We start from the raw sequence: 56,607 nt of genomic DNA, 5'->3' as shown, positions 1-56,607 counted from the left end.
CTCCGGCCGCTTCCGGCGGCGCCGCGTGAGACGAAGCGGAGGTGTGGTGGGCGAGGAGGACCGTTCGCGAACCGGCCCCGGCTCGCATCGGGAGGGCCACCCGCGTACCCGGTCCGCGCTGCGCCGACTGCGGCGCCGGCGGCGGATGGCGTTGGAGGGCCTGGCCGCGTTCCTCTGCCTGGCGGCGCTGGTGGCCTACCTCGGCACCGAGCGGCACGACGCGCCGCGCGAGGAGAGCGCGGCCCTGCCGGTGGCGCCGACCGGCCGGGTCGGGCTGCCGGGCGAAGCCGACGGCGCGGTCGCCACCCCCGGCCTGCGCCCCCGGCAGCGCCCGCCGTCCCCGAGCCCCTCGCCGTCCCCGAGCCCCTCACCGTCCACGATGGCGCCACCGACGGTCGCGGTCAGCCGGGCCGAGGTGCCCGCCTCGGTCGACCTCACCGCCGTGGGCACCGTCGACTGGGTCCACTGGGGGCTGCTGGGCGGCGACCGGACGGTTCGCAAGCGGGGCGGTTCCGGCGCGATCCGGGACGAGGGCGGCCGGGGCCGGCGGGAGAGCTTCAGCAACAACCCGGAGGCGTACGCCTGGCGGGACGGCGTGCCGGTGGCCTCGGCCAGCGGCACCATGTCCGGGGTCTACACCTGCGAACAGGGCAGCGGTTTCCGTCTCGCGGTGACCGCCGACGGGCAGTCGCGCACCGTGCACCTCTACGCCGGGCTCTGGATGGCCCGTGGCCGGCTCGACGTGCGGATCGCCGGTGGGCCGGTCAGCACGCTCCGGATGGAGGACCCGCACACCGCGCTGACCACCGACTTCACCGTCCGGTTCCGCGCGCCGCGCGGTGCGAAGCTGTTGCTGAGCTGGACCGTGGAGGAGTCCCTCGGGCAGTGCGGCAACGTCAGCCTCCAGGCCGTCGCGCTGCGCTGATCCGCGTACCGTCGGGACAGTTTGTCCGTCGCGCGCCGGGTCGACCGACGTACCTTTCCGAGGTCCCCGTCCGTCCATCCTTTGTGGAGGTTCGACCGATGAGCCGTCCCACGCCTCTCGCCCCTGCCCGCCAGTCCTCCGATCGTGGTGTGTTGCGGGACATCCCGTTGCCGCCGTACGTGACGGTGGAGGACGTCCAGTTCGCGGTGCGGGCGGTGGTGGTGCACGCGCCACGGTCCTGGTCGGGCGGGACCATCTGCCGCAACGACGCCAGCCCGCATCCGTGCCGGTTGCACCGCTGGGGCCGGCGGGTGCTCACGCTGCGCGGACTGCCGCCGGCCGAGATCGACGCGCTGGTCGAGCGGGGCGACCCCGCCGCCGCCCCGCGCCCGTACCGGCCCGGCGCCTGAACGCCGGGCCGGCGCGGGTCGGTCAGCAGAACGCCGGCTTGACCCAGGAGCACTCCCGCCCCTCCGGCACCCGTGGTGAGTCCGGTGCGGTCGGCACGGTCCGCCGGGCGGTCGCCGTCTCCTTCTCGGTGTACGTGGCCAGCGCGATCGCGATCTGGTCCTCCAGCCCCTTGACCGACGAGGTCAGGTAGTTGTTGAGGACGATCGAGAAGGCCAGCAGCCGGCCGTCGGCGTCGGTGACGTAGCCGGAGAGGCCGGACGCGCCGGTCAGGCTGCCGGTCTTGGCGTGCACGTTGTTCGCGGCGGCGGTGCCCGTCATCCGGCTGCGCAGCGTCCCGCCGACGAGCCGGTCGGTGTTGCCGGCCACCGGCAGCGCGGCGTACCAGGTGTCGAACCAGGGCTCGGCGCGCACCGCGGAGAGCAGCGTCACGAACTGGGCGGGCGGGATCAGGTTTCGTCGGGACAGGCCGGAGCCGTCACGCTGGCGCAGTGTGCCGGTGTCCATTCCGGCGTCGCCGACGTACTCACCGATCGCGGCCAGGCCGGCGGCCCAGGTGCCGGAGCCGGAGAGCATCCGGCCCAGCTCCTTGGTGAGCACCTCGGCGTGCCCGTTGTTGGAGAGCTTGAGGAACGGCACCATGAGGTCGGCCAGCGGCATCGAGTCGTGCCGCGCCAGCGGCCGGGCGGTGTCCGGGGTGGCCGTGCCGAGCACGGTCCGGCCGAGGACCCGTACGCCGTGCCGGCGCAACGCGGACCGGAAGACGTCGGCGGCGTACCCGGTCGGTTCCCAGACCGTCACCCAGTCGCTCTCGGCGGCCTGGCCGACCGCGATCTGGCCGGTCACCACGACGGTGTTGCTCCCGTGCTCCCGCTCGATGGAGACGGTGGTCTCGCCGCCGGTGACCGTCTCGGCCCGGTTGTCGATGTGCAGCCAGCCGTTGTCCGGGGTCATCGAGACCTTCGGCCGGACTCCGGCCCGCGCGCCCGGCGCGACGTCGACGATCACGGTGCCGGCGTCGTAGTCGGTGTCCGGCGCGACGGTCAGCGCGGACACCTGCGCGGCGTAGTAGTAGGGCTCGTCGTCCCAGGTCCAGTCCGGACCGAGCCGGGTGCGGTCGTAGCGGGTGTCGTCGGCGACCAGGTCGCCGGTCACCACCCGTACGCCGGCGGCGGCGACCTGCGCGGCGAGCCGGTCGTAGTCCGCCGCGAGCATGGTCGGGTCGCCGCCGCCGCGCAGGTAGAGGTCGCCGGAGAGCAGCCCGGCGCGGCGCGGCCCGGCGGCGCTGACGTCGGTGGTGAAGCGGTGCCCCGGGCCGAGCAGTTCCATCGCCGCCGTCGAGGTGAGCAGCTTGGTGTTGGAGGCGGGGACGAGCCGGCGGGTCCCGTTGCGGTCGTAGAGCGTGCGGCCGGTGGTGGTGTCGACCACGACCACGCCCGCCTGCGCACCGTCCAGCCGGCTGTCCGCGAGGATCGCGTCGATGGTCGCGTGCAGCCGGGTCTGCGCCGGGGTGGGCGCGTCGGCCGTGGCGGTGGTGGTGCCGGCGGTGGCCGCGGTGGCGACCAGCACCAGCGCCGCGAGCGCCCGGGGAAAGAGACGACGATGCATGTGCAGATGCTGCCATGGTGCTTTCCTGCGGGAAAGAGCCCGGAGCGAAAGGTTATTGCCGAACTCAGGTCCGCGGCGTGCCCATCCGCTGCGAAGCCTCCGGCCCGCTCGCGTCCCGGGGCAGGAGGAGCGGTGCGACCAGGGCGGCGAGTGCGCCGCCCAGCAGCGGGAAGACGATGAAGACCCAGAGTTGGCGCAGCGCGGTGCCGCCCTGGAACAGGGCCGGACCGAACGACCGCGCCGGGTTGACCGAGGTGCCGTCCAGCGTGAGGCCGACCAGGTGCGCGGCGGCCAGGGCGAGACCGATCGGCACCCCGGCGAACGCGGCGTGCTCACCCCGCCCGGTCACCACCAGCACCACCAGGACGAAGAGGAACGTCAGCACCGTCTCCAGCACGGCGGCGCCGCCCAGGTTGATGTGCGCGCCGTACCCGTTGGTGCCGAGCGCGCCGGTCTGGTCGGCCACGTCACCCCACCTGGTGAGCGCCCAGATCACGAACGCGGCGACGGTGGCGCCGACGAACTGCGCGACCCAGTACAGCACCGCCCCCACCGGGGAGATCTTCCCGGAGAGCAGCACGCCCAGGGTCACCGCCGGGTTGATGTGGCTGCCGGAGAGCGGCCCCATCGTGTAGACCAGCGCCAGCATGGTGAAGCCGAATGCCAGGGCGACCACCACCACGCCACCGGAGACCCGGGCGAAGACGGCGCTGCCCACGCCGAAGAAGATCAGCAGCAGCGAGCCGAGGAACTCGGCGACGTACCTGCGCGGGTCGTCCATGCCCCGAGCATAGGGAGCCGCCCGGCGGATCGGAGGAGAAACCGCTGCTCAGGCCCGTTCACCCGGCTCTATTTGACGGATCCGCCGGCAGCGGGCACGGTGGGTGGTGAGGGGCTGTCCGACCGCCCCCCTGTATTGCGGCGAAGCAGCGTTTCGTCCGCTTCCGGGTCGCGAGCCGACCGCGTGGGCCGAGTCGCCCGCGAATCCGAGAAACCAGCCATGAGGAGTTCCGCCATGCTGACCATGACCGACAACGCCGTCCTGGTGATCCGTGACCTCGCCGCCCAGCAGGACGTGGCCGACGCGGGTGGGCTGCGCATCGCCGCCGACACCGAGGCCGGCGCGCTCTCCATCGAGCTGGTCCCGGCGCCCGTGCAGGGCGACCAGGTGGTGGACGACCAGGGTGCGCGGATCTTCCTGGACCCGGACGCCGCCGAGCTGCTCGACGACACCTCGGTCGACGCGGTGGTGGACGAGGAGGGCGTGGTCCAGTTCGGTTTCACCGAGAAGGAGTGACTCAGCCGGCGCGGCGGGCCTCCCCGCCGCGCTGCGGCCGGCCGGCGCGCCCCCACTCCGGCGCGTCCTGGCCGGGCCGCCACGAACCGCCGCGCTGCTCCCGGTCCGGTCGGACCAGCGCGGCCAGCACGTGGGCCAGGTGGTGTGACGTGCTCCAGGCGATCCAGTTGGCCGGCGAGCCCGCACCCGCGCCGCGCCGGGCCCGGCGCAACACCTCGTGGTCGCCCCAGGAGAAGCCCGACCCGGCCGCCGGCCAGTGCGGGGCGGCGACCAGCGTGCGGCACAGGTCGGCGAGGCGCTCGTCGCCCCGGCCACCCCGCCGGCACCAGCGGTAGATCCACCACGCGCCGTGGTCCGCCCACCGCAGCGTCGGCAGCCGGTCGCCGGGCGCGTCCGCGTCGCGTGCCGCGCAGCCCACCCCGTAGTCGGCGTAACCCAGTCGCAGGTCGGCCAGGCGTTGCCAGAGCAACCAGTCGTAGCGGTCCAGGCGTACCGGCTCGTCGACCGGGAGCCGGGACAGCGCCGGTGGCATCCCGCCCGCCGCCACGGTGACCGTGCGCCAGGCGTGCCGCCGGGCCCACTCCGCCGCGCGTCGCACCCGTGGCTCGGCCAGCCGGACGTCGGCCAGGCAGCACACGTCGCCTGCGTCCAGCAGCAGGTCGCACTGCTCCGGCACCAGCCCGGTGGACCGCCACACCCGTTCCGCCGCGGCGGTGGCGGCGTCCGGCCCGACCCGGTCCGGCCCGATCCGCAGCCGGACCACCGCCCGGCCCGCCCCGGCCCGGGCCGCGGCGCCGTGCGCGCCCAGCCGCCGGTCACTCTCCGCGAGCCCGATCACCGGCATCAGGGGTACGCCCCAGTGGACCGGGTCGTGTTCCGGGGTGTCCGGCAGCGCCGACACGTCGACGGCCGGCAGGAGCGTGGCGGGCAGCCGTCGCAGCGCCGCCACCGGGTCCGGCTCGTCCGCCGGCACGTCGACGATCGGGGCGAGCAGCGCGGCGGCGGTGTCGTCGAGGTGGGCCAGGGCCTCCAACTCGCCCCGTCGCCCGGCCAGCACGGGACGGTAGACCGGGTCCGGCGGCCAGCCGCCGGGTGCGGACACCATACTTCAATGTAGCGGTTCGATTGCTCTCCGTCACCGCCTCCTTTCGGGTGGTCAGCGTCCCCGTTGACACGGCGGAGGGCACGGTGGTGGCATGGTCTCCGCGGGCACGGCCGGGCATGGACGGGCAACCATGACCACCCCTGAGCCGCCCCGTGCCCGGGTCGGCCCGCCCGGAAGGCCACCCCATGACCCCGCAGTCCCGCCTCCGGCTCGGCGCGGCCCTGACCGCCGCCGCGGCCGCGCTGCTCGTCGCCGGTCAACTGCCCGCGCTCGCGGTCGACGACCCGCCCGCGCCGGTGACCGGCAACGCCACCCACTTCGACGGCCTCGGCTCCCCGTACGGCGGCTGTGGCCTGCCGCAGTCCGAACTGGACTCGCCGGACTTCGTCGCGCTCAACGTCTACGACCTGCCCGGCGACTACACGTCCTATCCGATCCGGCCGCTGCCACCGGACCAGGCGAGCCGGATCGGGCTGTGGAACAACGGCCTCAACTGCGGCCGGTTCGTCCGGGTGACCATCGGGGACCGGTGTACCGGCACCAACGACGGCGCGCCCGGGCAGCCGTTCTGCCGCAACGGCTCCTGGGTCGCCGACGGCTACAACGGCGCCACCCTGACCATGGTGGTCGCCGACTCCTGCGGCGACGGCAACGCCTGGTGCCGGGACGACCGGAACCATCTGGACCTGTCCACCGCCTCGCTGAACCGCTTCGCGCGCGGCGGTGTCCCGGTCGGTGACCTCTATCCGAGCCACTGGAACAACCGGCAGGTCTCCTGGTCGTTCGTGCCGGCGCCCGGCTACTCCGGCGACCTCCGGATCGCGTTCCTGCGCGGCGCCCAGCGGTACTGGCCGGCCATCGCGGTCTCCCACCTGCCCAACGGCATCCACGGGGTGGAGTACCTGGCCGACGGGGTGTGGCGGGCCGCCACCATGAACAGCGACATGGGCCAGTCGTACGTGCTCGGCGCCACCACCGCCGGCGGCGTCGACTTCCAGATCCGGGTGCGGGACGTCACCGGCGCGCTGGTGGGCGGCGGCCGGGTGTACCGGTTCGCGCTGCCGGCCTCGTGCGGCGGCACCTGCTCCGCCGCGTACACGCCGGTCAGCTACACCACGTCGGACGGCCCGTCGGCCCCGCCGAGCGGGTCGCCGAGTCCGACCGCGTCGCCGAGTCCGACCGCGTCGCCGAGCCCGACCGGGTCGCCGAGCCCGACCGGGTCGCCGACCGGATCGGGGTGCGCGGCGGCCTGGACGGTCACCGGCGCGTGGGCCGGCGGCTTCCAGGCCGAGGTGACGGTCCGCAACACCGGCACGTCCGCCGCCACCGGCTGGCGCAGTGAGGTCGCCTTCGCCGGTGGGCAGCGGCTGGTGAACGCCTGGAACGCCGGCGCGACGCAGTCCGGGGCGCGGGTGACCGCCACGAACGCGTCCTGGAACGGTGCGCTGCCGGCCGGCGGCACCACCAGTTGGGGTCTGGTCGTCTCCGGCGACAACCAGCCGCCGACCGAGGTGAGTTGCACGCTGCGGTGACCACGGCGGGGCCGGGCGCGGATCCGCTCCGCACCCGGCCCCGGCCGGCGTTCAGTCGTCGTCGCCGTGGCGACCGTGGTCGTCGTCCCGGTCGTGCGAACCGTGGTCGTCGCGTCCACCCCGGTCGTCGCGTCCACCCCGGTCGTCCGTGCCGGCCCGCTGCCGCTCGGCCTCCAGCACGACGCCGGTCGCCCGGTCGACCTTGACCTCGTGACGCCAGCCGTCGCGGGTGACCTTGACGCTCCACGCCGGACGGCCGTGCTCGGTCTCCGCCTCGATCTCGGTGACCCGGCCACCCCCGGTGCGGGCCAGCGCCACCTCGGCGGCGCGCTGCCGGCTCACCGTGCCGCCGGCCGCCCGCGCCGGACCCGCGTCGTCGTCCGTGCCCCGGCGGGCCGGGTTGTCCTCCCGACCGGTGCCCGCCGGGGCGCGGTCGTCGTCGGCCGTGCCCCGGCGGGCCCGGTCGTCCCCGCCGCTGGTCGCCGACCGGGCCGGGTTGTCCTCGCCGCCCGTGCCGGTCCGGGCCGGGTTGTCCTCGACGGTCACGGCGGCCGGGGCGGTGCGGCCGGTCGACCGGTCCGCCGCGGTCGTGCCGAGCGCCGCGCCGGTCACCGCCAGCACGGCGACTCCACCGGCCGCCGCCAGCATCAGGGAGGTACGTCGCATGGTTGCCACCTTTCCTCGGTTCGTGTCGTCGAGACTGCGCGCCGGACGGTCGGGGCCGCGCTAGCCGACAGACAACGCCGGGTTAAGGCGCGTGATCGTCGTCGGCCGGGAAAATCGCTGTCCGTCGCCGGAGCACGGTGGTAGACAGCCGGGGTGTCCGAGACGTTGGAGTTTCCCGAGCTGCTGCGGTTGATCGACGAACGGTCGACCGCGTTCCGGGCGGCGGTCGCCGCCGCGCCCGACCTGGACGTCCAGGTGCCGACCTGTCCGGAGTGGACGCTGTTCGACCTGGCCCGGCACCTGGGCGAGGGGCGCCGATCCTGGGCCGCCACGGTGGCCGCTGGGCCGGGTGCCCCGGCCAAGGTGGTGCCGGCCGGCCCGCCCGCGCCCCGGGAGCGGGCCGCGCTGCTGGACTGGCTGGCCACGTCGACGCGGCAGCTCCTGGACGCGCTGCGGGCGGCCGGCCCGGACCGCGGCTGCTGGACCTGGTGGGGGACGTCGCAGTCGCCGTCGACCTGTGGTGCGGTCGCCCGGCACCAGCTCCAGGAGGTCGCGGTGCACACCTACGACGCCCAGCTCACCGTGGGCGACGCGCAGCCGCTGCCGGTCGAGGTGGCACTCGACGGGGTGGAGGAGTTCCTGTTCACCTGCTGCACCACCACGGCCGGCTGGCCGCACGGGCCCGCCGCCGTCGACTACCACAGCACCGAGGGCCGCTCCTGGCGTCAGTCGCTCTCCGCCGACGGGGTGACGGCCGCCCGCCTGCCCGATCCGGCCGATGGCGCGGGCCCGGCCGACGCCGCCGCCCACGGCACGGCCGGCGACCTGGTCCTGTCCTTCTACGGCCGCATCCCGCTGGACGCGCTGAAGATCGACGGTGACCGGGGCCTGTTCGACAAGCTCGTCGAGTGGGAGCCGGAGTAGGGCGCGGGGCCGTCAGGCAGACGGCGCGGCACCGAGCCGGAGCACCACCCGGGCCCCGCCACCGGCGGCGGCCGACAACTCCAGCCCACCGCCGCTCGCGCGGGCGGCCCGCTCGGCGATGTCCAGACCGAGCCCGGTCGACCCGGCCCGGCTGGCGCCGCGTCGCACCGGGCCGGGCGGCAACCCCGGGCCGGCGTCGGCCACGGTGAGCGCCACCCGGTCCGGCTCCGCCGCGAGCCGCACCGTGAACGGGGTGCCGTCCGGTGTGTGGGCGAAGACGTTGCCCAGCAACGCGTCCACGGCGGCGGCCAGCTCGTCGCCGCTCAGCCGCACCGGTAGCGGGCCGGGGTCGAGGTCGAGCGTCACGGTCCGGCCGGTGTCCTCCGCGAGCACCGACCAGAACGTCACCCGCTCGCCGACCACGGTGGCCGCGTCACAGCCCCCGCCGGTGGCCGCCGTGCCGCTGCGCCACCGGGCCCGTTGGATCACCCCGGTCACCGCCCGCTCCAGCCCGTCCGCCGCCGCGGTCAGCCGGGCCGCGTCGTCCGGGTCGCGCAACGACTCGGCCTCCAGCCGCAGCGCCGTCAACGGGGTACGCAGCCGGTGGGACAGGTCGGCCACCTGTTCGCGTTCCTCGCGCAGCAGGATCTGGATCCGCTCGGCCAGGTGGTTCAACGCGCCCGCCACCTCGCGCAACTCGGCCGGCCCGGCCGGTTCGACACGCGCGTCCAGCTCCGCGTTGGCGAGCCGGTGCGAGACGGCGGACAGCGCCGTGATCGGCCGGACCAGCGTGCCGGCCAGCCGGTCGGCGACCACCAGGCCGACCAGCACGAGCAGCGCGCCGAGCAGCGCCAACACCAGCCAGGCGCGGGTCACCCCGGCGGTCAGCTCGGCGCGGGGGACCAGCGTACGGATCACCCCGGTCCCCTCCGGGCGGCCCTGCACCGCGACCACCACCTCCCGCCCGGCGGCGGACTCGACGGTCAGGCTCTGCCCCCGGGCGGCCAGCGTGACCGCCGGGGTACGCGGCGCCGGCGCGCCGAGCACCGTGCCGTCGGCGAGGAAGACGCTCACCTCGCGGCCGGTGTCGACGGCGAGCTGGTCCACGGTCAGCCGGACGGTCTCCGGCGTGGCGGTGCCGACCACGGTGACCAGGAGCTGCACGTCGGCGGTGGCCCGGGCGGTCGCGCGGTCCGCGGCGACGGTGCGCACCAGCACGGCCAGCGGCACCAGGAACGCGACCATGACGAGCACCCCGACGGCCGCGACCAGCAGGGTCAGCCGGCGCCTCACCGGTCCTGCTCCGGCACGTCGAGTCGTACCCCCACGCCGCGCACCGTGTGCAGGTAGCGGGGCGCCTGGGCGCTCTCGCCGAGCTTGCGGCGCAGCCAGGACAGGTGCACGTCGACCGTCTTGTCGGCGCCGCCGTACGGGATCCGCCAGACCTCGGTGAGCAGTTCCCGCTTCGTGACGACCTGCCCGGGGCGGCCGGCGAGGTGGTGCAGCAGGTCGAACTCGCGTGGGGTCAGCTCCACCGGCGTGCCGTCCAGCGTGACCTGCCGGGACCGCCTGTCGATGCGTAGCCCGCCGAGCACCAGCGCCGCCTCCGTCGCGCCGTCGCCGGCCGAGCGGCGCAGCACCGCGCGGACCCGCGCGTCCAGTTGCGCGGCGGTGAACGGCTTCACCAGGTAGTCGTCCGCGCCGGCGTCGAGCAGGCGCACGATCTCCACCTCGTCGTCGCGGGCGGTCGCCACCACGACCGGCACCGGGCTGACCGCGCGCAGCATCCGCAGCAGCTCGGCGCCGTCCAGATCGGGCAGCCCGAGGTCGAGCACGACCAGGTCGGGCCGGTCGTCCAGGGCGTCACGCAGCCCACCCAGGGCGGTCGACGCCGCGGCGACGGCGTGCCCGTACTCCCGGAGGGCGCGCAGCAGCGGAGTGCGGATGGTCAGGTCGTCCTCGATGAGCAGCAGGCGCGCCACGCAAGGGAGGGTAGCCGTTCGGCGGGCCGGCGACGGGGTCCGTTAACCGGACCTTAGCGTCGCCCTACGACCGGCCCGACCCGGCGCGGGGCAGACTCGGGGCATGGATCGCCGTACCCTCCTCGCCGTCACCGGCTGGCTGGCCACGACCGTGGCGGCCACGCTCGTCGGGCTGGCCGCCGTCGACCTGGCCGGCGCGGGCATCACCGGCACCGCGGGCGGGGTGCGTACCGAGCGGGACGTCGCCCGCGCGCTCGCCGTACCCGATCCGGGGGCGGGTGGCGCGACGAGCGTGAGCCCGGTCGCGACGCCGACCGGGACGCGGTCCGGCGCCGCGACGCCGACCGGCGCCCAGCGGGGCTTCGTGACGGACGGCGGCAGCGTGCTCGCCGAGTGCGGGCCGGGCGGCGTGCGCGTGGTGGCGTCGTCCCCGGCGCCCGGGTACCTGACGAAGGACGCCGACCGGGGGCCCGACGATCACGTCGAGGTCCGCTTCGTGGGCGGTGGTCGGGAGTACGAGGTGCGGCTGCGCTGCCGGGGCGGAGTGCCGACACGGGACCCGGAGGACTGAGTATTCGCAGCTCAGAGCCGTTGACTGTCCAAGATCGGACAGCGCTGTCGGTGGTTGGTGGGCGGTGGGGCGACATAGCTTCGAGGAGCAGGGGGAGTGATCGCCGCTGATCGCCCGACGCATCACGAACGCCTCCTGCCGGCGTACCGGTGGGAGAGAGGACCACCATGTCCAGCCCCAGATCGAGGAGGGGAGCGACCGGCCAGCCCACCCCGAGCGCGCGGGAGGCCGCGTACGTCGACGCGCAGATCGACTCGTGCTCGTCGGCCGGGCTGCCGCCGACCGCCCGGGTGTTGTTCGCCGTCGTCGACGCGAACGGCACGCTGGTCCGCGGCCTGGGCGCCACCTCGGCCACCCGGCTCGCCGCCGGGATGTACCAGGTGGCCTTCGACCAGGACGTCGCCGGAGCGGCCTACGTCGGGACCGTCGGCCCCGCCAGCGGGGGCGGGCTCGCCCAGCAGGGCGTCATCACGGTGGCCCCCCGGGTTGGCATCGCCAACGCGGTCTTCGTCGAGACGCACGCCGCGAGCGGGCACGCGGATCGGCCGTTCCACCTGGCTGTGCTCGCCTGAGCGGGCCGGACACGAGCGCACGGCGCCGCACGACCGTCCGGTCGTCACGTCGCCGCGCTCTGGCCGTCTCCCACCGTCGCAGCCTTACGGCGGTACGTCAGCGGGGACCTGGCTCGACCGGCCCAGCTCGCAACCGGTCTTGTCGACTGCTGATGCCCGTCCGGCGGGGGTCCAAACCTGACCGGCGTGGGGAATTCCACCATCTGCCAGTCCCGGCGTGCTGGGCACACGAACGGGGTATGAGCGGGCCATGGAGCATTTCACGATCGCGACCGTCGCCGAGAAGAGTCCCGACTTCCGCCGCGTGCTCTGGACCGGGGAGCACACCCAACTGGTCATCATGACCATCCCGCCGGGCGGCGAGATCGGCGAGGAGGTCCACGAGGGCATCGACCAGATCCTCACGTTCGTCAGCGGCACCGGTGAGGCGCGGGTGGCCGGCGAGAAGAAGGAGGTCGTCGCCGGCGACCTGGTGGTCGTGCCGTCCGGCACGAAGCACAACTTCGTCAACACCGGGCCCAACCCGTTGGTGCTCTACACCGTCTACGGCCCACCGGAGCACGCCGACGGCGCGGTGCACAAGACGAAGGAGGAGGCGGACGCCGCCGAGGAGGCCGGCGAGGACGAGCCACCCACGTCCTGACTGGTGAGAAGGGGCCCCTCCTATACCTGAAGCGTTAAGAAGGGGCCCCGCCTTGCACCAGGCCGGGGTATTTGATGCCGGCGCCGGTGTTGAGGACGACGACGCGCTCGTTGGGGCGAATCCAGCCGCCGGCGCGCAGGTGCCGGGCGGCGGTCAGGCAGGCCGCGCCCTCCGGGCAGAGCAGCAGCCCCTCCCGGGCGGCGAAGTCGCGCAGGTCGGCGACGATCTCCGCGTCGTCCACCGCGATCGCGGTGCCGGCGCTGTCCCGCAACGCGGCGAGGATCAGCTCGTCGCCGAGCGGGGCCGGCACGGTGATGCCGAACGCGAGCGTGTGCGCGTCCCGCCACGGGGTGGCGCGCGCCTCGCCGGCCGCGAACGCCCGCACGATCGGCGCGCAGCCGGTGGACTGCACGGCCACCAGCCGGGGCAGCTTGTCCTCGACCCAGCCCAGCTCGCGCAGCTCGTGCAGCGCCTTGTGGATGCCGATCAGCCCGACGCCGCCGCCGGTGGGGTAGATGATGACGTCGGGCACCTGCCAGCCGAGCTGCTCGACGATCTCGTACCCCATGGTCTTCTTGCCCTCGAGGCGGTACGGCTCGCGCAGCGTGCCGGCGTCGAAGATCCGCCCGCCGGAGGCGGCGACCAGCGCGGCGATCTCCCGGCCGGCATCGTTGATCAGCCCGTCGACCAGTCGCAGGTCCGCGCCGGCGGCGAGGCACTCCTGGCGGCAGATGGTCGGCGCGGCCAGCGGCATGGCGATCGTCGCGCCCATCCCGGCCCGGGCCGCGTACGTCGCCCAGGCCGCGCCCGCGTTGCCGTTGGTCGGCATGGCGATCCGCTCGACGCCCAGCTCCTTCGCCCGGCTCACGCCGACCGCCGCGCCGCGCGCCTTGAACGACCCGGTCGGGGTGAGCCCCTCGTCCTTGACGATCAGCTCCGCCACGCCGATCTCGTGGCCGTACGCCCGGGCGTGCCACATCGGCGTCCAGCCCTCGCCCAGCGTGGTGACGAACCGCGGATCGGCCACCGGCAGCAGTTCCCGGTAACGCCACAGGTCGGCCGGGCGGAGCCCGAACTGCTCCGGCGTCACGGTGGCGGCCACCGCGGCCAGGTCGTAGCGGGCCAGCAGCGGGGACCCGCAGTCGCACAGGTTCTGCAGCTTGTCGGCCGGGTGTTCCAGGCCGCAGCGCGGGCACTCCAGGTGCGTCAGGTGCACGGTGGTCCTCAGCTCGCGTCGATGCTCAGCCAGTGCCGGCTGCGCCGGCCCGGCTCGTACGGGGAGTCGAGGCGCTTCGCCACCACTCCGGGGAGCCGCTGCTCTCGGGCGGCCCGCAGGGCGTCCGCGCCGACACCCGGGAACCACGGCGGAGTCTGCCAGTGCGGGCCGGCGAGCGCCAGACCGTCGAGCAGGTCGCGGCGTTGCGCGTACGGCACGTCGAGGCTGGACACGCCCTCCAGCCAGAGCAGGTCGACGGCGAGGAACTGACCGTCGCGCCGGCTGGGCGGCTTGACCCGCCCGGCCGGGTCGATGCGCACCAGCACCCCGTCCAGCACCACCTCGGTGGGGGCCAGCTCCTCGGCCATGGCCCGCAGCCAGGGGTGGTCGCCGGTGATCTCCGTGTCGTCGCCGTCGAGCAGCCGGAGCCGGCCGCCGGAGACGTACGCCATCGCCCGCACGCCCGCCCAGCGCGGCTCGTACCCCCAGGCGGCGGCGTCGCGCGGCAGCCGGCCGCCCTCGGTGGCGCGCATCGGGCGGACCAGCTCGGGCATCGGCGTCCAACCCGCCGGCGCCGGGTCGGTGCGGCGGACCATCCAGTCCCGACCCCGGCCGCCGGTGGCGAACAGGACGTACCGGCCCTTGGTGCGCGCGCCGTCGAGCACCACGATCACCTCGTCGTCGCGCCACTTCTCGGCGCGGTAGGTGCCGGTGTCGTGCACGGTCATCCGCCCGCCGCCGTACTCGCCGGCCGGGATCTCGCCGTGGAACGTCAGGTATTCCATCGGGTGGTCCTCGGTGTGCACGGCGAGGTGGTTGCGGCCCGGGTCGCGGGGCAGGCCGCGCGGCACCGCCCAGGAGGCCAGCACGCCGTCGTGCTCCAGCCGCAGGTCCCAGTGCAGGCTGCGGGCGTGGTGCTGCTGGATGACGAAGCGGGGCGCGCGCCGCGCGGCCCGCTTCCGCGCCGGGGGCCGCTCGGGCACCGGCTCCGGGGTACGCGCCGCGTCCCGCTTCCGCCGGTACTCCTCCAGCCGGTCCGCCACAGCCGTATTCTCCGGCATACCCGGCGCGCGCGCCGGCATGGCGACGGCGTTGCGGGGTAGAACCGTCGACATGGACCTCGACCAGCCCACCCTTCTGCTTCCCGGCGACGTCCGGATCCCGCTCCTCGGCTTCGGCACCTGGCAGGCCACCGGCGAGGACGGCTACCAGGCCGTGCTCGCCGCGCTGGACGCCGGCTACCGGCACCTCGACACCGCCACGATGTACGGCAACGAGAAGGAGGTCGGGCGCGCAGTCGCGGAGAGCGGGCTGCGCCGCGAGGACCTGTTCATCACCACGAAGCTGCCGCCGGACCGGGTGGGCCGGGAACGGGAGACCATCGAGGCGAGCCTGGCGGCGCTGGGCACCGAGTACGTCGACCTGTGGCTGGTGCACTGGCCGCCGTCCGCGCCCGGCGACAGCATCCCGGTCTGGCGGGAGATGCTGGCCGCCCGGGACGAGAACCTGGCCCGCGCCGTCGGGGTGAGCAACTACTCGACCGCGCAGCTCGACGAGCTGATCCAGGCCACCGAGGAGACGCCCGCGGTCAACCAGATCCGGTGGAGCCCGTCGCTGTACGACCGGCAGACGCACGCCGCCCACCGGGACCGGGGCGTGGTGCTGGAGGGCTACAGCCCGTTCAAGACCAGCGACCTGTCCGACCCGGTGCTGGCGCGCATCGCCCAGGCGCACGACGTCTCGCCGGCCCAGGTGGTGCTGCGTTGGCACATCGACCACGAGATCGTGGTGATCCCGAAGTCGGTCACGCCGGAGCGGATCCGGGCCAACGCCGACGTGTTCGGGTTCTCGCTGACCGCCGAGGAGATGCGCGACATCGACGCGCTGGGCGGCTGACGCCGCGTACGCGGAAGGGGGCGCGGTCCGGTGCGGACCGCGCCCCCTCGTGTCGCGGTGGTCAGCCTCGGGCGCAGGCGGTTCCGTTGAGGGTGAAGCTGCTCGGCGCGGAGAAGCTGCCGTTCAGCGTCGCCTGGTAGCCGAAGTTGGTCGACGCGCCGGGGGCCAGCGTGCCGTTGTAGTCGACGTTGCGCGCGGTCACCGCCGAGCCGCTCTGCGACACGGTGGCGTTCCACGCGCTGGTGACGTTCTGCCCGGAGGGCAGGTTGTAGTTGAGCGTCCAGCCGTTGATCGTGCTGTTGCCGGTGTTCTTGACGGTCACCTCGGCGGTGAAGCCGTTGTTCCACACGTTCGTCGACCGGTAGGTCACGGTGCAGGCCGAGCTGCCCGAGGGCGGCGGCGTGGTGGTCGGCGGCGTCGAGGTGGGCGGCGGGTTGCTGCCCCCGGTGTTGACGCTCTGGGAGAACGAGTTCACGGCCAGGCCGACCCCGCCCTGCCAGGGCTCGAAGCCGGCCTGGATGCTGGTGAGGTACCAGTCGTTGGTGATCGCGCCCCGGTTGCGGGTGTCGTTGATGAACGCCAGCGCGTCGAAGCTGAAGCTGGGGATGGCGGACGGCGCCACGTACGAGATCACGTTGTTGGAGCCGTTGCTGCCCCGCCAGACCTCCCAGGTCCGGCCCGCGATGTTCGTGTTGCCGACCGGGGAGCCGATGGGCTGGATCGAGCCCTGCCGGTTGAGCCAGATCATGATCTCCATCTGGTTCACGCCGTCCTTCTTGGGCGACGGGTCGAGCCAGATGTCGTACGCGGCGTCGTAGATCGCGCCGCTGACGTAGTTGTAGCTGATGCTGGCCGGCGCGCTGCTGATGTTCTTCACCTGCACCGGCAGGTTGGTGCCGGGAGAGCAGTTGGTGTAGTGGCAGCCCACGAAGATCGACGGGTAGGAGACCGGTGCCCCGTTGGTCGGCGCGGAACCGTCCGCCCGGGTGATCGAGAAGCCGGTCGAGGTGACGTTGATGCACTGCTGGGCGCTGGTGCCCCAGCGGTTGTTCTGCACCACGTACTTACCACCGATGGTGGTGGAGCCGTACTGGTCGCAGATCTGGGTGTCGGCGGAGGCGGTGCCGCCGAGCGCGACGGCGACGATGCTGCCGGCGGCCAGCAGGCCGGCGGCGGCGAGGGCCCGGAGTGAACGCTTCATGATGCTCCTTGAGTCGGCGCGGGGGCGCCGGTGGTGTCGAGGGATACGTGCGGGAGCGCTCCCATGTTCACCGGAACACATTTACATGTTTGAAATCGATACGCAACTGAACCGGTTAAGAAGCGTCAGGAGGGGCCCTTCGGCACTTCCGTGGGCCCGGTCGCAGCGAGTAGTGTCTTGCCTCCAACGCGTTCCGACCCCCTCCGGAGGCGTACCCCACGATGGGTGGTTCTCCCCTGCGCATCCTCGTCGTCGGCGCGGGCGTCGCCGGCCTCGCCGTGGCCCGGGCGCTGCGCCTGGCGGGGTTCCGGCCGGACGTCACCGACCGGCTGCCGCCCGGCGAGCGCACCGACACCGGCCTCTACCTCCCCGGCAACGCGGCGCGAGCGATGCGCCGACTCGACCTGGACGGGCCGCTGCGACCACTCGGTGAGGTGATCCACCGGCAGCGCTTCCTCGACGCCGCCGGCGCGCCGCTGTGCGAGGTCGACCTGGACACGCTCTGGGCCGGGGTGGGGGAGTGCCGGGCCCTGCCCCGCGCCGAACTGCACCGGGTGCTGCTCACCGGCGCCGGCGGCGCGGTCCGGCACGGCGCCGAGGTGAGCACCGTCGACCCCCACTCCGCCGGCGTCACCGTCGGCTTCACCGACGGCACCGGCGGCGAGTACGACCTGGTCGTCGGCGCGGACGGACCCCGCTCCGCGGTCCGTACGCTGGCCGCCCTCGGTGGTCCGCCCCGCCCCGCCGGGCAGGTGGTCTACCGCGCCGTGGTGCGCGACGGCCCGCCGGTCACCGACTGGACCGCCCTGCTCGGCCAGCGGGCCGGCTTCCTGATGGTGCCGCTCGGCGCCGGCCGGCTCTACTGCTACGCCGACGAGGCCGGCACCGCGCTGCCCGCCGACCCGCTCGCCCGGCTGCACGAGCTGTTCGACGGCTACGGCGGCCCGGTGCCCGAGGTGCTCGCCGCGCTGGAGACGGTGCACGTCGAACGCACCGAGGAGGTCGAGCTGGGCCGCTGGTTCCACGGCCGGGTGCTGCTGGTCGGTGACGCCGCTCACGCCGTCGCGCCGACGCTCTCCCAGGGCACCGCCATGGCGCTGGAGGACGCGGTCGTGCTCGCCGAGTCGCTCCAGGCCGCCGGCAGCGTCGACGCCGCGTTGATCGCGTACGAGAGTCGGCGTCGGCCGCGTACCCGCTGGGTGCGGGACCGGACCCGGGACCGCAACCGCACCCGCGACGTGCCGCCGGCGCTGCGCGACCCGTTGCTGCGCGGACGCGGCGGTCGGATCTTCGGCGAGCACTACCGGCTTCTCACCGGCCCGCCGTAGAAGCGCCGAAGATCGTAGCCGCCCACCCCACGCGGCGGGGCCACCTACCGGGGACTATCCTCCTTGCGGATGACGGCTGCGCCGATGACCAGCGCGCCGAGCGGGACAACCCAGAACCGGAGGCCACTCGTGACCACCGTCGCACCCAAGCCGGTCGTGACCCGGCCCTGGCCGGTCCGCGAGCCGGTCAAGGGGTCGGCCCTCGCGCGGCTGCTGCGCACCACGGACGCGAAGCAGATCGGGATCATGTACATGGTCACCGCGTTCGCGTTCTTCATGATCGGTGGCCTGATGGCCCTGATCATGCGCGCCGAGCTGGCGCGACCGGGGCTGCAGTTCCTGTCGCCCGAGCAGTACAACCAGCTCTTCACCATGCACGGCACGATCATGCTGCTGTTCTTCGCGACGCCGATCGTGTTCGCCTTCGCGAACTACGTGGTGCCGCTGCAGATCGGCGCGCCCGACGTGTCGTTCCCCCGGCTGAACGCGTTCGCGTACTGGCTCTACCTCTTCGGCGGCACGCTGGCCGTCGCCGGCTTCGTCACCCCCGGCGGCGCGGCCGACTTCGGCTGGACGGCCTACACGCCGCTGAGCAGCGTCGAGCACTCCCCGGGCGTCGGCGCCAACATGTGGGTGGTCGGCCTGGCCATCTCCGGTCTGGGCACCATCCTCGGCGCGGTCAACCTGATCACCACGATCCTGACCCTGCGCGCGCCCGGCATGACCATGTTCCGGATGCCCATCTTCACCTGGAACATGCTGGTCACCAGCCTGCTGGCCATCCTGGTCTTCCCGCTGCTGGCCGCCGCGCTGTTCGCGCTCGCCGCGGACCGCCTGCTCGGCGCCCACGTGTACGACCCGGCGACCGGCGGCCCGATGCTCTGGCAGCACCTGTTCTGGTTCTTCGGGCACCCCGAGGTCTACATCGTGGCGCTGCCGTTCTTCGGCATCATCACCGAGATCATCCCGGTCTTCTCCCGGAAGCCGATCTTCGGCTACAAGGGCCTGGTCGCCGCCACCGTGGCCATCGCCGCGCTGTCGATGAGCGTCTGGGCGCACCACATGTTCGCCACCGGCCAGGTGCTGCTGCCGTTCTTCAGCTTCCTGAGCTACCTGATCGCGGTGCCGACCGGCATGAAGTTCTTCAACTGGATCGGCACCATGTGGCGGGGCCAGGTCACGTTCGAGACGCCGATGCTCTGGGCGATCGGCTTCCTGGTCACGTTCCTCTTCGGTGGTCTGACCGGGGTGCTGCTGGCCAGCCCGCCGATCGACTTCCACCTGCACGACTCCTACTTCGTGGTGGCGCACTTCCACTACGTGCTGTTCGGCACCATCGTGTTCGCGGTCTTCGCCGGCATCTACTTCTGGTTCCCGAAGATGTTCGGCCGGATGCTCGACGAGCGGCTCGGCAAGATTCACTTCTGGCTCACCATGATCGGTTTCCACACCACGTTCCTGGTGCAGCACTGGCTGGGCGCCGAGGGCATGCCCCGCCGGTACGCCGACTACCAGGCCGACGACGGTTTCACCACGCTGAACATGGTCTCCACCATCGGCGCGTTCATCACCGGCATCTCGACCCTGCCGTTCATCTGGAACTGCTGGAAGTCGTACAAGACCGGCCCGGTGGTCGAGGTCGACGACCCGTGGGGCCACGGCAACTCGCTGGAGTGGGCCACCACCTGCCCGCCGCCGCTGCGGAACTTCGACCGGATGCCGCGGATCCGCTCCGAGCGGCCCGCGTTCGACGCGAAGTTCCCCGAGCTGGCCGCCGGGCAGAGCGTCGCCGGCCCGCCGGAGGGTGGCGCCAAGCCGCTGACCAGCGAGGTCAACGGTGGTGCCAGCTACCAGGAGGACACCGCCGGGAACCTCGACCAGCGCTGACCCGATCAGCCCACGCCGGGCGCCGCACCCCTCCGGGGCGCGGCGCCCGTCGCCTTTCTCTCCCCCTCCCCCTCGCCCCGCCCCGCCCCGCCCCGCCCCGCCCTCGCCCGCCCCGCCCTCGCCCCGCCCTCGCCCCGCCCCCGTTGATCAAGAAGTTTGCGTCGGCGATGGCCACCGAACTGACGCAAACTCCTTGATCAACGGAGTCCGGCCCAGCCGACGAAGCGGTCGAACAGCTCGCCGGGGTCCGGCACCATCAGCAGCAGCAGACGCGCCGGTTGGCACGGCCATGGAGCCGCGCAGACGCGGCAGAGCCAGCGGGGTCGCATCGGAACGTGCGGCCGCATCGCTCGGCGACTGCGATCGGGTACGGGAGAGGAATGGGGTGCATCCATTCCGCGATCGTGCTCGCGTTGTTATCGATCGTCAACCCCGATCGCTGTTACCGACCGTCGAGCAACTGGCGATACCTACCGTCAAGGGGTGGTCGAGTTCGTGGGAATCGCCGAGATCCGAGACATGCTCGGTGGCGTCTCACGCGCCCGCGCATCGGTGGTCGCCTCCCGTCGTGACTTCCCCGCCCCGTACCAGGTGCTCAAGATGGGCCAGATCTGGCGGAAGTCGGACGTCGAGAAGTGGGTCCGGGAGCACCGACCCGACCTGTCGGCCGACTGAGACGGCTGACCGCCCGCCCTCGCCGTCACCGGCAGGCCGGCGGCCTGGGTGCGCCTGTCGTCGCTATGGCAACAACAACCGCACCCACAGTGCACAGGCCGCACGCACGCGGCACCGGTCAGGGGAGCGCGGGGGCCCGGTCCGGCTCTGGAGTGACGGTGGCGGGCGGAGGTGCGGTGCGGCGGTGGCGCAGCTCGACCGGGAGCACGACCAGCGCCACCAGGACGCCGACCGCGCCGGTGACCGCGAAGCCCCAGGCCGGGGCGGAGGCGTCGATCACCGCGCCGGCCAGCGGCGCGCCCAGGGCGATGCCGACCGTGACGGCGGAGCCGTGCAGACCCATCGCCAGGCCGCGCACGTCGGGCGGAGCCAGCCGGCTCACCGCGTCCGCGGTGGCCGCGATGGTGGGCGCGCAGAGCGCGCCGGTCGGGATCAGCGCCAGGGCGAGCAGCCACCAGTGCGAGCCGCCCAGCCCGACCGGGATGGTGGTGAGGCTGAGCGTCGCCACCAGCGCCAGCGGGGAGAACGAGCGGCGTACCGCGCCGTAGGCGAAGCCGCCCACCAGCGAGGCGACCGCCCACACGGCCAGCACCACGCCGGTCCACCCGACCTCGCCGCCGGCCCGGAGCACCGCCACCACGGCGACGTCGGTGCCACCCAGCACCAGCGTGGCGGCCAGGCTGACCGCCAGCACGGAGAGCAGGCGCGGGGTGAGCCACTCCCGCCGCGGCACCGCGCGCCGCGGGCCGGCCGGCTCGTCGACGCCCCGGGTCGGCGGGTTCAGCAGCCAGAAACAGATGCCGGAGGCGACGATGCCGGCGCCGACCGCCCAGAGCGTGAGGCGCGGCGTGACGGTGGTCGCCAACGCCACCGCGGCCGCGGGGCCCACCATGAACGACAGCTCGACCGACATCGAGTCCAGCGCGTACGCCGGGCGGCGTTGCTCCGCCGGGACCAGCGCGGCGATGGACTGGCGGACCACCGAGAAGACCGGCAGCGCGAGCAGCCCGGCCAGGAACGCGGCGGGCAGCAGCACCGGGTAGGAGAGGGTGGGCGCGGCGGCCCAGAACACGCCCTCGACGATCGTGCAGAGCAGCAGCACCGGCCGCAGGCCGTGGCGGTCGACGAGCCGGCCGAGCAGCGGCGCGCCGATCGCCGTGCCGACGGTGGCCGCGGCGCCGACCAGGCCGGCGGCGCCGTAGCCCCGCCCCAGGTCGAGCACCACGTAGAAGGTGAGCGTCACCCCGACCGCGGTCAGCGGGATGCGGGCCAGCACGGACACCAGCAGCAGCGAGCGCAGACCGGGCAGGGCCAGCGCCTCCCGGTAGGGCTTCAGGTTCACGACGGCCGCACCTCCCGCGCCATCCTGGGCCGGAGGTGCGACAGTCGCAAGCGATTACCTGGTCAAGCGGCGTTGATCACAGGGTCGCCGACCATGGCGACACCGGCGCCGTCGAGCGCGCGCAACGCCACGTCGAGCGTCTCCGGCGCGACGGCGGCGGTCAGCTCCAGCAGCACGGTGGTCCGGAAGCCCTCCCGGGCGGCGTCCAGCGCGGTCGCGCGGACGCAGTGGTCGGTGGCGATGCCGACCACGTCGACCCGGTCCACGTCGTGCCGGCGCAGCCAGTCGGCCAGGCACTCGCCGTCGGGCGCGTGCCCCTCGAAACCGGAGTACGCGGCCGCGTGCTCGCCCTTGTGGAAGATCGCCTCCACCCGCCCGGTCTCCAGCTCGGGGTGGAACTCGGAGCCGGACGTGCCGACCACGCAGTGCCGGGGCCAGGAGTCGACGAAGTCCGGCGGGTCACCGAAGTGCGCGCCCGGGTCGACGTGGTAGTCCTTGGTCGCGACCACGTGGTCCCAGCGGTCCGGCTCGGCGGCGAGCAGCCGGGAGATGCCGCCGGCCACCCCGGCCCCGCCGCCGACCGCGAGGGAGCCGCCCTCGCAAAAGTCGTTCTGCACGTCCACGATGATCAACGCGTTCGCCATCTGGTCGGTCCCTTCTCAGGTCGCGGGTAGGACGGTCACCGGCACCGCCGGGTCGCCGCCGGAGAGCTTGAGCCCCTCCCACGGGATGGAGATCAGGCACTCTCGCAGGTGTTCCCGGGACTCGTCCAGCGTCGGCAGCGTCACCGGCTCGCCGGACACCACGTACGAGTGCTGGAGCAGCCGGTCGTTGGGCTGCCGGTCCGGCACGCCCTGCGGCACGATGACCTCCTCGGTGGCGGTGCCGGTCGGCTTGTGCCGGCGGACGGCGACCTTCCGGCCGCCGATGGTGGACTTGTGCTCGGAGCGCTTGACCACCGGCCGCCCCTCCACCTCGACCAGCTTGTAGACCAGGCCGGCGGTGGGCGCGCCCGAGCCGGTCACCACCGCGGTGCCGGCGCCGTACATGTCGACCGGCTCGGCGGCGAGCGAGGCGATCGCGTACTCGTCCAGGTCGCCGGAGACGATGATCTTCGTTTCGGTGGCGCCGAGTGAGTCGAGCAGCTCACGGGACTGCTGGGCGATCACCGCCAGGTCGCCCGAGTCGATCCGGACCGCCCGCAGCTCCGGCCCGGCCACCGCGATGGCGTTGCGGATGCCCTGCGCGATGTCGTACGTGTCGACCAGCAGCGTGGTGTCCTTGCCCAGCGTGGCGACCTGGGACGCGAACGCGGTCCGCTCGTCGTCGTGCAGCAGCGTGAACGCGTGTGCGGCGGTGCCGGCGGTCGGGATGCCGTAGCGCTGCCCGGCGGCCAGGTTGGAGGTGAACCGGAACCCGGCCAGGTACGCCGACCGCGCGGCGGCCACCGCGGCCTCCTCGTGCGCCCGGCGGGAGCCCATCTCGATCAGCGCCCGGCCCCGGGCGGCGGTGACCATCCGGGCCGCCGCCGCGGCGATCGCGCAGTCGTGGTTGAGCACGGAGAGCACCAGCGTCTCCAGCACCACGCACTCGGCGAACGAGCCGGACACGGTGAGGATCGGTGAGCCGGGGAAGAACAACTCGCCCTCGGCGTAGCCGTCGACGTCGCCGGTGAACCGGTAGTCGGCCAGCCACTGCGCGGCCCGGTCGTCGACCACGCCGGTCCGGCGCAGGAAGTCGATCTCCGTCGGGTCGAACCGGAAGTCGCGGATCATCTCGATCAGCCGGCCGGTGCCGGCGACCACCCCGTAGCGGCGGCCGGCCGGCAGCCGCCGGCTGAACACCTCGAAGACGCAGCGCCGGTCGGCCGTGCCGTCCTGAAGCGCGGCGCTGACCATGGTCAGCTCGTAGTGGTCGGTCAGCAGCGCGGGGCGAAGGGTGCTCACCGCCCCAGCCTAGAGTTCAGGCCGGATCCGTGCCGTCGTGCCCCGGCATCGAACCCAGCGCGGCCCGCAGCTCGCTACGGCGGGTGACGCCGAGCTTGCTGTAGACGCGTTGCAGGTGGTTCTCCACCGTGCGGGTGGAGAGGAACAGCCGTTCCGCGATCACGCGGCTGGTCAGCCCGGTGGCGGCGAGGCGGGCGATCTCCCACTCGCGGTCGCTGAGCGCCGGCCGGAGCAGCCGTAACGCCGGGGTGGAGATCTCGTCGCAGCGGCGCAGCAGGTCGGCGAGGCGTTCCCGGGCCGCCCCCGGAACGCCGGCCCGGGCGTCCCGCATCCGGTGCAGCGCCATCGCGGTCGCCTCGGCGGCGTAGACGACCAGCTCCCGGTCGGCGAAGCCGTCGGCGACCGCGAGCAGGTCGTCCGGGGAGCCGTCGAGGGCGGCCCGGGCATACCGGGCGACCAGTGGCGGCAGCACGCCGTCGATCTGTTCGGAGAGTTCCGCCAGGCGCTGCGCCACCGAGCGTCGGCCACCGTCGGTGCAGGTGGGGCCGACCGGGGCGGCGGCCTGGTCGAGCCGGACCAGGTCGAGCAGGACGAGCATCTCGTGGCCGGCGAGGCCGTCCTCGCGCAGCCGGTCGGCCAGCGCGCAGAGGTGCTTGACGGCGCCCGGCAGGTCACCGGCCACCGCCTGCGCGGCGCCCCGGGCCTGCTCCAGCCACGGGTAGAGGACCGCCATCCCGGGCGCGTGCGTGCGGTCCGCCTCGGCCATCGCCTCGGCGGCGTGCGCCGCGTCCCCGCGCAGCGCCGCGGCCTGGGCGCGCTCGGCGTGGGCCAGGCCGGCGTAGACCCGGCTGGTGGTGAGCACCGCGCAGGCGCCCAGGCTGGTCCGGAGCGCGTCGCCGCCGCGCCCGCGCAGCCGTGCCGCGTACGCCTGGAGGATGGCCAGGTAGCCGCTGCCGAGCCGGAAGTCGCCGGCGCCGGCCAGGTCGGCGAACTCGTCGGCGACGATCGCGTCGATGCCGGCCAGGTCGCCGGAGAGCGCCAGCCGGGTGCCCCGGGCCAGTTCCATGGCGAGCTGGAGGTAGGGCATGTCGGAGCGCCAGCACGCCGCCTCGGCCTGCACCCGGGCGATCGCGGTGGCGCTGCGACGGTACTGCCCCTGCGCGGCCTGGAGGTGGGCCAGCGTGCAGCGGGCCAGTTCCCGGGCCGCCATCGGCGCGGCGGGGCGGTCCAGCACCTCCTGGGCCAGCCGCACCGCGACGTCGACGTCCAGCCGGTGCAGCCGCATGATGGCCTCGAAGGCGCGGACCCGGGCCCGGTCGGCGGGATCGGCCAGCTCCGCGCCGCGGGCGGCGATCTCCTCCACGGTGGACTCCCGGTTGAGCCCCCAGTAGCTCACCATGCCCCGGACGGTCAGCCAGCGGCTGCGCCGCCGGTCGTCGTGGATCTCGCCGGCGACCTGGTCGAGCACCCGGATCGCCTCCTCCGGCCGGTCGCCGAACATGAGGATGGTGGCGAGCAGTTCCGCGGCGTCCGTGCCGCCGCCGGCCTCCAACGCGGCCCGGGCCAGCCGGGTGGCCAGCGGCACGTCGTACCGGCCGAACGCCTGCACCGCGGCGTCGAGCAGCAGCGTCACGTTCTGCGCCGTACCCGAGTCGAGCCGCCACACCGCGACCCGCAGCAGATCGTCGCGACGGCGCTTGCCGACCTGTTCCAGCAGCTCGGCCAGGGTGGCCTGGAGCCGGCGGGTGCGGCTGACCGGGCAGTGCCGGCGCATCACCTCGCCGTAGAGCGGGTGGGCCAGCCGGACGTTGAGCCGCCGGTCGTCGCGGACCATGGCGATGAGGCCGCGTTCCTCGGCGGCCTCCACGTCCGCTGGCTCGACCGCCCGTTCCAGCAGGTGCAGGCCCAGCGGCTCGCCGAAGGCGACCAGCTCCACCACCGCCCGGACGCCCGGGGTCAGCCGCCCGATCCGGGTGTCGATCAGGTCGGTGAGGCTGGGCGCCAGCTCCAGCCGGCCGGTCCACCGCCAGATCCCGTACCTGCGGTCGAGCTCGTCGCCGGCGGCCAGCACCAGCTCGCGCAGCAGCAGCGGGTTGCCGGCGGAGAGCCGGAACAGCCGGTCGGAGGAGCCGGCGTCGACCGGGCCGCCGAGGATCGCGGCGAGCAGGCCGGTGGTCTCGCTGCGGCCGAGCGGGCCCAGCTCGACCAGGTCGACCAGGTCGTCGGTCCACAGCGCGCGGATCGGCAACGGGATCTGCTCGCCGTTGCGCAGCGTCCCGATCACGGTGGCGTTCTCCGAGCGGGCGACCAGGTGCACCAGCGCCGCCGAGGGCGGGTCGAGCAGGTGCGCGTCGTCGATGGCCAGCACGATGGGCCGGCCCGCGGCCTGTTCCTGGAGCAGATCCACCGCCCAGCGCAGGATGCCGGCGGGGGAGAGGCCCTGCGGTTGCGCGGCGGGGAGCACCTGGACCAGCCCGCCGAACGGCAGCGCGGCGGTGGTGGCGCTGGCCGCGACCGACCAGATCGCGAAGCGCTCGGGGGAGAGCGCGGCCACCCCCTCCCGCAGCAGGCGGCTCTTGCCCACCCCGGCGTCGCCGCTGAAGAGCAGGCCGCGCCCGTCCGGACCGCCGATCGTGGATGACAGCCGGTCAAGTTCATCCGCTCGGCCGACGAACTCCCACCTGGTCATCGAGGCAGCATATCGATGGAATGCCCTCCGCGTGCACGCCGTCACGCAGTGAAGTTGAGTAATCTGGCAATTACTCCTGAGTACCGGATGTGTTCGGTGTCGGATGGCCGACACCCGTACTCTTCCGACATCCCCGCCGGGGACAGTTCCCGCGACCGGGCCGCGCCCGGCCGCCTCACCGGGAGGCCGTCTGATGAAGCCGGGTCCACTCCCTTCGGTCGACGTGCCCGATCCGGGCGACCGCGCCGAGCCGCCGCGATGCGCCGCGCTCCCGACCCGCCTCGGCGTGACCGCACCGGGCCCGGACGAGCCGCTCGCCGTGGTCGCGGCCGGCCCGGCCGGCGCCGGTCGGCGCGAGCTGGTCGCCGGTCTGCTCGGGGTGCCGGCCGGGACGCTGGCCGTGCCCGTCGGCAGCCACCTGCTCGTCAACCACGCCAAGGTCGCCACCCGGGCGGCCGGTGTCCCGGGCTACCGCCACCCGCTCGCGTACGGCGTCGACCCGCTCGCCACCGGTCCCGCGCTGGCCCGGCCGCCGCGCCGGGTAGAGCTCAGCCTGCCCGACCCGCTGCTGCGGCACTTCGCGGTGCTCGACACGCCGGACACCGCCGCGCTGGGGGTGGCCGGTGGCCGGGTGCTGCGGGACGCCGTGGGCCGGGCCGGCGCGCTGCTTTTCGTGATCGCCGCCGACCAGGCGTTCAGCGCCGCCGAGCTGCACCTGCTGACCGAGGTGGCGCGGGCGTCGGTCGAGGTGTTCTTCGTCGTCACTCCCGGCGGGACCGGCTGGGCGGTGCCGGCGGACGGCGCGACGGCGGAGGGCACGGGGGCGTCCGTGCCGTCGCCCGGCCCCGCCGGCCCGCCCGGCCCCGCCGGCCCGCTCGACTCGGTGGCGGTCTCCATCGCGGCCCACCGGGCGGTGCTGTTGGCCGCGGTGCCCGCGCTCGCCCGGGCCCGGTGGTTCCCGGCCCGCCGCTCCGAGCTGCCGAGCCTGCGCCGGGCGTTGGTCGGCTGGGCCGCCGGCGAAGGGCTGCGGCGGGCCAGCGCCCGGCCGCCCGAACCACCCGGCGCGCACGGCCGGGTGGCGGTGCTGACCGGCGTCGAGCCGGCCGAGCTGGCCGACCGGCTCGACCGCCAGGCCCGCTCCTGCGCCCAGCGGATCCGCCAGCACCTCGCGCTGGAACTGGCCAACATCCATCTCCGGGTGGTCCAGGAGATCGTCTTCGGGGTCGGCTGCGCCGGCCTGCCGCCGTTGCTCGACCGTGAGCTGGAGGCGCTGTCCCTGCTCGCCACCGCGCAGTGCGACGAGGCGGTGCGCGGCATGGTCGACGACGCCGCCGCCCGGGTCTTCGGCGCGCCGCTCGCCGAAGGCGTACGCCGGCGGATCACCCGCGCGGTGCGCTGGGGTCTCGCCGACCATCCCGACGGCCGGGAGCTGGACCGGGTGCTCCTGGTCACCAGCACCGCCGGGGTCGCCTCGTTGGCCGGCGTCGGCGCCCTGGACGCGCTGGCCGGGCTGCCCGGCGCGGCACGCGACGAGGCGCTCCCGCCGGTCGGCGTGGCGCTGAACGGCGGCTGCTGGCAGCACTGGCGCGCGCCGGGCAACGACGACCCGAACGCCGCCCGGTCCTGGGCCCAGCGTGCCCTGCGCGAGGTGGAACTCGAACTGTCCCGCGAGGTGTCCCGTCGCTTCGAGGTGATCCGTCTCTCGCTGGGTGGAGTGCTCGCCGATGCTGTCGACCACGGCATCCTGCTCGCCTGAGGCCGGGGTCGCCGGGTGCGCGCCCGTGGTCCGGGCGGGCGATCCCGACCGCCGCGCCGTTCCGGTTCATCGGTTCGGCGGATCCGGTGGCACGATGGGGGGCATGGCGGCTCCACAGGTTGCGCCGGTCGAGACGCCGGACACCACAGAGGTGCCGGTCTCCGACCGGCCATGGGTGACCATCGTCTGGGACGATCCGGTCAACCTGATGACGTACGTGACCTGGGTGTTCCAGAAGCTGTTCGGGTACAGCAGGGAGAAGGCGGAGCAGCTCATGCTGGACGTGCACCACAAGGGCAAGGCGGTGGTCTCCAGCGGGGCCCGGGAACGCATGGAGCACGACGCGGCGCAGCTGCACGCGTACGGTCTGTGGGCGACGGTGGACCGGTCGTGAGCGTGAGGAGTGAGCCGGTGTTGCGAGCCCCGCAGTCGCGAACAGGGACGGCGCTGTGAGCGTGAGGAGTGAGCCGGTGTTGCGAGCCCCGCAGTCGCGACCGAGGACGGCGCGGTGAGCATGTTCCGTCGCCGGGGCGACAGCTACGTGGCCAGTTTCGCGGTGGACGAGGTGCGGGTGCTGCGCAAGGTCGCCTCCGAGGTGGTCGGGCTGCTCACCGACGGCTTCGACCACGGCGACCCGGTGGTCGGCCGGCTCTTCCCGGAGGTCTACCCGGACGACGACGCCGGCACCGCCGAGTTCCGCCGCTACACCGAGGGTGACCTGAAGACCGCGAAGATCGACCAGGCCGGCGCGATCCTCGCCGCGTTGCCCGACGGCGACGCGGGCGGCGAGGTGCGGCTGGACGCCGAGGCGGCCGAGGCGTGGCTGCGGGCGCTCAACGACGCCCGACTGGCGATGGGCGTCCGGCTGGAGATCAAGGACGGCACCGACCTGGGTGAGGAGCTGGACGACGCGGTCGCCGCGGACCCGGCCTCGTCCCGGGTGTTCCAACTGTCGGTCTACGCCTATCTCGGGTATCTCCAGGAGTCCCTGCTCAACGCGCTCATCGACTGAGTGGTGACGGCGGCCACCTCGCCGCCCGGGGCGGCCAGGCGCTAGGCTGGTCGACGTGCTGAGCATCGACCGGTCGATCATCGACGCGATCGTGGCCCACGCGCGCCGGGACCACCCGGACGAGGCGTGCGGCGTGGTCGCCGGTCCCGCCGGCAGCGACACCCCGACCCGGCACATCCCGATGGACAACGCCGCCCGTTCGATGACGTTCTACGAGTTCGACTCGATGGAGCAGTTGCGGGTCTGGCGGGAGATGGACGACCGCGACGAGGAGCCGGTCGTCATCTACCACTCGCACACCGCGACGGAGGCCTACCCGTCCCGCACGGACGTCTCCTTCGCCGGCGAGCCGGGTGCGCACTACCTGCTCGTCTCCACCCGTGAGCCCGACACCGAGGAGATCCGTTCCTTCCGGATCGTCGACGGGGTGGTCACCGAGGAGCCGGTCGAGATCGTGGACGCCGCCGTGGACCCGAACGCCGTCCAGTCCTACATGTTCGGGCAGAGCCCGGCGACGGTCGACTACGAGTGTTCCGGCCGCTGATCCCCAGCGCCGGCATGCCCTTTCCCGTCCGTCACCTGGCACGACCTGAACGAGGAGCACGAGACACCATGGCCATCGAGGTTCGCATCCCCACCATCCTGCGCAGCTACACCGGCGGCGCGAAGGTCGTCGAGGGCAGTGGCGACACGCTCGCCGACCTGCTCACCGACCTGGACTCCCGGCACGCCGGCCTGCGGGGCCGGCTGGTCACCGACGCCGGCGCGTTGCACCGGTTCGTCAACGTCTACGTCAACGACGAGGACGTCCGTTTCCTCGGCGCGCTGGACGCGAAGCTCAACGACGGCGACAGCGTGACCATCCTGCCGGCCGTGGCCGGCGGCGCGTTCGGCTTCGCCGCGGCAGCGGCGATCGCGTCGCACAGCGCCGCGGCAGCGGCGACCGCCTCGCACGCGAGGTCCGCGCGCGCCGTCGCCGTCCGCTAGGCGGCCCGCCATGGCGCGGTACGACAGCCTGCTCGACGCCTCCGGGGGCACGCCGCTGGTCGGCCTGCCCCGGCTCTCCCCGACCGTGCCCGACGGGGCGCCGCCGGTGCGGCTCTGGGCCAAGCTGGAGGACCGGAACCCGACCGGCAGCATCAAGGACCGCGCGGCCCTGTTCATGGTCCGCGCGGCCGAGGAGGCCGGCCGGCTCCGCCCCGGCGACACCATCCTGGAGCCGACCAGCGGCAACACCGGCATCTCGCTGGCCATGGTGGCGAAGCTGCGCGGCTACCGGCTGGTCTGCGTGATGCCGGAGAACGTCTCCACCGAGCGGGTGCAGCTGCTCCGGATGTACGGCGCGGAGATCATCTTCTCGCCGGCCGCCGGCGGCTCGAACCAGGCCGTCGCCACCGCCAAGCAGATCGCGGCCGAGCACCCCGACTGGGTGATGCTCTACCAGTACGGCAACGAGGCGAACGCCCGGGCGCACTACGAGACGACCGGGCCGGAGCTGTTGCACGACCTGCCGGGCATCACCCACTTCGTGGCCGGGCTGGGCACCACCGGCACGCTCATGGGCACCGGCCGCTACCTGCGGGAGAAGGTCGACGGCATCCAGATCGTGGCGGCCGAGCCGCGCTACGGCGAGCTGGTCTACGGCCTGCGCAACATCGACGAGGGCTACGTGCCCGAGCTGTACGACGCCGGGGTGCTGTCCCGGCGCTTCTCGGTGGGCACCCGGGACGCGGTGCTGCGTACCCGGCAGCTCGTCGAGGTGGAGGGGATCTTCGCCGGTTTCTCCACCGGCGCGATCCTGCACGCCGCGCTCGCCGTGGCGCACGAGGCGGTGAAGGCGGGCCGCCGCGCCGACGTGGCGTTCGTGGTCTGCGACGGCGGCTGGAAGTACCTGTCCACCGGGGCGTACGGCGGCACGCTCGCGGACGCCGAGGACGCGCTGGACGGTCAACTCTGGGCCTGACGGCCCGGTGGCGATCCGGTCGGTGGGGACACACCGGCCGGATCGCCGCGATCTCCCGGATCCTGGACGCGTATGGGTGTCACGTTGATGACAACTTCCGGTAGATGATTCTTGCCCGACCGGCCGCCGCGTAGGCTGCGCAGCGTGGCGAGCGCGTCGGTGGAGATCAACGGCGGGGCGGCTGCCGACGCATCGACTACCCACGGTGAGATCGAGGCAACCGGATGCGACTGACCGTCCTCGGCTGTGCGGGCAGCTTCCCGGGCCCCGAATCGCCCTGCTCCGCCTATCTGATGGAGGCCGACGGGTTCCGGCTCCTGGTCGACTTCGGCGCGGGTTCGCTCTCCACGCTCCAGCGTTACGTCGGGCTGCACGCCCCGGACGCCATCCTCCTCACCCACCTGCACTGCGACCACATGTTCGACGCGGTGAACTACGTGGTGGTGCGCCGGTACGCCCCGGACGGCCCCTACCCGCCCCTGCCGATGTACGCGCCCTCCGGCGCGCCCGACCGGCTGGCCAGCGCGTACGGGCAGGAGGAGGGCACGGTGGAGGACGTCTACCAGTTCTACAGCCTCCAGCCGGGCACGTTCCCGATCGGCCCGTTCACCGTCACCGTCGACCGGATGAACCACCCGGTCGAGACGTACGGGGTGCGGCTGGAGCACGGCGGCCGGGTGTTCTGCTACTCCGCCGACACGGCGCCCTGCGAGGCGCTGCTGCGCCTGGCCCAGGACGCCGACGTGTTCCTCTGCGAGGCCAGCTACCTGGACGGCATGGACAATCCGCCGGACCTGCACCTGACCGGCCGGGAGGCCGGTGAGGCGGCCACCAAGGCGGGGGTGGGCCGGCTGCTGCTTACCCACCTCGTTCCCGCGTGGGGCAGCGAGTCGCACACCCTGGAGTCGGCGGCCGGGGCGTACGCCGGGCCGATCGAGGTGGTCCGGGCCGGCGGCGGCTACGACGTCTGAGCGACAGCCGGCCCGCGCGTTGCCGTACTGTTCGCCGGCCGGTCAGCGTGCGGTCGCCTGCCGCATCCGTGCGGCCCGCACGCTCGGGCCATGCGGATCGCCATCGTCACCGAGTCGTTCCCGCCGGATGTTAACGGCGTGGCGAACTCGGTCGTCCGGGCCGCCGAGCACCTGGTCGCCCGCGGTCACGAGCCGCTGGTCGTCGCGCCCGCCCCGGCCGGCGGCCGGCGTCGCCGGGCCGACCACCACGCCTATCCGGTGGTGCGTGTCCCGAGCGTGCCCCTGCCCCGTTACCAGGGCTTTCGCCTCGGCGTGCCGCGCGTCGGGCTGACCGGCGCGCTGCTCGGGCACCGGCCCGACGTGGTCCATCTGGCCAGCCCTTTCGTGCTCGGCGCGGCCGGGGCGTCGGTGGCCGCCCGGCACGGCCTGCCCGCGGTCGCGGTCTACCAGACAGACGTCGCGGCCTACGCCCGGGCGTACCGGGTGGGGTGGGGCGAGGCCGCCGCGTGGCGGCGGATCCGGGAGATCCACAACTCCGCGCAGCGCACCCTCGCGCCGTCCACCCGCGCCGCGGCGGACCTGATCACCCACGGGGTACGGCGGATCTGGCTGTGGCGGCGGGGCGTGGACGCGGTCCGGTTCCACCCGGCACGGCGGAGCGTTCGGCTCCGCGCGACGCTCGCCCCGGACGGCGAACTGCTGGTCGGCTACGTCGGCCGGCTCGCCCCGGAGAAGCGGGTGGAACTGCTCGCGCCGATCACCGCCCTGCCCGGCGTGCGGGTGGTGGTGGTCGGCGACGGACCGGTGCGCCGGCAACTCGAACGCGCGCTGCCGTCGGCGCGGTTCCTCGGCGTGCGGCACGACGACGCGCTGGCCGAGCTGTACGCCAGCCTGGACGTGTTCGTCCACACCGGACCGCACGAGACGTTCGGGCAGACGCTCCAGGAGGCCGCGGCGAGCGGCGTACCCGTGGTGGCGCCGGCCAGCGGCGGTCCGGTGGACCTGGTCGAGTCGGGGGTGACCGGGCTGCTGGTGCCGCCGGACGACGGCGCGGCGCTGGCCGCCGCCGTGGCCGAGCTGGCCGCCGATCCGGCGCGGCGGGCCCGGTACGGCGCGGCGGCCCGCGTCGCGGTGGCCCGGCGCAGCTGGGACGCGGTCGGTGACGAGCTGATCGGGCACTACGAGGCCGTGCTGGCCGGCACGCCCGCCGCCGGCCGGCTCCCGGCGTGACCGGGGCCGGTCCCCGCCCGGTCCGCATCGTCCGGCTCGCCAACTTCGTGACGGCGCGCTCCGGCGGGCTGCGGACGGCGTTGCGGCAGTTGGGCGCCGGCTATCTGGCCGCCGGTCACGAACCCGTGCTGGTGATCCCCGGCGCGCGCCCCTCGGACCGCATGCGTCCGTGGGGGCGCGAGATCGCCCTGCCCGGACCGGAACTGCCCGGCACCGGCGGCTACCGGGTGCTGTCGGACCGGCGGGGGCTGGCCCGGCTCCTCACCGACCTGGCCCCGGACCGGATCGAGGTCTCCGACCGCAGCACGCTGCGCTGGACCGGCCGCTGGGCCCGGGAGCACGGGGTGCGCTCGACGATGGTCTCGCACGAGAGCCTGACCGGGCTGCTCGGTCAGTGGGGGATGCCGACCGGGCTGGCCCGGCGGACCGCCGACCGGCTGAACCGCGAGACGGCACGCCGGTACGACCGGATCGTCTGCACCACCGGCTGGGCCGCCGAGGAGTTCGTCCGGCTGGACGGGCCGCCGGTGGAGCGGGTGCCGCTCGGTGTCGACCTGGACACGTTCCATCCCCGTCGTGCCGACCCGGCGCTGCGGGAACGGTACGCCGACGACTCCGAGGTGCTGCTGGTGCACTGCGCCCGGCTCTCCGTGGAGAAGCGCCCCGCGCTGGCGGTGGCCGCGCTGGCCCGGCTGCGACGTGCCGGCGTACCGGCGGTCCTGGTGCTGGCCGGTGACGGGCCGCTGCGGCCGGCGCTGACCCGGTCGGCGGCGGGCCTGCCGGTGCACTTCACCGGTTTCCTGCCGGACCGGCTGGCGGTGGCCGCGCTGCTGGCCAGCGCGGACGTGGCGCTCGCACCGGGGCCGGTGGAGACGTTCGGCCTGGCCGGGCTGGAGGCGCTCGCGTGCGGCACGCCGGTGGTGGCGAACGCGGCGAGCGCCCTGCCGGAGGTGGTCGGCGCGGGCGGGCTCGCCGCGTACGGCACCCCGGCGGCGTTCGCCGTCGCGGTCCGCCGACTGCTGGACCGGCCGGCGGCGCAGCGCCGTGCCGCCGCCCGGGCCCGCGCCGAGGAGTTCGGCTGGCCGGCCGCGGTCTCGGGTTTCCTCCGCGCGCACGGCGTCGACCCGCCGGAGCGCTGACCGGCCGGCGGCACCCGTGGGCGGTGCGATCGGCGCACCGCATAGGGTGCAGGCATGGCGCGACCTGACGGGCGGCGGCCCGACCAACTCCGACCGGTGACCCTGACCCGGGGCTGGAGCACCCACCCGGAGGGCTCGGTGCTCGTCGAGTTCGGCGCGACGCGGGTGCTCTGCACGGCCAGCGTCACCGAGGGGGTGCCCCGCTGGCGCAAGGGTTCCGGGCTGGGCTGGGTGACCGCCGAGTACGCGATGCTGCCGAGGGCCACCAACACCCGCTCCGACCGGGAGAGCGTCCGGGGCAAGGTCGGCGGTCGCACCCACGAGATCTCCCGGCTGATCGGTCGCAGCCTGCGCGCCTGCGTCGACCTCAAGGCGCTGGGCGAGAACTCCGTGGTGCTCGACTGCGACGTGCTCCAGGCCGACGGCGGCACCCGCACCGCCGCGATCACCGGCGCGTACGTCGCGCTGTACGACGCGGTGACCTGGCTGGCCGAGCGCAAGTCGCTGACCGGCAAGGTGGAGAAGGTGATGCACCGGTCGGTGTCCGCGGTCAGCGTCGGCGTGATCGGCGGCGAGCCGATGCTCGACCTCTGCTACGCCGAGGACGTGACCGCCGAGGTGGACATGAACGTGGTCTGCACCGGCGCCGGCGACTTCGTCGAGGTGCAGGGGACGGGCGAGGCCGGTGTCTTCGCCCGCGACCAGCTCGACGCGCTGCTCGACCTGGGCGTGGCGGGTTGTCTGGAACTGGCCGACGCACAGCGGAAGGCGCTGAACCTGTGACCGACAACAAGGTGCTGCTGGCCACCCGTAACCGCAAGAAGCTCGTCGAGTTGCAGCGGATCCTGGACGGCGCGCTCGGCGCCCACCGGGTCGCCCTGGTCGGCCTGGACGACGTGGCGGAATATCCGGAGCTGCCGGAGACCGGCCTGACGTTCGGCGAGAACGCGCTGATCAAGGCGCGGGAGGGCTGCCGGCGCACCGGCCTGCCGACCATCGCCGACGATTCGGGCATCGCGGTGGACGCGCTCAACGGCATGCCCGGCGTGTTCAGCGCCCGCTGGTCCGGCCGGCACGGCGACGACCGGGCCAACCTCCAGCTCCTGCTGGACCAGGTGGGCGACGTGCCGGACGAGCACCGGGGCGCGGCCTTCGTCTGCACGGTGGCGCTGGTGCTGCCGAGCGGCAAGGAGCACCTGGTCGACGGCCGGCAGCCGGGCCGGCTGCTGCGCGCGCCGCGCGGCGAGGGCGGGTTCGGCTACGACCCGATCTTCCTCGGCGACGGGCAGGAGCGGACCAACGCCGAGCTGACGCCGGCGGAGAAGGACGCGGTCAGCCACCGCGGCAAGGCGCTGCGGGAGCTGGCCAAGCTGGTCGCCAAGGTGCTCCCCGCGGCCGGCTGACGGCGTCCCCGTGACGGAGCGGACGACCGTGGACCTCGCGGGTCCAGGCGTGCTGTGGAGCCGGTGGGGGGTGCTCGGCGCGACTCTCGCCGCGCTCGGCCACGACGACGTCTGGTGGATCGACGCCGACGGGGCCCACCACGACGACCACGGGGGCAACTGGGGGCGGCTGGTCCTCCTCGCCGACGACCGGGCGGTGCTGTTCGGCTACGACCACGAGTACAGCGACACGGTGGACGCGAGTCCCCCGATCGACCTGCTCGCCGGCGCGCCCGCCTGGCTGCCCTGGGCGGAACTGGTCCGGCACGCCGACGACGACCAGCTCGGCTACGTCTACTGGCACGAGCACGGCGACTGGCACCGGGTCCGCTACCCGGACCGGGTCGCCGACGGCCTCCCGCAGACCGTCGGCGCCGTCCTCGACGCCGACCGCGCCCGCCGGGAACTGGCGGAGGTGGTCTTCGAGTGGGCCGGGCACGACGCCGACGGCGAGGCGGAACGGGCGGACGTGGCGACCCACGCCGACCGACTGCTCGCCGCCGCGGCCGGCCACGCGGTCGACGCGGCTGCGCTCACCGGTCTGCTCGGGCGGGTCCGGTCCGTTCCGGTCGATCTGGACGCCGCCCTCGCCTCGGCGGCGAGGGCCGGTCTCACCCCCGGCGCTGTCGTACCGGTCGTGCCGGCGAGTGCCGAGGTGCCGCACCGGCGGGTCCGGAAGCTCAGTGAGACGCAGCACGAACGGCTGGTCTGGGCGGCCATGGGTGAGGCGGCCGAGCTGCCCCGCCCGGAGCCGGCCGACACCGGGGCACTGGCGGCGCTGGTGGACTGGGCGCGCCTCCGGGCCCCGGGCGCGGACGGCCGGTCCTCCGTGGTCGTGGAGGCGCTGGACGGCGCGATGCGCCAGATCCCGGGCGAGTGCTGCCCGGTGGACCGGCCCGGGGACGGTTTCCGGGACCTCTTCACGCTGGTGAAGGAACTCCGGGCGGCCGAGGCCGACGCCCGGCACGGACGCTGGATCTTCCTGCGGGTGGCGACCACGTCGGACGGTTTCTCCGTCGAGCGCCGGTACGACTCCTGGCCGGACTGGATGGGGCCGCGGGACAGCGGCCCGTGGCTGTCCCACCTGCGCACCGAGATGCGGTCCCGGGCCGCCGAGTTCCGGCCCACCTGGACCGCGCTGCTCGACCCGGACGTCGCCTACCTCACCACCCCACCCCCGGACCCCGGCCGCTGATTCCCGGAAAGCGTGGCCATTCGACGTCGAACAGCCACGCTTTCCGTCAATCAGCGCGAAAGCAAGGGGAAGGGTCAGGCGAGGGGGCCGGTTGCGCGCTCGATGGCGGCGCGCAGGTCGGGGCCGGCGACGACGGATCGGGCCGCCTCCATCAGCGGGGCGAGGAAGACGTCCGGACCGGGGTCGCCGATCGTGTCGCCGAGCGCGTCCAACGCGGCCCGGCCGGCCGGGGACGGCTCCAGCGGCGCGCGGAGCTGGAGCCCGCGTACCGCCGCCAGCAGCTCCACCGCGAGCAGGCTGGTCAGGTTGTCCAGCACGGTGCGCAACTTCTTGGTGGCCGCCCAGCCCATCGAGACGTGGTCCTCCTGCATACCGCTGGTGGGCAGCGAGTCGACCGAGGCGGGGGCCGCCAGCCGGCGGTTCTCCGCGACGATGCCGGCGGCGGTGTACTGGGCGATCATCAGCCCGGAGTTCACCCCGGCGTCGGGGGAGAGGAACGCCGGCAGGTCCCGGTTACGGGCCACGTCCAGCAGCCGGTCCACCCGCCGTTCGGCGATCGCGCCCACCTCGGCGGCGGCGATGGCAAGGTAGTCGGCGGCGAAGCCGAGTGGCGCGCCGTGGAAGTTGCCCGTCGACTCGACCCGCCCGTCCGGCAGTACCACCGGGTTGTCCACCACGGACGTCAGCTCCCGGCCGGCGACCACCTCGACGAAGTCCAGCGTGTCGCGGGCCGCGCCGGCCACCTGCGGCGCGCACCGCATCGAGTACGCGTCCTGCACCGCGTGGGCCAGGTCGTCGCGGTGCGAGTCCATCACCGCCGAGCCCTGGAGTAGCCGGTGGATGTTCGCGGCCGAGGCGGCCTGGCCGGGGTGCGGGCGGATGGCGTGCAGCTCGGGCAGGAACGGCCGCTCCGAGCCGAGCATCGCCTCGATGGCCAGCGCGGCGGTCACGTCGGCCATGGCGAACAGGTGCCGGGCGTCGGAGACGGCCAGCAGCAGCATGCCGAGCATGCCGTCGGTGCCGTTGATCAGCGCCAGCCCTTCCTTGGCGGCCAGCTCGACCGGGGCCAGCCCGACCCGGCGCAGCGCGTCCGTGGCGGGGATCCGGTCGCCGGCCGGGCCGAGCACCCAGCCCTCGCCGAGCAGCACCAGCGCGCAGTGCGCCAGCGGCGCCAGGTCACCGGACGCGCCCAGCGAGCCGTGCTCCGGCACCCACGGGGTGATCTCGTGGTTGAGCAGGTCCACGAGCGCCTCGGCGACGAGCGGGCGGACGCCGGAGCGGCCGAGCGCGAGCGAGCGTACCCGCAGCAGCATCATGGCGCGCACCACCTCGCGGGGCATCGGCGCGCCCACCCCGGCCGCGTGCGAGCGGATCAGCGCGTGCTGCAACTCGGCTCGCCGCTCGGGGGCGACGAACGTGTTGGCCAGCGCCCCGAACCCGGTTGAGACGCCGTACACCGGGCGGCCGGCGGCCTCGATGCCGTCCACGATGGACCGGCTGGTCGCCATCGCCTCGACGGCGGCGGGGTCGAGCACGACCTTGGCGGTGCCGCGGGCGACCGCGAGCACGTCGGCGGGGGTGACCCCGGTGGACAGGATGGTGACGGTGGTCATCGTGGCACTCCGTTGTGCAGAACCTGGCGGATCAGTGGCACCCCCGGCCGGTAGGCCAGGTGCAGGTGGGTCGGCGCGTCGAGGACGACCAGGTCGGCCCGGGCCCCGACGGTCAGCCGCCCGACGTCGGTGCGGCGCAGCGCCGCCGCCCCGCCGGCGGTCGCCGCCCACACCGCCTCCGCCGGGGTCATCCCCATCTCGCGTACGGCGAGCGCGACGCAGAACGGCATCGACGAGGTGTACGACGAGCCGGGGTTGCAGTCGGTGGCCAGCGCCACGGTGACACCGGCGTCGAGCAGCCGGCGGGCGTCCGGGTAGGGCGACCGGGTGGAGAACTCGGCGCCGGGCAGCAGCGTGGCGACCGTCTCCGAGCCGGCGAGCGCGTCCACGTCGGCGTCGGTCAGGTGGGTGCAGTGGTCGACGCTGGCCGCGCCCAGTTCCACGCCGAGCCGGACGCCCGGCCCGGGGCCGAGCTGGTTGGCGTGCAGCCGGACGCCCAACCCGACCGCCTGCCCGCAGGTGAGGATCGCCCGGGCGTGGTCGGCGTCGAACGCGCCCCGCTCGCAGAACACGTCGATCCAGCGGGCGTACGGCGCGGCGGCGGCCAGCATCGGCCCGCACACCAGGCCCACGTAGTCGTCGGGCCGGTCGGCGTACTCGGCGGGCACCACGTGCGCGCCGAGGAACGTGGTGTCCTCGGTGAACTCGGCGGCGATCCGCAGCGAGCGGGCCTCGTCGGCGACGCTCAGGCCGTACCCGCTCTTGATCTCGACGGTGGTGGTGCCCTGCCGCCGCATCTCCGCGCGCAGCCGGCCCACGGTGGCGCGCAGGTCGTCGTCGGAGGCGGCGCGCGTCGCGCCCACGGTGGTCCGGATGCCGCCGCCGGTGTACGGCTCGCCGGCCATCCGGGCGGCGAACTCGGCGGCCCGGTCACCGGCGAAGACCAGGTGGGCGTGGCTGTCCACGAAGCCGGGCAGCACCGCCGCGCCGGCGGCGTCGACGCGCCGGCCGGCGGCGGGCGCGTAGCGGGCCGGACCGACCCAGGCCACCCGCCCGTCCTCGACCAGCAGCGCGGCGTCGCGGCGGACGCCCAGCGGGTCACCGCCCCGGCCGTCGTTGGTGACCAGCTCACCGATGTTGTCCACGAGCAGGCTGCCGGTCATGACGTGACCACCGCGATCGAGTCCCGCAGCTCGGTGGGGACGTCCACCGTCAGGTGCCGGCCGTCGGCCACCACGGTCCGGCCGTCCACCACCACCTGCGTGACGTCGGCGGCGGTGGCCGCGAAGAACACGCCGACCGGCGGCACCCCGGCGGTGCGGGCGCTGTCCAGCCGTACCGTCACCAGGTCGGCCCGGTCGCCGACGGCGAGCCGGCCGGCGTCGCCCCAGCCGAGCGCGGCGTGGCCGGTCACGGTGGCGGCGGCGAACAGTTCGGCGGCGGCGAAGTGCCCGCGTCTGCGGGTGCGCAGCCGTTCGTCCAGCTCCACCGCGCGGGCCTCCTCGAACAGGTCGACCACGGCGTGGCTGTCGCTGCCCAGGCTGAGCGGGCTGCCCGCCTCGACGATCCGCCGGGCCGGGCCGATCCCGTCGGCCAGGTCCCGTTCCGTGGTGGGGCAGAGGCAGACGCCGGTACGGCTGTCGCCGAGCAGCGTCACGTCGGCGGCGGTCGGGTGGGTGGCGTGCACGGCGGTGGTGTGCCGGCCGAGCACCCCGTGGTCGGCGAGCAGCCGGGTCGGCGTGCAGCCGTGCACGGCCCGGCAGGCGTCGTTCTCGGCCGGCTGCTCGGAGACGTGCGCGTGCAGCGGCAGCCCGTGCCGGTCCGCCCAGCCGGCCACGGTGGCGAGCTGCCCGGCCGGCACCGCGCGCACCGAGTGGATCGCCGCGCCGCGCCGCACGTGCCCGTCGGTCGGGCGGAACGCGTCGACCCGTTCCGCCCAGCGCAGCGCGTCGCCGTCGCCGAACCGGCGCTGCGGTCCGACCAGCTCGGCGCCGTCCACGCCCGCCGTCAGATACGCGGCGTCCAGCAGCGTGAGCCGGATCCCGGCGTGCGCGGCGGCCTCCACCAGCGCCTCGGACATCACGTTCGGGTCGTCGTACCGGGTGCCGTCCGGGCCGTGGTGCAGGTAGTGGAACTCGCCGACGCAGGTGATCCCGGCGAGCGCCATCTCCGCGTACGCGGCCCGGGCCAGCGCCAGGTAGGAGTCGGGGTCGAGGCGGGCGGCGACCGCGTACATCGGGTCCCGCCAGGACCAGAAGTCGCCCCGGCCGGCGTGGGTGCGCCCACGCAGCGCCCGGTGGAACGCGTGCGAGTGGGCGTTGGCCAGGCCGGGCAGCGTCAGGCCGGGCAGCCGGACGGCGTCCACCGTCACCCCGGCGGCCGGCGGATCGCCACCGGTCAGCGGCGTGACGGCGGTGAGCCGCCCGTCCGTCGCCTCGATCAGCACGTCCGGCGTGGGTTCGGCGTCCTCGGGCAGCCAGGCGTACTCGGCCAGCCAGCGGGTCAGCGGCATGCCAGTTCCTCCAGCACCCGGGCCAGGGCGGTCACCCCGGCCGCGCAGTCGGCGTCGGTGGCGGACTCGGCCGGGGAGTGCGACACCCCGGTCGGGTTCCGCACGAACAGCATCGCGGTGGGCAGGTGCGCGGCCAGCACGCCGGCGTCGTGGCCGGCGCCGGTCGGCAGCGTCGGCGCGTCGAGCAGCGCGACCAGCCGCCGCGCGAGCCCGCCGTCGAACGCGACGAGCGGCGTCGCCGACTCCCGCGTGCAGGTCAGCGCCGTGCCGTCCCGGCCGGCCCGCTCGGTGGCCTTGGCGCGTACCGCCTCGACCAGGCCGTCCAGCGTCGCCGCCTCGGCCGCCCGGGCGTCCAGCCAGCCGGTGACCCGGGACGGGATCGCGTTGGTGGCGTTCGGCTCGACCGACACCCGGCCGACGGTGGCGTGCGCGTCGCGCAGCCGGGCCTCCTTGTTCGCCGCGAGCACGGTGAACGCGTAGGTGAGCATCGGGTCGCGCCGGTCGGCCATCCGGGTCGTACCGGCGTGGTTGCCCTCGCCGGTGAAGTCGAACCGCCACCGGCCGTGCGGCCAGATGGCGGACGCCACCGCGACCGGCGCGTCCGTGTCGACGAGCGCGCGGCCCTGCTCGACGTGCAGCTCCACGAAGGCCGCGAAGCGGCCGAGCAGCGCCGGGTCGGCGCCCGCCGGCCGCCCGCCCAGCGCGTCGGCGAAGCTCACCCCGGCCTGGTCGCGCAGCCCGGCCGCGCGGTCGACGTCGATCTCGCCGGTGAGCAGCCGCGACCCCAGGCAGGGTACGCCGAACCGGGCGCCCTCCTCCTCCACGAACGCGGCCACCACGACGGGCCGGTCCGGGGTGGCCCCGGCGGCCCGCAGCTCGTCCACGGCGAGGAACGCGCTGACGATGCCGAGCGGCCCGTCATAGGCGCCGCCGTACGGCACCGAGTCGAAGTGGCTGCCGGTGAGCACCGCGCCGCCGGTCGCCGGGTCGCCCCACCAGGCGAACAGGTTGCCGTTGCCGTCCTCGCTGACCGGCATGCCCCGCCGGTCGGCCTGCTCCCGGAACCAGCCGCGCAGCCTGCGCTCCGGCTCGGTCAGCGCGTACCGCAGGTAGCCGCCGCTGCCGGCGTCCCGCCCGACCGGGGCGATCTCGTCCCACAGCTTCCGGAATCGGTCGGCCAGGTCGCTCACGAGTCACCCTCGGCCATCGGAACCCGGACGCCGGTGCGCTCCGCGACCTCGCGGGCGTCGTCGTAGCCGGCGTCCACGTGCCGGATCACGCCCATCGCGGGGTCGTTGGTGAGCACCCGCTCGATCTTCTGCCCGGCGAGCGCGCTGCCGTCGGCGACGCAGACCTGCCCGGCGTGGATGGACCGGCCGATGCCCACCCCGCCGCCGTGGTGGATGGACACCCAGGACGCGCCGCTCGCGGTGTTGACAAGCGCGTTGAGCAGCGGCCAGTCGGCGATCGCGTCGGAGCCGTCGGCCATCGCCTCGGTCTCCCGGTAGGGGCTGGCCACGCTGCCGCAGTCCAGGTGGTCCCGGCCGATCACCACCGGCGCGCTCAGCTCACCGGAGGCCACCATCTCGTTGAACCGCACCCCGGCGCGGTCCCGCTCGCCGTAGCCGAGCCAGCAGATCCGGGCCGGCAGGCCCTGGAACGCGACCCGCTCGCCGGCCATCCGCATCCACCGGGCGAGCGACTCGTTCTCCGGGAACAGGTCGAGGATGGCCCGGTCGGTGGCGGCGATGTCGCGCGGGTCGCCGGAGAGCGCCGCCCACCGGAACGGGCCCTTGCCCTCGCAGAACAGCGGCCGGATGTACGCCGGCACGAAACCGGGGAAGTCGAACGCCCGCTCGTACCCGCCGAGCTTAGCCTCGCCCCGGATCGAGTTGCCGTAGTCGAACACCTCCGCGCCGGCGTCGAGGAAGCCGACCATCGCCTCGACGTGCCTCGCCATCGACGCCCGCGCCCGGTCGGTGAACTCGGCCGGCTTGGCCGCCGCGTAGTCCCGCGCGTCGCCCGGCTCCACCCCTTCCGGCAGGTACGACAGCGGGTCGTGCGCGCTGGTCTGGTCGGTCACGATGTCGATCTCGACGCCGCGCGCCAGCAGCTCGGGGAAGACGGTGGCCGCGTTGCCGACCACGCCGACGCTGAGCGCCCGCCGGTCCCGCTTCGCGGCCAGCGCCCGCTCCACCGCGTCGTCGAGCGAGTCGGCGATCTCGTCCAGGTAGCGGTCGTGCGCCCGGCGCTCCAACCGGGTCCGGTCCACGTCGACGATCAGGCAGACGCCGCCGTTCATGGTGACTGCCAGGGGCTGCGCCCCGCCCATCCCGCCGCAGCCGGCGGTGAGCGTCAGCGTGCCGGCGAGCGACCCACCGAAGCGCTTGGCGGCGACCGCGGCGAACGTCTCGTAGGTGCCCTGGAGGATGCCCTGGGTGCCGATGTAGATCCACGACCCGGCGGTCATCTGCCCGTACATGGTCAGGCCGAGCGATTCGAGGCGGCGGAACTCCGGCCAGGTGGCCCAGTCGCCGACCAGGTTGGAGTTGGCCAGCAGCACCCGCGGCGCCCACTCGTGGGTGCGCAGCACGCCGACCGGCCGGCCGGACTGCACCAGCATGGTCTCGTCGTCGCGCAGCTCGGTGAGCGTCCGCACCAACGCGTGGTAGGACGGCCAGTCCCGGGCCGCCTTTCCGGTGCCGCCGTAGACGACCAGGTCGTCGGGGCGCTCGGCCACCTCCGGGTCGAGGTTGTTCATCAGCATCCGCAGCGCGGCCTCCTGCGGCCACCCCTTCGCGGTGCGTACGGTGCCGCGGGCGGCGCGGACGGGCTGGTGCATCTCGTACTCCTCTCAGCCGAGGAACAACTGGCGGCGGGCGGCGGACGACTCGAACGCCTCGAGCCGGGCCTGGGTCTCGGCCGGGGCGGCGTCGCAGATCGCCTGCAACACCACCATGGCCAGCGTCATCGGGGCGGTGTGCAGGTCGAAGACGAGGTCGGTGCCGACCGCGGCGGGCAGCACCACCTCGGCGTGGTCGGTGGCCGGGCTGACCGGGGAGTCGGTGATGGCCACCACCGTCAGCCCGGCGTCGCGGGCCTCGCGCAGCGCGTCGAGCGTCTCCCGGGGGTAGCGGGGCAGCACGAACGCGAGCAGCGCGGTGGCGCCGGCGGCGACGGCCTGGTCGAGACGGTCGGCGAGCAGGCTGCCGCCGTCGTCGAGGACCCGCACGTCCGGGTGCACCTTCGCGGCGAAGTACGCGAAGTACGCGGCCAGCGGCGCGGCGGCGCGCAATCCGAGCACCGGCAGTGGTCGGGTGGCCGCCAGCAGCCTGCCCACCTCGGCGATCCGGTCGGCGTCGGCGAGTTGCCCGGCGAGCCGGTCGAGGTTGTCCCGCTCGGCGTGCACCGCCCGTTGCAGGGCGTTCCCGGCTGCGGCCGGCTCGGTCGTCCCGGTGGCGGCCAGGTCCCGCAGCCGGCGGCGCAGCGCGGGGTAGCCGTCGTGCCCGAGCGTCATGGCGAACCGGGTCACCGACGGCTGGCTGACCCCGGCCAGTTCGGCCACCTCCGCCGCGGACAGGTACGCCGCCGCGCCGGCGTGGCGTACCAGGCAGTGCGCGATGCGGCGCTGGGTCGGGGTGAGCCGCACGCCGTGGAAGAGGTCGAGCAGGCGGTCGGCGCTGGACGCACCGGTTTCATTCACCCGCTGACTCTATGCATGAAAACTTTCATCCGGCAAGGGTGTCGATGCTGCCACGTTCTCCCTGCTGGGAGCGGTGCGGCCAGAGCGACGAAGAGTGCGCACCCGTTGACCGCTTGTGCGGAGTGGTGCCGGTCTATAGCCTGCTAGCTGTCTTGTCTCGCTTCCACGGGGGTTGCCGTGACTACACGGTCGATGCATGCTGCCTACCTTCGGGCCAAACGCCTGAGTTCGCCTTGGTCCCGGGCCCTCCGTGCGGCGAGCCGCCGAGGTCGCGTTCCGGGGCTCCGACGCTGACGTTCAGTCCTTCCTCGACCTCGGTGTCACCTTTGCCGTGCGGCTGCTAAACAATGCGTCGTCGCTGCCCGGCGCCGAACTTCTTCGAACGACAGTGGAAATTCCCGCCATCCCGGAGAGCGGGTTCTTCTGGTTGCGGGTGCCCATACCGATGGTTCGAAGAGCTTGAGGGATCTGCTGAAGAAGGGGCAGCGTTCTGTTGGTGAATGCCGCATTCGAGATCGCTGCTGGCGGAAGTCGGCCCTGGGAAGGTAACGGCCGGGCCGGAGCCGGCGTGGTCAACGTGCAAAGCTCAAGTTGAGGAGAAAGATGAAGCTTCTACCATTGGTTGCTGCCGGCGCAGTTCTGACGGGAGCGGCGGTGCTCATTCCTGCCGCCATGTCGACGGCGGCGGACACCCCGCCCTCGCTGGAGGAGGACTTCAACTACCCGGGGGCCGCCAAGATCCTGGCGGACCACGGGCTCAAACTGTTCAAGGGCGACGGCCACATCGTCTGGACGGCCACCCGGTCGGTGGAGGACGACATCCAGTGCGCCGTGGGTGAGATCCAGGTGGAGCAGATTCCCGGCGTCTCCGGCTTCTACCACTGCTTCAAGGTGCTGGGCCCGACGGGCTACCTGACCCTGGAGATCCCCGGGACCTTCGGTGTTCGGGCCGGCGCCGAAACCGTCGTGGCGACGGCGAAGTTGCCGGACGGCGACAAGAGTTTCACGATTCCGCCGAACCAGCCGGTGCCGATCGACCCGGGCTCGGGCGGTAACCTGCCGACGGCGACCCTGGTCGAGTTGCGGGTGAACTGACCCCAAAAGCACTCATTGGCGGGCCGTTGCCGAAAGCGCTGCGGCCCGCCAATCCTGTCCCGGTCAGCCCTTGTGGACAATATTCTTCATCGATAGCATTCGGCTGTCCTGTCTCACTTCCACGGGGGTTGTCGTGACCGCACGGTCAATGCGTGCTGCGCTTTTCAGAAATAGTCGCCTGTCACCTTGCTGGGTGCGACGTGTCGCCGTCGCGACAGCGGTGGTGCTGGTCGGTTCGCTCGCCCCGGTGACGCCGGCGGCTGCCGAGGACGAGGAATATCCCTGGGACCCGGCGGTGGCCCGGGAGGTGCTCGTCTACTACGTCACCGAGGGGACCCCCTCGGTCAAGCGTGCCGCCGCGGAGATGCTGCTCGCCGACGACGCCGCGGTCCGCGCGTTCCTCGAGGGCGGGGTGGACGAGGCGTACGCCGCCGACGCGCGGGCGGCTGCGGAGTCGCTGGCGTCGATGGATGGTCCCGCGATGCGGGCCGGTGCCCTACAGGCGCTGTCCGGAACGCCGACGGACGTCCAGGCGTTCGTCGACGGCGGCTGGCGCGCGTCGTGGGCCGCCGACGAGCGGGTGCGGGCCTACCGGCTGTTGGAGTCCGGTGGCCCGACGGTGCGGGCCGCCGCGCAGAAGGCGCTCGACGGCACGCCCGAGGAGTTGACCGAGTTCCTCGCCGAGGGGCGGGACGCCGCGCTGAGGGCGGACGACCGGCTGGCGGCGACCCAGATGCTCACCGGCGGGGCCAACAACTCCGGTCCGGTGCTGCACACCGCGGCGCAGCAGGCGTTGGCGGGCACGGCGGACGAACTGCGCGAGTTCATCACGGCCGGCCAGTTCGTCGCCCGCGCGCGGGACAAGGAACTCGCCTCCATCCGCAGCCTCACGGAGCAGGCGAAGCAGGCAAGCGAAACCACCGCCCGGGAGTCGCTGGCCGCGACGGAGGCGTCGAACCGGGCGGCGAACGCGGCCGAGGAGGCCAAGAAGGCGGCCAAGACCGCGGCGGACGAGACCGCCGCGGCGGGCGGTGCCGCGCGCAAGGCGTCCGCAGCGGCCGGACGGGCCGCCGACGCGGCGGATGGCGCCGCCGACGCGGCCCGGGACGCGGTGAGCGCCTCGAACGCCGCGATGCGGGCGGCGCGGGTGGCGTCCGACGCGGCCCGGAAGGCGACCACGGCCGCGTCCCTGACCGCGCAGGCCGCCGCGCGTGCTCAGCGCGCCGCGGCGGATGCCCGGACGGATGCGGGCAAGGCGGCAGCGGCCCGCCAGGCCGCCCAGCAGGCCCGCGACGCGGCCCGTAAGGCACGCGAACTCGACCAGGTACGCGCCCAGCGCGACCGCGCGCTCTCCCAGGCCAAGGCGGCCAGCACCGCGGCGAAGGGCGCGAGCGCGAACGCGGACGCGGCAGCGGCGGAAGCGCGGAGGGCCGGCGCCCAGGCCGGCGTCTCCGAGGAACAGGCGAAGCGGGCGCGGGACGCGGCGGACCGGGCGCAGCGATCGGCGGCGGCGGCGTCGCGGGCGGCTGATCGGGCGTATGCGTTGGCGCAGGCGGCGGCGAAGGCGTCGGATGAAGCGTTCGAGTTCGCGCGGCGGGCGGCGGCGCATGCGGAGGCGGCGGCGGATGCGGCGGATGCGGCTGCGGCTGCGGCGGGTGATGCGGCGAAGGCGGCGGTGGAGTCCGCGAAGCATGCGGCGGCTGCGGTGTTGGCGTCGAACACGGCGGTGGAGGCGGCGAACAAGGCTGTCGAGTTGGAGCGGTTGGCGCGTGCGGAGGACGACGCGCGGTTGGCGGAGTCCACTGAGCAGGGTGTGTTGGCGGCGCAGGACGCGCAGGCTTTCGAGCAGGCGAAGAACGCCGCGGTCGGTGATGTGGTGGCGTGGAACCGGAAGTTGTTGTGGGACACGGCGGAGGAGGATCGGGTCGATCCGGCGACGCGGCAGTTGCTGTCGGAGGCGACCGCGTCCGGTGCCACCACCGAGGTCATGCTCGACCGCGGTCGGCGGGCGGCCATCAACCTGTTGACCACCGGTGGCGAGCACACCAAGGCGTCCGCGTCGGCGGCGCTCACCGGCGGTGAGGTGGAGCTGCGGTCGTGGCTGACGGATGGTCGTCGGCTTGCGGTTGGTCAGGATGATCGGGCGCGGGTGTGGCATCTGGTCGACACGTTGCCGGACGGGAATGAGAAGTCGGCGGCGCAGGTGGCGTTGGCTGGTGACGACGCGGCGGTGCAGGCGTTTTTGCGGACGCGGAGTTATCCGGGTAAGGCGACGCTTGATCGGCAGGCGGTCTACAAGATTTTGGAGACGGCGGGGCCGACGCTGAAGGCGGCTGCGGAGCGGGCGTTGGCGGGGACGAACGCGGATCGGCACGAGTTTCTGCGGTCGGGTCAGTATGCGGCGCGGACGGCTGATGACCGGCTTGAGGTGTATCGGGTCATCGATGCGGGTGGTCCGCAGGTGAAGGCGGCCGGGCAGGTGGCGTTGGCGGGTCCGTCGTCGTACATCTCGTATTTCTTGACGGCGGGTCGTTTTCAGGCGGCGCAGCGGGATCAGGAGCAGGCCGCGCATGTGGCGGCGGTGCAGGCGTTGATCGCGGAGGCGCAGCGGTACGCGCAGAGCGCGGTGTCGGACGCGGCGGAGGCGAACCGGGTCGCGGCGGTCGCGGCGGGTAAGGCGGCGGAGGCGCAGACGTATGCGCAGCAGGCGGCGGCGTCGGCGAGCAAGGCGGCGCAGTACGCCACGGATGCCAACAACTCGGCGGTCGCGGCGAAGAACTCCGCCGACCAGGCGGCCCAGTCCGCGACGACGGCCCGCAACGCCGCCAACTCCGCCCAGGCCAGCGCCAACCAGGCCGCCCAGTCCGCCGCCACGGCGGGCGCGGCAGCGAAGCGGGCCCGTCAGGACGCCGCGGGGGCCGCACAGGCCGCCAAGGAAGCCCGGCAGTCGGCCAGACAGGCCGGCGCTGACGCCGCCGCCGCGAACCAGGCGGCCCGGGAAGCGGAGCAGATCTACAACACCAAGCTGAAGGAGTGGGAGGCCGCGCAGCGCAACACCGCGCCGGGCAGCGCCTGGAACGGTGACGGTACGGCGCTGGACCAGCACCGGACCTGGAGCTGCATGGTGCAGCCGTCCCAGCTCACCGCGGAGTGCGCGAAGGTCTACGTCGACTTCGCCGACGCGCTCGTCCGGCCCAACAAGTGCACCACCGCCGGACTGAACACCGGACCCGGCTGCGAGATGGTCGACGACATCAAGGAGTTCGTCAAGGACAACCCCGACCTGATCCTCGACGTCGTGCAGCTCGTCCTCATGGTGTGCGGCCTGGTGCCGGCCTACGGCGAGGCGTGCGACGGGGTGGACGCCGGCATCTCCTTCGCCCGCGGCGACTGGGTGGGCGGCGTGCTCTCCGGGCTCAGCGTGGTTCCGGTCGCTGGTTGGGTGCCGGCCGGGATCAACATGGGCCGGCTCGGGGACAAGTTCCGCGACGCGTGGCGGGTGTTCGACGAACTCGCCAAGAAGTGCGACAACGTGCCGAACAGTTTCGCACCGGGCACGCAGGTGCTGCTCGCCGACGGCAGCCGAAAGCCCATCGAGCGGCTGCGCGTCGGCGACGAGGTCCGGTCGACGAACCCGCTCATGGGCGTCTCGACGACCGGGCGGGTGATCGAGACGATCACGGGCACGGGTGTCAAGGTGTTGGCGAAGGTCACCGTGGACGTCGACGGCGACCGGGGGACCGAGACCGAGACGCTCACGGCCACCTGGAACCACCCGTTCTGGAACGCCGACTCCGGGGTGTGGACGAAGGCCGGCGAGCTCCGGCGAGGTCAGTCGTTGCTCACCGCCGCCGGTCGCAGGGTCGAGGTCGAGAAGGTCGAGACCCGCAGCGAGCGCACCACCGTCTACAACCTCAACGTCGCGGACCTGCACACCTACTACGTGTACGCCGGGGACGTCCCGGTGCTCGTCCACAACTGCGGGAAGATCGACCTTGACCACGGCATCGGTGACGCCCATCCCCGGGATCACGTCGGGAAGACCGACGCCGAGATCAAGACGCGCGCCGACACGGACCCGAAGGCAAAGGGTGTGGCGTCCACTCTCAACGCCGCCGACTACCAGAAGACTGTGGACGCGGTCGTCACCGCGAACATCGAAAAGATCAACCGTTGGGCGTCGAAGGCGCAGGTCGGCGCGGAGATCGAATACACCATGCGGTTCAGTTACCCTGTTGGCCGGGTCGCGAGGATAGGCGAGGCCGGGGCCAAGGACGCCTACACTGTCACGCTCGTCCTCAAGCGCATCGACAAGGGCTACCAGGGCCACAAGGGCGCCTGGGTGGTGAAGACCATCAAGGCGTTCTGAGGCTCCGACGAGGTGGGGGTCTGATCTTCGTGGTCGAGGAGAACGCGGCAGCCGAGGCGGTGGCCAGTGACGTCGTGGCGTCACTTGGCCGTTGCGACCGGGAGTTGGGCGACTTCGCGACCGGCGTCCTGCTCGACTACGACTTCGGGCCGGACAGCGAGCTCTATCCCCACCTCGTCCTGAGCACCGAGCGGGAGGGGGTGCAGCAGGCGGACATCCGGAAGACGATCCGGATGCCCATCTCGCCGCACCCCCTCGTCAGCAATGAGATCTCCATCCGGTTGATCCTCACGTTCACGCCCTCCTCGTGTGGCGTCACGTCGTCCGTCGAGGCGCACCTGGACCGGTCGATGGCGACGTGGGGGCCGGGATCGCACGTCCTCCACCGCAGATCGTCGGAGGATCTCCGTCTCGCGGACGCGTTGCGGGCGGCCGAGGCGCACATCCGCGACCTCTACGACGTGGCGACGTTCCCGGAGACGCTGGGGCTGAGCCGCCGCGGCTGAGTGACGGTGCTCGACGGGCAGGTATGCCCGGTGACCGTGACGACGCTCGACGGTGCCGCCGCCGGCGACCAGCGGGGGCAGGAGGCGGTCACCAACGCGGCGAACGTGCTGGCGCAGGCACCCGACGGCCACCGTCCGGCAGTAGATGGGCATCATCGGCCGCGCGCGCCGCAGATGTGGGAGGCCGGGTCGGCCAGCGGCGCCCCCGGCAGCTACGCGAGCACCCGGCAACGCCGCGACGGTCGGCCGGTCTGCGCGACTCTGGCACCGGCACAGAGCTAGCTCCCGCCACGTCCGCCCCTGTCGCTCCGACGCGGATCGGGCGGTCGCCTCCGGCGCGTCGCGCGGTAACCAGCGGGTCAAGCGCGACCGAGGCGGCGACCGTCGTCACCGACCCGCTGCGCGACGCGTGACCTAGCGGCGGACGCGCTGTTCGGCGGCACCACCACGCAGACGGCACCGCCCTTGGTGACGCCCCCATCAGGTCGAATCGCAGCACGGGCGCCCCGCTGAACGGTCGCTCGGTGACCGCCACGCCGCCACCGCCGGCGGCCGGTACGTCGGCCCCCGACGGCCCGGCCCCGGCGGCCGGTCGCCGAACGGTGAGCCGGCTCAGGGTGACGGGCGGGTGTCCAGCCCGGCGTAGAAGGAGCGGCAGATGTCGTAGTCGGGCAGCCGGCCCGCCGCGCGCGCCTCGGCGAGGCTCGGCGCTGCCGCGTCCCGCGCGGACAGCAGCGGCGTCGCGGTCGGCCAGTCGATGGCGAGGGCCGGGTCGAGCGGGTGCACGGTGTGCTCGGCCGCCGGCCGGTACGTGGCGGAGCAGAGATAGCTGAGCGTGGCGTCATCGGTCAGCGCGCAGACGGCGTGCCCGAGCCCCTCGGCGAGGTAGACGGCCCGCCGGTTGGCGTCGTCCAGGCGTACCGCCTCCCACCGGCCGAAGGTCGGCGAGCCGACCCGCACGTCCACCACCACGTCCAGCACCGCCCCCCGGACACAGGTCAGGTACTTCGCCTGGCCGGGCGGGACGTCGGCGAAGTGGACGCCGCGCACCACGTCCCGCGCGGAGACCGAGAGGTTGGCCTGGGCCAGCCGCAGCGGATGCCCCACCGCCTCGGCGAGCCGGTCGTGGCGGTACCACTCCAGGAAGCGCCCGCGCGGGTCGCCGTGCTGCTGCGGCGTGACCTCCCAGGCCCCCTCGATGCCCAGCGGCCGGATCCTCACGAGCCGCTCCGGACGGCGCCCGGCCGCTCGGCCAGCAGGCCCAGCAGGTAGTCGCCGTAACCGCTGCGGGTCAGCGGGTGGGCCAGCGCCCGCAGCCGCTCGTCGTCGATCAGCCCGGACCGCCAGACCACCTCCTCGACACAGCCGATCTTCATGCCCTGGCGTTCCTCGATCACCCGGACGAACTCGGCGGCCTGCATCAGCGAGGTGAACGTGCCGGTGTCCAGCCAGGCGGTGCCCCGGTCGAGCACCGTCACGGACAGCTCGCCCCACCCACGGTAGGTCTCGTTCACCGCCGTGATCTCCAACTCGCCCCGCGCGCTGGGCGTCAGCTTGCGGGCGATGTCGACCACCCGGTTGTCGTAGAAGTAGAGGCCGGGCACCACGTACCGGGAGCGGGGCCGGGCCGGCTTCTCCTCGATCGACAGCACCCGGCCGGCCGCGTCGAACTCGACCACGCCGTACGCCGCCGGGTTGGCGACCGGATACGCGAAGACCCGCCCGCCGGCCGGGTCGCCGTGCTGCGCGAGCTGCCGGCCGAGACCGACGCCGTGGAAGATGTTGTCGCCCAGGACCAGCGCGACCGACTCGTCACCGATGAAGTCCGCGCCGATCAGGAACGCCTGCGCGATGCCCTCCGGCCGGGCCTGCTCGGCGTACGTCAGCCGCAGCCCCCACTGGCCGCCGTCGCCGAGCAGCCGCTCGAACTGCGGGCGGTCCTCCGGCGTCGTGATCACCAGGATCTCCCGCACCCCGGCCATCACCAGCGTGGACAGCGGGTAGTAGACCATCGGCTTGTCGAACACCGGCATGAGCTGCTTGGAAACGGCCCGCGTGATCGGCCAGAGCCGGGATCCGGTGCCACCGGCGAGAAGGATTCCGCGCACCCGCGGAGCGTACCGTCGCGTAAACTCCACGATCCGTGAGGATCCTCGTCACCGGCGGCGCCGGCTTCATCGGCTCGGAGTACGCGCGGATGCTGCTCGGGCGGCCCGGCGGCGACGGGGCGTGGACGCCGGACCCTGTGCCCGCCGCGGTGACCGTGCTGGACAAGCTCACCTACTCCGGCAACCCGGCCAACCTCGACCCGGTACGCGACGATCCCCGCCTGCGCTTCGTGCACGGCGACGTCTGCGACGCGGCCCTCGTCGACGACGTGGTCGGCGGCCACGACGTGATCGTCCACTTCGCCGCCGAGTCGCACGTGGACCGGTCCATCACCGGCGCGGCCCCGTTCGTCACCACGAACGTGCTCGGCACCCAGACGCTGCTCGACGCCGCGCTGCGCCACGGCACCCGCCGCTTCGTGCACGTCTCCACCGACGAGGTGTACGGCTCGATCGACGTCGGCTCCTGGACCGAGGCGTGGCCGTTGGCGCCGAACTCCCCGTACTCGGCCTCGAAGGCCGGCGCCGACCTGCTGGCGTTGGCCTACCACCGCACCCACGGCCTCGACGTGGTGGTGACCCGCTGCGCCAACAACTACGGGCCGTACCAGTTCCCGGAGAAGGTCGTCCCGCTCTTCGTCACCAACCTGCTCGACGGCGGCACCGTGCCGCTCTACGGCGACGGCGGCAACGTCCGGGACTGGCTGCACGTGCACGACCACTGCCGCGGCATCGCGCTGGTGCAGGAGAAGGGCCGCGCCGGCGAGGTCTACCACATCGGCGGCGGCACCGAGCTGACCAACCGCGAGCTGACCGGCCGGCTGCTGGCGGCCTGCGACGCCGACTGGGACCGGGTGGTGCCGGTCCCCGACCGCAAGGGCCACGACCGCCGCTACTCGCTCGACATCACCAAGATCCAGAACGAGCTGGGGTACGCCCCGAGCATCGACCTCGACCGGGGCCTGGCCGACACCGTGCGCTGGTACCGGGAGAACCGGGCCTGGTGGGAGCCGCTGAAGGCGGCGCGCCGGTGACCCGGCTGCTGGTCACCGGCGCCGGCGGCATGCTCGGCCGCGACCTGGTGACCGTGCTGCGCGCCCGCCCCGACCGGTCCGTCACCGCCGCCACCCGCGCCGACCTCGACGTCACCGACCCGGACGCGGTACGGGACGCGGTCGCCGGACACGACGTCGTGCTCAACGCCGCCGCGTGGACCGATGTGGACGGCGCCCAGACCCGGGAACGGGACGCCACCGCCGTCAACGGCGACGCGGTCGCGCACCTGGCCCGGGCCTGCGCCGCCATCGGCGCCCGACTGGTGCACGTCTCCACCGACTACGTGTTCGGCGGCGACGCCACCCGGCCGTACCCGGAGGACGCGCCGACCGGCCCGGTCAACGCTTACGGGCGCAGCAAGCTCGCCGGGGAACGGGCGGTGGCCCGGCTGCTGCCCGAGCGCGGGTACGTGGTGCGGACCGCCTGGCTCTACGGCGCCCACGGGCGCAACTTCGTCACCACCGTGCTGCGGCTGGCCGCCGACCGCGACCGGCTCGACGTGGTGGCCGACCAGCACGGGCAACCGACCTGGTCGTACCGGCTCGCCGAGCGGCTCGTCGCGCTCGCCGACGCGGCACTGGCCGGCGACGCCGCGCCGGGCGTCTACCACGGCACCGCGTCCGGCGAGACGACCTGGTACGGCCTCGCCCGCGCGGTGTTCGCACTGTCCGGCCTGGACCCGGCGCGGGTCCGCCCGACGACCGGCGACCGCGTTCCGCGCCCGGCGCCCCGCCCCCGCTACAGCGTGCTGGCCCACGACCGGTGGGCCGCCGCGAAACTGCCGCCGCCCGGAGACTGGCACACGGACCTGGCCGAGGCGCTGGCCGACCTCGACGGCCGGCCCGGAACACCTCCGCCAGGATGACCTCGTCCGGACGGACGACGTCGCCCGTCGGTCGGCCCGCCCGCCCGGCGCGGGCCTTGCGGCCGACCCGCGCGGGATCGATGATGGCCGAGACGACCGGATCGGACCGAGGAGTCGACATGCAGGTGATCCACCAGCCGCGGGTGGCGTGGGACACGGCCCGGGTGATCGGCGACGCGCTCCGGGACGACGCGCTGTTCGGCTGGCTCCACCAGGAGTTCGGCGGCCTGTTCGGGCCCGCCGCCGGGGATGCCCTCGCGGAGAGCCGCGACCGGGTCCGCTGGGCCGGCGACGCCCGCCTCCCGGTCGAGACCGGCCTCTGGCGGGTCCGCCTGGAGGACGCGCTGCGGCAGCGCCCGGAGCTCGCCGACGAGCTGGCCGGCCTCGCCTCGGTCGCCCGCGCGCACCGGCCTTAGCTTTCGCTTAGCCCGCTTGTCCGGCGACCACCCGGTCCGGCAGCATCGACCGGCGTGACCGACGGCAGCGCGCCCCACCCCTTGACGTCCACCGGCGACGGGCACCCGCCCACCCGGACCGGTCGTCGCCGTACCCCGGCCCGGGCCCGCCGCCGGCTCGCCGCCGCCGGCCTGGCCACCCTCGCCGCCGTGGTCGCGGTGACCCTCGCGGTACGCGGCGGCGCGGCCCCCGCCTGCGCCGCCCCACCCCGCGCGGCCCTCCCGTTGGCCGTCGTCCCGGCCCGCGCGGCCCTTCCGTTGGCCGCCCCGCCGGCCGGTGGCGTCACGCACACCGGCAAGGCCACGTTCTACGACTCGAAGGGCGCCGGCGGCAACTGCTCCCGGCCCGCCGCACCCGCCAACCGGCTCTACGTCGCGCTCGGCCCGAGCGAGTACGCGGCCGGCGCGTCCTGCGGCGGCTTCCTCGACGTCACCGGCCCGCGCGGCACCGTCCGGGTGCTCGTCATGGACCAGTGCCCGGAGTGCGCCCCCGGCCACCTGGACCTCTCCGCCGAGGCGTTCGCCCGGATCGCCGACCCGGTGCAGGGCGTGGTGCAGGTCCGCTACCGGGCCGTGGTCGACCCGCCGCTGCCCGGCCCGCTCACGTTCCGCCTCAAGGAGGGCGCGTCACAGTGGTGGTTCGCCGTCCTGGTCGGCGACCACGGCAACCCGCTGCGCTCGGTGGAGGTCCGGCAGAACGGCTCGTGGCGCGCGGCGGCGCGCGAGGACTACAACTACTGGCTGATCCCGTCCGGCGCGGGCCCCGGCCCGTACGCGATCCGGGTCACCGACGTGTCCGGCCACCGGGCCACCGCCACCGGCATCCGGATGCTCCCCGGCCAGGTGCAGCGCAGCACCACCCGGATGTACGGCGGCGGCACCGCGACCACCACCCGTACCGCGAAGCCGTCCCGCTCGCCGTCGTCCCCCCGCCCGACCCCGACCCCCAGCCGTCCCGCCTCCCCACCCCCGCCCACGCCACCCTCGGCCACCCCGCTCCCGGCCTCCCCGTCCCCGCTGACGCCCCTCCGCGAGGCCGCCGCCCCCACCTGCACCTGACCACCCCCACCCCGTGCACCAGCGCCCTTTCTCGGGGCGGGTGGTGGGTGGGGGATGCTCCTATGGAAGTCAAGGGGTGTTGAGGGTGGTGAAGTCAGCGAGGAGGGCGGTGTGGACCTCGCGGACGATGTAGCGCTTGAGGCAG

53 protein-coding genes and 1 pseudogene are annotated in these 56,607 nt (G+C 74.1%); 33 read left to right on the top strand and 21 right to left on the bottom strand.

Annotated elements, in window-relative coordinates:
• The first annotated feature begins 46 nt into the window (after nucleotides 1-46).
• Nucleotides 47-925, top strand: a complete 879-nt coding sequence (locus AB0B02_RS19630) for a hypothetical protein (protein WP_281936154.1) — start codon at nucleotides 47-49, stop codon at nucleotides 923-925.
• A gap of 98 nt (nucleotides 926-1,023) precedes the next feature.
• A complete protein-coding gene (locus AB0B02_RS19625; protein ID WP_107162369.1) occupies nucleotides 1,024-1,335 on the top strand; it encodes a hypothetical protein in 312 nt (103 codons plus the stop codon).
• 22 nt (nucleotides 1,336-1,357) lie between these two features.
• Here AB0B02_RS19625 and dacB read toward each other — a convergent pair whose 3' ends face one another.
• Nucleotides 1,358-2,941 (bottom strand): D-alanyl-D-alanine carboxypeptidase/D-alanyl-D-alanine-endopeptidase, encoded by a 1,584-nt coding sequence (dacB, locus tag AB0B02_RS19620; RefSeq protein ID WP_281936150.1) that lies wholly within the window; start codon nucleotides 2,939-2,941, stop codon nucleotides 1,358-1,360.
• Nucleotides 2,942-3,005: 64 nt separating this feature from the next.
• Nucleotides 3,006-3,722: an aquaporin gene (locus AB0B02_RS19615; protein WP_281936148.1), complete on the bottom strand. Its 717-nt coding sequence runs from the start codon at nucleotides 3,720-3,722 to the stop codon at nucleotides 3,006-3,008.
• A gap of 234 nt (nucleotides 3,723-3,956) precedes the next feature.
• On the opposite strand from AB0B02_RS19615, the gene AB0B02_RS19610 reads away from it, so the two are divergent.
• Entirely contained in the window at nucleotides 3,957-4,238 is a 282-nt protein-coding gene (locus tag AB0B02_RS19610) for an iron-sulfur cluster biosynthesis family protein (RefSeq protein ID WP_281936147.1), read from the top strand.
• Between the two features lies 1 nt (nucleotide 4,239).
• Here the strand turns inward: AB0B02_RS19610 and AB0B02_RS19605 are convergent, their stop codons facing one another.
• On the bottom strand, nucleotides 4,240-5,343 hold the full coding sequence (locus AB0B02_RS19605; RefSeq protein WP_357302134.1) for a hypothetical protein: 1,104 nt from the start codon (nucleotides 5,341-5,343) through the stop codon (nucleotides 4,240-4,242).
• 185 nt (nucleotides 5,344-5,528) lie between these two features.
• Between AB0B02_RS19605 and AB0B02_RS19600 the strand changes: the two genes are divergently transcribed.
• Nucleotides 5,529-6,875: a cellulose binding domain-containing protein gene (locus AB0B02_RS19600; protein WP_357302131.1), complete on the top strand. Its 1,347-nt coding sequence runs from the start codon at nucleotides 5,529-5,531 to the stop codon at nucleotides 6,873-6,875.
• Nucleotides 6,876-6,926: 51 nt separating this feature from the next.
• On the opposite strand, the gene AB0B02_RS19595 is transcribed toward AB0B02_RS19600, so the two are convergent.
• Nucleotides 6,927-7,541 (bottom strand): PepSY domain-containing protein, encoded by a 615-nt coding sequence (locus AB0B02_RS19595; protein ID WP_357302128.1) that lies wholly within the window; start codon nucleotides 7,539-7,541, stop codon nucleotides 6,927-6,929.
• A 153-nt stretch (nucleotides 7,542-7,694) separates the two neighbouring features.
• Here AB0B02_RS19595 and AB0B02_RS19590 point away from each other — a divergent pair, with 153 nt between their 5' ends.
• Nucleotides 7,695-8,465: a maleylpyruvate isomerase N-terminal domain-containing protein gene (locus AB0B02_RS19590; protein WP_357302125.1), complete on the top strand. Its 771-nt coding sequence runs from the start codon at nucleotides 7,695-7,697 to the stop codon at nucleotides 8,463-8,465.
• Nucleotides 8,466-8,477: 12 nt separating this feature from the next.
• Here the strand turns inward: AB0B02_RS19590 and AB0B02_RS19585 are convergent, their stop codons facing one another.
• Entirely contained in the window at nucleotides 8,478-9,758 is a 1,281-nt protein-coding gene (locus AB0B02_RS19585; protein ID WP_357302122.1) for a HAMP domain-containing sensor histidine kinase, read from the bottom strand.
• The gene (locus AB0B02_RS19580) at nucleotides 9,755-10,447 is read right to left on the bottom strand and encodes a response regulator transcription factor (RefSeq protein ID WP_357302119.1); all 693 of its coding nucleotides are present in this window, start codon (nucleotides 10,445-10,447) and stop codon (nucleotides 9,755-9,757) included. The genes AB0B02_RS19585 and AB0B02_RS19580 overlap by 4 nt, the downstream gene beginning before the upstream one ends.
• Before the next feature lie 103 nt (nucleotides 10,448-10,550).
• Between AB0B02_RS19580 and AB0B02_RS19575 the strand changes: the two genes are divergently transcribed.
• From AB0B02_RS19575 to AB0B02_RS19565, 3 genes are all read left to right on the top strand, one after another.
• On the top strand, nucleotides 10,551-11,018 hold the full coding sequence (locus tag AB0B02_RS19575) for a septum formation initiator (protein ID WP_281936131.1): 468 nt from the start codon (nucleotides 10,551-10,553) through the stop codon (nucleotides 11,016-11,018).
• A gap of 167 nt (nucleotides 11,019-11,185) precedes the next feature.
• Nucleotides 11,186-11,590, top strand: coding sequence for a hypothetical protein (locus tag AB0B02_RS19570; RefSeq protein WP_281936129.1), 405 nt, complete (start codon nucleotides 11,186-11,188; stop codon nucleotides 11,588-11,590).
• Between the two features lie 250 nt (nucleotides 11,591-11,840).
• Entirely contained in the window at nucleotides 11,841-12,233 is a 393-nt protein-coding gene (locus tag AB0B02_RS19565; protein WP_281936127.1) for a cupin domain-containing protein, read from the top strand.
• A gap of 34 nt (nucleotides 12,234-12,267) precedes the next feature.
• Here AB0B02_RS19565 and AB0B02_RS19560 read toward each other — a convergent pair whose 3' ends face one another.
• Complete coding sequence (locus AB0B02_RS19560) at nucleotides 12,268-13,449, bottom strand: threonine synthase (protein WP_281936125.1); 1,182 nt, start codon at nucleotides 13,447-13,449, stop codon at nucleotides 12,268-12,270.
• A gap of 8 nt (nucleotides 13,450-13,457) precedes the next feature.
• Complete coding sequence (locus AB0B02_RS19555; protein ID WP_281936123.1) at nucleotides 13,458-14,492, bottom strand: DNA polymerase ligase N-terminal domain-containing protein; 1,035 nt, start codon at nucleotides 14,490-14,492, stop codon at nucleotides 13,458-13,460.
• A gap of 70 nt (nucleotides 14,493-14,562) precedes the next feature.
• On the opposite strand from AB0B02_RS19555, the gene AB0B02_RS19550 reads away from it, so the two are divergent.
• Nucleotides 14,563-15,345: an aldo/keto reductase gene (locus AB0B02_RS19550; RefSeq protein ID WP_281936121.1), complete on the top strand. Its 783-nt coding sequence runs from the start codon at nucleotides 14,563-14,565 to the stop codon at nucleotides 15,343-15,345.
• Between the two features lie 61 nt (nucleotides 15,346-15,406).
• On the opposite strand, the gene AB0B02_RS19545 is transcribed toward AB0B02_RS19550, so the two are convergent.
• Nucleotides 15,407-16,546, bottom strand: a complete 1,140-nt coding sequence (locus AB0B02_RS19545) for a cellulose binding domain-containing protein (protein ID WP_281936119.1) — start codon at nucleotides 16,544-16,546, stop codon at nucleotides 15,407-15,409.
• A 221-nt stretch (nucleotides 16,547-16,767) separates the two neighbouring features.
• Here AB0B02_RS19545 and AB0B02_RS19540 point away from each other — a divergent pair, with 221 nt between their 5' ends.
• The 3 genes from AB0B02_RS19540 (at nucleotide 16,768) to AB0B02_RS19530 (ending at nucleotide 20,436) form a co-directional block, all read left to right on the top strand.
• Entirely contained in the window at nucleotides 16,768-17,874 is a 1,107-nt protein-coding gene (locus AB0B02_RS19540) for an FAD-dependent monooxygenase (RefSeq protein WP_281936117.1), read from the top strand.
• 129 nt (nucleotides 17,875-18,003) lie between these two features.
• Nucleotides 18,004-19,761 (top strand): cytochrome c oxidase subunit I, encoded by a 1,758-nt coding sequence (gene ctaD / locus AB0B02_RS19535; RefSeq protein ID WP_281936115.1) that lies wholly within the window; start codon nucleotides 18,004-18,006, stop codon nucleotides 19,759-19,761.
• Between the two features lie 495 nt (nucleotides 19,762-20,256).
• Entirely contained in the window at nucleotides 20,257-20,436 is a 180-nt protein-coding gene (locus AB0B02_RS19530; RefSeq protein ID WP_107162403.1) for a hypothetical protein, read from the top strand.
• A 118-nt stretch (nucleotides 20,437-20,554) separates the two neighbouring features.
• Here AB0B02_RS19530 and AB0B02_RS19525 read toward each other — a convergent pair whose 3' ends face one another.
• The 4 genes from AB0B02_RS19525 to AB0B02_RS19510 form a co-directional block, all read right to left on the bottom strand.
• A complete protein-coding gene (locus AB0B02_RS19525) occupies nucleotides 20,555-21,778 on the bottom strand; it encodes an MFS transporter (protein ID WP_357302110.1) in 1,224 nt (407 codons plus the stop codon).
• A gap of 62 nt (nucleotides 21,779-21,840) precedes the next feature.
• Nucleotides 21,841-22,422, bottom strand: coding sequence for an isochorismatase family protein (locus tag AB0B02_RS19520; RefSeq protein WP_281936111.1), 582 nt, complete (start codon nucleotides 22,420-22,422; stop codon nucleotides 21,841-21,843).
• Nucleotides 22,423-22,437: 15 nt separating this feature from the next.
• The gene (locus tag AB0B02_RS19515) at nucleotides 22,438-23,724 is read right to left on the bottom strand and encodes a nicotinate phosphoribosyltransferase (RefSeq protein ID WP_281936109.1); all 1,287 of its coding nucleotides are present in this window, start codon (nucleotides 23,722-23,724) and stop codon (nucleotides 22,438-22,440) included.
• Nucleotides 23,725-23,740: 16 nt separating this feature from the next.
• On the bottom strand, nucleotides 23,741-26,413 hold the full coding sequence (locus AB0B02_RS19510) for a LuxR C-terminal-related transcriptional regulator (RefSeq protein WP_357302106.1): 2,673 nt from the start codon (nucleotides 26,411-26,413) through the stop codon (nucleotides 23,741-23,743).
• 193 nt (nucleotides 26,414-26,606) lie between these two features.
• Here AB0B02_RS19510 and AB0B02_RS19505 point away from each other — a divergent pair, with 193 nt between their 5' ends.
• From AB0B02_RS19505 to AB0B02_RS19450, 12 genes are all read left to right on the top strand, one after another.
• On the top strand, nucleotides 26,607-28,169 hold the full coding sequence (locus tag AB0B02_RS19505) for a hypothetical protein (RefSeq protein WP_357302102.1): 1,563 nt from the start codon (nucleotides 26,607-26,609) through the stop codon (nucleotides 28,167-28,169).
• Between the two features lie 103 nt (nucleotides 28,170-28,272).
• Nucleotides 28,273-28,563, top strand: a complete 291-nt coding sequence (gene clpS / locus AB0B02_RS19500) for an ATP-dependent Clp protease adapter ClpS (protein WP_107162392.1) — start codon at nucleotides 28,273-28,275, stop codon at nucleotides 28,561-28,563.
• 120 nt (nucleotides 28,564-28,683) lie between these two features.
• Nucleotides 28,684-29,181: a DUF2017 domain-containing protein gene (locus AB0B02_RS19495; RefSeq protein WP_199199973.1), complete on the top strand. Its 498-nt coding sequence runs from the start codon at nucleotides 28,684-28,686 to the stop codon at nucleotides 29,179-29,181.
• A 55-nt stretch (nucleotides 29,182-29,236) separates the two neighbouring features.
• Nucleotides 29,237-29,725: a M67 family metallopeptidase gene (locus tag AB0B02_RS19490; protein ID WP_107162394.1), complete on the top strand. Its 489-nt coding sequence runs from the start codon at nucleotides 29,237-29,239 to the stop codon at nucleotides 29,723-29,725.
• 68 nt (nucleotides 29,726-29,793) lie between these two features.
• Nucleotides 29,794-30,168 carry a MoaD/ThiS family protein gene (locus tag AB0B02_RS19485; protein WP_281936099.1) on the top strand — a complete coding sequence of 125 codons (375 nt, stop codon included), beginning with the start codon at nucleotides 29,794-29,796 and terminating at the stop codon, nucleotides 30,166-30,168.
• Between the two features lie 10 nt (nucleotides 30,169-30,178).
• On the top strand, nucleotides 30,179-31,144 hold the full coding sequence (locus tag AB0B02_RS19480; protein ID WP_281936097.1) for a pyridoxal-phosphate dependent enzyme: 966 nt from the start codon (nucleotides 30,179-30,181) through the stop codon (nucleotides 31,142-31,144).
• A gap of 224 nt (nucleotides 31,145-31,368) precedes the next feature.
• On the top strand, nucleotides 31,369-32,115 hold the full coding sequence (locus tag AB0B02_RS19475; protein WP_357302097.1) for an MBL fold metallo-hydrolase: 747 nt from the start codon (nucleotides 31,369-31,371) through the stop codon (nucleotides 32,113-32,115).
• Between the two features lie 90 nt (nucleotides 32,116-32,205).
• Complete coding sequence (locus AB0B02_RS19470) at nucleotides 32,206-33,345, top strand: glycosyltransferase family 1 protein (RefSeq protein ID WP_281936093.1); 1,140 nt, start codon at nucleotides 32,206-32,208, stop codon at nucleotides 33,343-33,345.
• On the top strand, nucleotides 33,342-34,484 hold the full coding sequence (locus AB0B02_RS19465) for a glycosyltransferase (protein WP_281936090.1): 1,143 nt from the start codon (nucleotides 33,342-33,344) through the stop codon (nucleotides 34,482-34,484). Before AB0B02_RS19470 ends, AB0B02_RS19465 begins: the two co-directional genes overlap by 4 nt.
• Nucleotides 34,485-34,538: 54 nt before the next feature.
• Nucleotides 34,539-35,267 carry a ribonuclease PH gene (gene rph / locus AB0B02_RS19460; protein WP_107162398.1) on the top strand — a complete coding sequence of 243 codons (729 nt, stop codon included), beginning with the start codon at nucleotides 34,539-34,541 and terminating at the stop codon, nucleotides 35,265-35,267.
• On the top strand, nucleotides 35,264-35,887 hold the full coding sequence (gene rdgB, locus AB0B02_RS19455) for an RdgB/HAM1 family non-canonical purine NTP pyrophosphatase (protein WP_281936088.1): 624 nt from the start codon (nucleotides 35,264-35,266) through the stop codon (nucleotides 35,885-35,887). The genes rph and rdgB overlap by 4 nt, the downstream gene beginning before the upstream one ends.
• Before the next feature lie 10 nt (nucleotides 35,888-35,897).
• A complete protein-coding gene (locus AB0B02_RS19450; protein WP_281936087.1) occupies nucleotides 35,898-37,121 on the top strand; it encodes a hypothetical protein in 1,224 nt (407 codons plus the stop codon).
• Nucleotides 37,122-37,195: 74 nt separating this feature from the next.
• On the opposite strand, the gene hutH is transcribed toward AB0B02_RS19450, so the two are convergent.
• The 6 genes from hutH to AB0B02_RS19420 are packed head-to-tail and all read right to left on the bottom strand — an operon-like array spanning nucleotide 37,196 to nucleotide 44,949.
• The gene (gene hutH, locus AB0B02_RS19445; protein ID WP_357302090.1) at nucleotides 37,196-38,734 is read right to left on the bottom strand and encodes a histidine ammonia-lyase; all 1,539 of its coding nucleotides are present in this window, start codon (nucleotides 38,732-38,734) and stop codon (nucleotides 37,196-37,198) included.
• Nucleotides 38,731-39,897: an imidazolonepropionase gene (hutI, locus tag AB0B02_RS19440; protein ID WP_281936083.1), complete on the bottom strand. Its 1,167-nt coding sequence runs from the start codon at nucleotides 39,895-39,897 to the stop codon at nucleotides 38,731-38,733. Before hutI ends, hutH begins: the two co-directional genes overlap by 4 nt.
• Entirely contained in the window at nucleotides 39,894-41,240 is a 1,347-nt protein-coding gene (locus AB0B02_RS19435; protein ID WP_357302523.1) for a formimidoylglutamate deiminase, read from the bottom strand. The genes hutI and AB0B02_RS19435 overlap by 4 nt, the downstream gene beginning before the upstream one ends.
• Nucleotides 41,237-42,436, bottom strand: coding sequence for an allantoate amidohydrolase (locus AB0B02_RS19430; protein ID WP_357302086.1), 1,200 nt, complete (start codon nucleotides 42,434-42,436; stop codon nucleotides 41,237-41,239). The genes AB0B02_RS19435 and AB0B02_RS19430 overlap by 4 nt, the downstream gene beginning before the upstream one ends.
• Nucleotides 42,433-44,088 (bottom strand): urocanate hydratase, encoded by a 1,656-nt coding sequence (hutU, locus tag AB0B02_RS19425; RefSeq protein ID WP_357302083.1) that lies wholly within the window; start codon nucleotides 44,086-44,088, stop codon nucleotides 42,433-42,435. The genes AB0B02_RS19430 and hutU overlap by 4 nt, the downstream gene beginning before the upstream one ends.
• Nucleotides 44,089-44,100: 12 nt before the next feature.
• On the bottom strand, nucleotides 44,101-44,949 hold the full coding sequence (locus tag AB0B02_RS19420) for a MurR/RpiR family transcriptional regulator (RefSeq protein WP_281936076.1): 849 nt from the start codon (nucleotides 44,947-44,949) through the stop codon (nucleotides 44,101-44,103).
• Nucleotides 44,950-45,196: 247 nt separating this feature from the next.
• On the opposite strand from AB0B02_RS19420, the pseudogene AB0B02_RS19415 reads away from it, so the two are divergent.
• From AB0B02_RS19415 to AB0B02_RS19395, 5 genes and pseudogenes are all read left to right on the top strand, one after another.
• Nucleotides 45,197-45,412: pseudogene (locus tag AB0B02_RS19415) on the top strand (hypothetical protein); the annotation flags it as partial.
• A gap of 191 nt (nucleotides 45,413-45,603) precedes the next feature.
• Nucleotides 45,604-46,044 (top strand): hypothetical protein, encoded by a 441-nt coding sequence (locus tag AB0B02_RS19410; RefSeq protein ID WP_357302078.1) that lies wholly within the window; start codon nucleotides 45,604-45,606, stop codon nucleotides 46,042-46,044.
• 193 nt (nucleotides 46,045-46,237) lie between these two features.
• Nucleotides 46,238-50,413, top strand: a complete 4,176-nt coding sequence (locus AB0B02_RS19405; RefSeq protein ID WP_357302075.1) for a polymorphic toxin-type HINT domain-containing protein — start codon at nucleotides 46,238-46,240, stop codon at nucleotides 50,411-50,413.
• Nucleotides 50,414-50,442: 29 nt separating this feature from the next.
• Complete coding sequence (locus AB0B02_RS19400) at nucleotides 50,443-50,919, top strand: hypothetical protein (RefSeq protein ID WP_357302072.1); 477 nt, start codon at nucleotides 50,443-50,445, stop codon at nucleotides 50,917-50,919.
• A 30-nt stretch (nucleotides 50,920-50,949) separates the two neighbouring features.
• On the top strand, nucleotides 50,950-51,201 hold the full coding sequence (locus tag AB0B02_RS19395; protein WP_357302069.1) for a hypothetical protein: 252 nt from the start codon (nucleotides 50,950-50,952) through the stop codon (nucleotides 51,199-51,201).
• 330 nt (nucleotides 51,202-51,531) lie between these two features.
• Here the strand turns inward: AB0B02_RS19395 and AB0B02_RS19390 are convergent, their stop codons facing one another.
• The gene (locus AB0B02_RS19390) at nucleotides 51,532-52,140 is read right to left on the bottom strand and encodes a dTDP-4-dehydrorhamnose 3,5-epimerase family protein (protein ID WP_357302066.1); all 609 of its coding nucleotides are present in this window, start codon (nucleotides 52,138-52,140) and stop codon (nucleotides 51,532-51,534) included.
• The gene (gene rfbA / locus AB0B02_RS19385) at nucleotides 52,137-53,027 is read right to left on the bottom strand and encodes a glucose-1-phosphate thymidylyltransferase RfbA (protein WP_357302063.1); all 891 of its coding nucleotides are present in this window, start codon (nucleotides 53,025-53,027) and stop codon (nucleotides 52,137-52,139) included. The genes AB0B02_RS19390 and rfbA overlap by 4 nt, the downstream gene beginning before the upstream one ends.
• A 35-nt stretch (nucleotides 53,028-53,062) precedes the next feature.
• On the opposite strand from rfbA, the gene rfbB reads away from it, so the two are divergent.
• The 4 genes from rfbB (at nucleotide 53,063) to AB0B02_RS19365 (ending at nucleotide 56,462) form a co-directional block, all read left to right on the top strand.
• Complete coding sequence (rfbB, locus tag AB0B02_RS19380; RefSeq protein ID WP_357302060.1) at nucleotides 53,063-54,061, top strand: dTDP-glucose 4,6-dehydratase; 999 nt, start codon at nucleotides 53,063-53,065, stop codon at nucleotides 54,059-54,061.
• The gene (gene rfbD, locus AB0B02_RS19375; protein WP_357302520.1) at nucleotides 54,058-54,948 is read left to right on the top strand and encodes a dTDP-4-dehydrorhamnose reductase; all 891 of its coding nucleotides are present in this window, start codon (nucleotides 54,058-54,060) and stop codon (nucleotides 54,946-54,948) included. The genes rfbB and rfbD overlap by 4 nt, the downstream gene beginning before the upstream one ends.
• Before the next feature lie 119 nt (nucleotides 54,949-55,067).
• A complete protein-coding gene (locus AB0B02_RS19370) occupies nucleotides 55,068-55,364 on the top strand; it encodes a hypothetical protein (RefSeq protein WP_357302057.1) in 297 nt (98 codons plus the stop codon).
• Between the two features lie 54 nt (nucleotides 55,365-55,418).
• Entirely contained in the window at nucleotides 55,419-56,462 is a 1,044-nt protein-coding gene (locus tag AB0B02_RS19365) for an expansin EXLX1 family cellulose-binding protein (RefSeq protein WP_357302054.1), read from the top strand.
• The last annotated feature ends 145 nt before the right edge of the window (nucleotides 56,463-56,607 follow it).

The organism is Micromonospora sp. NPDC049240, from assembly GCF_040647835.1.
Lineage (GTDB): Bacteria > Actinomycetota > Actinomycetes > Mycobacteriales > Micromonosporaceae > Micromonospora.
This window is presented reverse-complemented; position numbering and strand designations above follow the sequence as displayed.

Excerpts from the sequence above, each read along its gene's own strand:
- AB0B02_RS19520 (WP_281936111.1), bottom strand. The coding sequence starts at position 22,422 with ATGGCGAACGCGTTGATCATCGTGGACGTGCAGAACGACTTTTGCGAG.
- rph (WP_107162398.1), top strand. The coding sequence starts at position 34,539 with ATGGCGCGACCTGACGGGCGGCGGCCCGACCAACTCCGACCGGTGACC.
- AB0B02_RS19615 (WP_281936148.1), bottom strand. The coding sequence starts at position 3,722 with ATGGACGACCCGCGCAGGTACGTCGCCGAGTTCCTCGGCTCGCTGCTG.
- AB0B02_RS19545 (WP_281936119.1), bottom strand. The coding sequence starts at position 16,546 with ATGAAGCGTTCACTCCGGGCCCTCGCCGCCGCCGGCCTGCTGGCCGCC.
- hutI (WP_281936083.1), bottom strand. The coding sequence starts at position 39,897 with ATGACCGGCAGCCTGCTCGTGGACAACATCGGTGAGCTGGTCACCAAC.
- AB0B02_RS19625 (WP_107162369.1), top strand. The coding sequence starts at position 1,024 with ATGAGCCGTCCCACGCCTCTCGCCCCTGCCCGCCAGTCCTCCGATCGT.
- AB0B02_RS19595 (WP_357302128.1), bottom strand. The coding sequence starts at position 7,541 with ATGCGACGTACCTCCCTGATGCTGGCGGCGGCCGGTGGAGTCGCCGTG.
- hutH (WP_357302090.1), bottom strand. The coding sequence starts at position 38,734 with ATGACCACCGTCACCATCCTGTCCACCGGGGTCACCCCCGCCGACGTG.
- dacB (WP_281936150.1), bottom strand. The coding sequence starts at position 2,941 with ATGCATCGTCGTCTCTTTCCCCGGGCGCTCGCGGCGCTGGTGCTGGTC.
- AB0B02_RS19480 (WP_281936097.1), top strand. The coding sequence starts at position 30,179 with ATGGCGCGGTACGACAGCCTGCTCGACGCCTCCGGGGGCACGCCGCTG.
- hutU (WP_357302083.1), bottom strand. The coding sequence starts at position 44,088 with ATGCACCAGCCCGTCCGCGCCGCCCGCGGCACCGTACGCACCGCGAAG.
- AB0B02_RS19505 (WP_357302102.1), top strand. The coding sequence starts at position 26,607 with ATGAAGCCGGGTCCACTCCCTTCGGTCGACGTGCCCGATCCGGGCGAC.
- AB0B02_RS19475 (WP_357302097.1), top strand. The coding sequence starts at position 31,369 with ATGCGACTGACCGTCCTCGGCTGTGCGGGCAGCTTCCCGGGCCCCGAA.
- AB0B02_RS19605 (WP_357302134.1), bottom strand. The coding sequence starts at position 5,343 with ATGGTGTCCGCACCCGGCGGCTGGCCGCCGGACCCGGTCTACCGTCCC.
- AB0B02_RS19485 (WP_281936099.1), top strand. The coding sequence starts at position 29,794 with ATGGCCATCGAGGTTCGCATCCCCACCATCCTGCGCAGCTACACCGGC.
- AB0B02_RS19540 (WP_281936117.1), top strand. The coding sequence starts at position 16,768 with ATGGGTGGTTCTCCCCTGCGCATCCTCGTCGTCGGCGCGGGCGTCGCC.
- AB0B02_RS19470 (WP_281936093.1), top strand. The coding sequence starts at position 32,206 with ATGCGGATCGCCATCGTCACCGAGTCGTTCCCGCCGGATGTTAACGGC.
- clpS (WP_107162392.1), top strand. The coding sequence starts at position 28,273 with ATGGCGGCTCCACAGGTTGCGCCGGTCGAGACGCCGGACACCACAGAG.
- AB0B02_RS19570 (WP_281936129.1), top strand. The coding sequence starts at position 11,186 with ATGTCCAGCCCCAGATCGAGGAGGGGAGCGACCGGCCAGCCCACCCCG.
- AB0B02_RS19495 (WP_199199973.1), top strand. The coding sequence starts at position 28,684 with ATGTTCCGTCGCCGGGGCGACAGCTACGTGGCCAGTTTCGCGGTGGAC.
- AB0B02_RS19600 (WP_357302131.1), top strand. The coding sequence starts at position 5,529 with ATGACCCCGCAGTCCCGCCTCCGGCTCGGCGCGGCCCTGACCGCCGCC.
- AB0B02_RS19550 (WP_281936121.1), top strand. The coding sequence starts at position 14,563 with ATGGACCTCGACCAGCCCACCCTTCTGCTTCCCGGCGACGTCCGGATC.
- AB0B02_RS19510 (WP_357302106.1), bottom strand. The coding sequence starts at position 26,413 with ATGACCAGGTGGGAGTTCGTCGGCCGAGCGGATGAACTTGACCGGCTG.
- AB0B02_RS19565 (WP_281936127.1), top strand. The coding sequence starts at position 11,841 with ATGGAGCATTTCACGATCGCGACCGTCGCCGAGAAGAGTCCCGACTTC.
- AB0B02_RS19575 (WP_281936131.1), top strand. The coding sequence starts at position 10,551 with ATGGATCGCCGTACCCTCCTCGCCGTCACCGGCTGGCTGGCCACGACC.
- AB0B02_RS19610 (WP_281936147.1), top strand. The coding sequence starts at position 3,957 with ATGCTGACCATGACCGACAACGCCGTCCTGGTGATCCGTGACCTCGCC.
- AB0B02_RS19370 (WP_357302057.1), top strand. The coding sequence starts at position 55,068 with ATGCAGGTGATCCACCAGCCGCGGGTGGCGTGGGACACGGCCCGGGTG.